Below are 57,123 nucleotides of genomic sequence, written 5' to 3'. Positions count from 1 at the left end.
CATCGTGCTGCCGTTCGGCATCCTGCTGGCGACGTCGTTCCGCGAGGCCCTGGGCCGGCCGTTCGGGGCGGACAACTTCACGCTGACCGGCAACTACGAGCAGGTCTTCAGCCAGCCGCTGATCACGGCCGCCATGGGCAACAGCTTTTTCCTCGCCGTGGCTGCGACGGTGCTGGCGCTCGCGCTGGCGCTGCTGGCGTCGTGGCTGGTGCACCGGACCAAGGCCCGCAGCAACGCGGTGATCGCACCGGCCATGGCGGCTCCGCTGGCCTTCCCGGGAGCCGTCCTCGGCATCGGGCTGATCATCGCCTACGCCGCGCCGCCGTTCGGCCTGGGTGGCTCGCTCACCATCCTCCTCATCGCCTACGTGGGCAGCGCGCTACCGCTCACCTTCGCCTACGTGCACGCCGGCATGGGGCAGATCGGCGCGGAGGTGGAGGAGGCGTCACGGAGCCTGGGCGCATCCTGGGCCCGCACCTGGCGGCGCATCACCGTCCCCCTGCTGCGGCCGTCGCTGCTCGCCGCGGGGCTGCTCAACTTCGTCCTGCTCTTCCGGGAGCTGGAGATGTCGGTGTTCCTCTACACCGGCGCCAACCCGACCATCGCCACCGTTCTCTACAACCTCTCGAACGAGTCGCTCTACCAGCGGGTGGGCGCCCTCTCGGTGGTCATCCTGCTGATCAACATCGTCGTGGCGGTCGTGGCCATGCGACTGCTCGACCACCGGCCCGGCGAGTCCCGCCATCGCCGGACAACGCCCGGCACAGACCCCTACGCATCCTCGGAGGAAGCAGCATGACCGTGACCACGACCGACGTCGGCCCCGGGGTCCACCTGCGCTACGAGACTCCGCACATCGCCGTCCTCACCCTGGACAGCCCGCCGTCGAACACGTTCAGCTGGGAGAGCCGGCGTGCGTTCATGAAGGCGCTCGACATCCTGGACGCCGACGAGCAGGTGCGTTGCCTGGTCATCACCGGAGAAGGGCGCGCCTTCACCGCGGGCGCGCACCTGGGCGAGGACCAGTCCATGAGCGACGAGCAGCTCGAGAACTACCTGGCCGAGTTCGGCCGGGTGCTGAACGGGGTGCAGAACTTCCGCGCACCGGTGATCGCCGCGATCAACGGCGCGACCATCGGTGGTGGACTGGAGTTCGCGCTCTGCTGCGACATCCGGATCGCCTCCACCGAAGCCTTCTTCGTGGCTGCCGGGGTCAACGTAGGGCTCATCGTGAGCTTCTGGCGTCTCCCGCGTGTCATCGGCCTGGGCCCGGCCAAGGAGATCCTGCTGACGGGGGCTCGCTACACCGCGCAGCAGGCGCTCAACTGGGGGCTGGTCACGGAGGTCCACGAGCCGGCTGACCTGATGACGGCTGCACTTGCGAAGGCGCAGCGGATCGCCACCCGTGCTCCTCTGTCCGTCGAGGCGACGAAGGAGGCGGTCACGGGGGCCTTCGAGATGGACTTCGCGCAGGGGCAGGCTCTGCAGACGAAGCGCTTCCTCGAGATGTTCCGTACCGACGACCACCAGGAAGCGCTGCAGGCGTTCTTCGAGAAGCGGGACGGCGACTACCAGCGGCGCTGATCGCCGGCGCCCGTGGGCGCAGGTGGCCGGCCGGTACGAGGCCCGGCCGCCCACCTGCGCCATGGCGTCAGACCCGACGTAGGACCGAGACGACCCGGCCGAGGATCGTCGCCTCGTCGCCCGGGATGGGCTCGTACGCCGGGTTGTGCGGCAGCAGCCAGACGTGACCGTCCCGCCGCTTGTAGGTCTTGACGGTCGCCTCGCCGTCGATCATCGCGGCGACGATCTCGCCGTTCTCGGCGGTGGGCTGCTGGCGGACGACGACCCAGTCGCCGTCGCAGATCGCGGCCTCGACCATCGAGTCACCGGCCACCTTCAGCATGAAGACCGTCCCCTCCCCGACGAGCTCTCGGGGCAGCGGGAAGACGTCCTCCACCGCCTGCTCGGCCAGGACCGGACCACCGGCGGCGATCCGTCCGACGAGCGGCACGTACGTGGGGGCGGAAGCCTGCTCACCCTCGGCCACCACCGGCGGCTCGGCCTGCGCCGCTGCGCCCCGGCCCGCATCCCCGGGGAGCCGGACGTCGAGCGCGCGGGGGCGGTTGGGATCGCGCCGCAGCCAGCCCTTCTTCTGCAGGACCGAGAGCTGGTGCGCGACCGAGGACGCCGACGACAGCCCGACCGCCTCGCCGATCTCCCGGACGGAAGGCGGGTAGCCCCGGCGGTCGATCGAGTCGCGGATCACCTCGAGCACCCTCCGCTGCCGCTGCGTGAGGCCGTCGCCGTCCGCCGTGCGGTCGGGGAAGGCGCGCACCGACGCGGTGCCGCTCGCCTCCGGGGCCGTCTCGCGCGTGCTGCGCCCGCCGCCGGAGGTCCCGCTCGAGTCCGCCACGTCTCCTCCTCGCCGGCTGCCGGTGCAGCGCTCGACCGTCTCGTCCAGGTGAACGGTAGCGCCGATCGCGGTCGAGTTCAAACACACGTTCGAAAGTTCTCCGTGTCGCATCGCTTCTGTCGGCGCTGTCCGATAGACATCGGACAGGCGTTCGAATCGAACAGGTGTTCGGGCCGGTGGGGGTGCCGGCCAGGAAGGTGGAGGACATGGACAGCGGTGCTGCGCTGCAGGTCCGGACGGGGTCGTCGGGCGCGGCGGAGGTGGGTGTGCGGGCGCCCGCCCGCCACCTCAGGGTGCTGCCTCCGCCCCGCGCGTACGCGGGGGCCGTCGCGCCGCGGGTCCACGCCGGAGGGTCGGATCGGGATGGTGGTACCCGACCGGCCGGTCGCGCGGCGCCGGCACCGCTCCCACCGCTCCGCCTGACGGCGCGGGGGCGCCGCGTGGTCGTGGTGGCGGTGCTGCTCCTCGGGCTGGGCGCGGCGGCCCTGGGTGGGGCGCTCCTCGGCGAGGACGAACCGGGGCTCGCGTTGATGGGGACGACGAAGGTCATCGTCGAGCCCGGTGACACGCTCTGGTCGATCGCCGGCGCGGCAGCCGGCGGTCGAGACGTGCGCGACGTCATCGTCGACATCCGCCGGCTCAACGGGCTCGAGAGTGCGGCGATCGACCCCGGTCAGGTGCTGATGCTGCCCTGACCACGGTCGCTCCGGTGTGCCCGGGGCATCGTGGCGAGAGGTTCACAACGCCGCTCGCCGACTTCGTCAACCCTCTGTGCGGGCGCGTTCACGGAGTGTGCTCGTCGGCCGCCTACGGTCGTCCCGTGTCCAGCGTCATGGAGAACCGCGCCGCGGTGTTCACCAGCCAGCCCCAGGTCGTCGAGGTGCAGCACGCGGGGATCTGGTGCGCGGGTGAGCTGCTGGGCTGGCGGCACGACGATGCGGGCTCCTGCGAGATGTGGGTCCGCGTCGTCGTCGACGGCACCGAGCGGACGATCTGGACCGATCTGGCGGCGGTGCGGCTGCCCGAGCCGTCGCCCGCACCCGTCCAGCCGCCGACGCAGGCGATGCCGGCGCAGGCGCCGTCCTCGTCCGGGGAGTCCGGGGCGGCTGTCCACGAGGCGACCGCCGGTCTGCCGCTCGTGCGGGACGCGGGCGTCGTCCGTGCGGCCATCGCTCGTCCGGGTGGTCGCCGACGGGCCCCCGAGGTCGACGAGGGTCCGGCCGCCCCGGCCCCGGCGACGGCGGCCGGTCGTCACCGCGCCCCGGTGACCGCACCGACCCCGGCCGTCGGGCGTCACCGGGCCGCCGACACCGGTCACCTCGCGCCCGTCGTGACGGGCGGGTCGCCGCCGGCCCGCAGCAGCCGGTCCGGCGGCTGGGCGGTGCCCGCGGCGCGCGCCGCGCACCCGGTCGAGCGGCGCCCGCTCGGGCACGGCTGGACCCCTCCGGCGGACCTCGAGCCGGACCTGCTCACCCGGCCGATGCGCCTGAGCGACCAGGTTCCGCACGCCCGGCGGCCCCGGCTGGACGGCGCCGTCAGCGCCTGACCGACGCGGCGCACGTCGCGCCCGCGATGAGGGGGCGGAGACCGGGTGGCCCACCGGCGCCTGTGCCGCGCGGACCACGTCGGACGGCGGGCGTCGGACGGGTGGCTGGCCCACCAGTGGTGCAGCGCCTGCCGCGCGCTCGAACGGACCGGCAGTGGCGTGCCACCACCGGTCCGCGTGCCGGGCCGCGCGGGGCCGCCGCCCGGCGTGTCGCGGCGGCACCGCTGTGACGGCTGGTGGCCGCTGTTCCGCCTGCGACCGCCGTGCCGGGGTGGAACACGCCGGGCAAACGATCACTTGCACATCTTGTGGGCGTCGTCCTAGGGTTCCCCTACATCTAGTAGTTACACAGCTGTAAGCCCGTCCACAGGCCCATCCTCAGGTTCTCCCCGCGGCGTCCACCGGATGTCCCCAGGGAGCTCCACAGGCAGCCGGTGGCGGGGCCACCGGCGGAGGAGGTGAACCACCGTGCGTTGCCCGTTCTGCCACAACGCCGACAGCCGCGTCATCGACTCGCGGGAGGCCGACGAGGGCGCCACGACTCGTCGTCGGCGGTCCTGCCCGGCGTGCGGTCGGCGGTTCACCACCGTCGAGGAGGCGGTGCTCGCCGTCGTCAAGCGCAACGGCGTCAGCGAGCCGTTCAACCGCAGCAAGGTGGTCGCCGGCGTCCGCCGGGCCTGCCAGGGCCGGCCGGTCGACGAGGACCAGCTGAAGCTCCTCGCCCAGCAGGTGGAGGACGCCATCCGCGCCAGCGGCGCTGCGGAGGTGCCCAGCCACGAGGTCGGCCTGGCCATCCTCGGCCCGTTGCGCGAGCTCGACGAGGTCGCCTACCTGCGGTTCGCCAGCGTCTACCGCTCCTTCACCTCGGTGGCCGACTTCGAGCGGGAGATCGCCGAGCTCAGGGCCCGGCAGTCCGGTGGTTCGCCGCCGGGGGAGAAGGGCCCGCCCGCGCCCCGGCGGCCGGTTCCGTCCGGCAGCTCCACCGGCACCTGAGAACTGTCGGTGCCACCCGATAGACAGCAGTTCGAGCAGTTACCGATCGCGGCTCTTCCCCAGCCCCCGATCCGCCACCGCGCAGCACCACCGCGCAGCCCCGCGAAGCACGACGCGACACACGACCAGGGAGAGCTCCACACCATGACCGACACCGACGACCGCGTGGCCGGCGCCCGCACCCGCCGCAGCACCAAGGCGCCCACCCGGGCCAAGGGCCTCAAGATCAAGCGCGTCTTCACGACCGCTGGTGTGCACCCGTACGACGAGGTGACCTGGGAGCGTCGTGACGTCGTCATGACCAACTGGCGGGACGGCTCGATCAACTTCGAGCAGCGCGGTGTCGAGTTCCCGGCCGAGTGGAGCATCAACGCCACCAACATCGTCACCACGAAGTACTTCCGCGGGGCCGTCGGCACGCCGCAGCGCGAGACCAGCCTGCGCCAGCTCATCGACCGCGTGGTGCTCACCTACACCGAGGCCGGCCGCGAGCACGGTTACTTCGCCACCGAGGGCGACGCCGAGGTCTTCGAGCACGAGCTGACCTGGATGCTGCTGCACCAGTACTTCAGTTTCAACTCGCCCGTCTGGTTCAACGTGGGCACCAGTGCGCCGCAGCAGGTGAGCGCCTGCTTCATCCTCGCGGTCGACGACGAGATGGACTCGATCCTGAACTGGTACCGCGAGGAGGGCCTGATCTTCAAGGGCGGCTCCGGCGCCGGCCTGAACCTCTCCCGCATCCGCTCCTCCAAGGAGCTGCTCTCCTCCGGCGGCACCGCTTCCGGCCCGGTCTCCTTCATGCGCGGCGCCGACGCCTCCGCCGGCACCATCAAGTCCGGTGGCGCCACCCGCCGCGCCGCGAAGATGGTCGTCCTCGACATCGACCACCCCGACATCGAGGAGTTCATCGAGACCAAGGCGCGCGAGGAGGACAAGATCCGCGCGCTGCGCGACGCCGGGTACGACATGGACCTCGGCGGCAAGGACATCACCAGCGTCCAGTACCAGAACGCCAACAACTCCGTGCGCGTCTCCGACGAGTTCATGCGCGCGGTCGAGGAGGGCGACGAGTTCGGCCTCCGGGCCCGCCTCGACGGCTCGGTCATCGAGACCGTCGACGCCAAGTCGCTGTTCCGCAAGGTCACCCAGGCCGCGTGGGAGTGCGCCGACCCCGGCATCCAGTACGACGACACGATCAACGACTGGCACACCAACCCCGAGACCGGCCGCATCAACGCGTCCAACCCGTGCTCGGAGTACATGAGCCTGGACAACAGCTCGTGCAACCTGGCGTCGCTGAACCTCATGAAGTTCCTCAAGGACGACGGCACGTTCGACGCCAAGAACTTCGTGAAGGCCGTCGAGCTGGTCATCACCGCGATGGACATCTCGATCTGCTTCGCCGACTTCCCGACCGACCCGATCGGTGAGACCACCCGCGCCTACCGCCAGCTGGGCATCGGCTACGCCAACCTGGGCGCCCTGCTCATGGCCACCGGCCACGCCTACGACTCGCGCGGTGGCCAGACGCTGGCCGCGGCGATCACCTCGCTGATGACCGGCACCGCCTACCGGCGCTCGGCCGAGCTCGCCGGCATCGTCGGCCCGTACGAGGGCTTCGCCCGCAACGCCGACGCGCACGCCCGGGTCATGCGCAAGCACGCCGCCGCCAACGACGCGATCCGCCCCGTCGGCGCCGATGACGCCGACGTGCTCAAGGTCGCCACGCAGCAGTGGCAGGAGTGCCTGGAGATCGGCGCCGACAACGGCTGGCGCAACGCGCAGGCCTCGGTGCTCGCCCCCACCGGCACGATCGGCTTCATGATGGACTGCGACACGACCGGCATCGAGCCGGACTTCTCGCTGGTCAAGTTCAAGAAGCTGGTCGGCGGCGGCTCCATGCAGATCGTCAACCAGACGGTGCCGCGGGCGCTGCGCAGCCTGGGCTACCAGGAGGAGCAGATCGAGGCGATCGTGGAGTACATCGCCGAGCACGGGCACGTCGTCGACGCGCCGAGCCTGCGTCCCGAGCACTACGAGGTGTTCGACTGCGCGATGGGCGAGCGGGCCATCTCCCCGATGGGCCACGTCCGGATGATGGCCGCGGTGCAGCCCTTCATCTCCGGCGCCATCTCCAAGACGGTCAACATGCCTGAGACGGCGACCGTCGAGGACGTCGAGAACATCTACTTCCAGGGCTGGAAGATGGGCCTCAAGGCCCTCGCGATCTACCGCGACAACTGCAAGGTCGGCCAGCCGCTGTCCGACGCCAAGGCCAAGAAGGCGGAGAAGGCCGTCGAGGCCGAGGTCGCCCCGAGCCCGGTCTCGCACCCGGTCCGCAAGCGGCTGCCGAAGAAGCGCACGAGCGTCACCACCTCGTTCAGCGTGGCCGGGGCCGAGGGCTACATGACCGCCGGCATGTACGAGGACGGCAGCCTCGGTGAGGTTTTCCTGAAGCTCGGCAAGCAGGGGTCGACCCTGGCCGGTGTGATGGACGCCTTCTCCATCTCGCTGTCCATCGCGCTGCAGCACGGTGTGCCGCTGGAGACCTACATCCAGAAGTTCACCAACATGCGGTTCGAGCCGGCCGGCATGACCGACGACCCGGACATCCGGATCGCCCAGTCGGTGATGGACTACATCTTCCGCCGCCTGGCGCTGGACCACCTGCCGGTCGAGAAGCGGGCCACCCTCGGCATCTTCACCGCCGAGGAGCGGGCCGCCCAGGTGGCCGGCTACGGCACCTCCGCGTCGACCGCCACGGTCGTCGAGGAGGACGAGGTCGACCTGGAGCAGCTGCGCGGCTCCGCGCCGATCGAGACCGCCCCGACCCAGGAGAAGGTCACGCCGGAGGGCCCGAAGTCGGTCAAGGAGGCCCACTCCTCGGCCGAGCTGCTCGAGCTGGTCACCGGTACCGCCACCGACGCGCCGCTGTGCATGACCTGCGGCACGAAGATGCGGCCGGCCGGCAGCTGCTACGTCTGCGAGGGGTGCGGCTCCACCAGCGGCTGCAGCTGATGTAGTCGGCCAGGAAATGTCCGCGTTGGCCCGGACAGCAATGTCCTGAGTTCGGACAGCAATGTGCCGAACTTGGCCAGCCGGACATTTCCGGTGGTGCCGTGGCTGGGGCGTCATGCGCCTCGCATGACGCCCCAGCCCCGGCTCACCGTGGACTCTGCGGCCGTGGACGTACTCCAGACCACGGTCCGTGTGTCTTGATCCAATCCGGACGCGCTTCTCCCCTGAGTGCGTCTTAGGCCCCGACTTGCTGGCCAGTACTGCTCCATCTCCAACCTCTTCGATGCTCCGGGAGACCGTTCTTGACGACACCGCATCTGTCCGCTCTCCAGGCGCTGGAACAGGACTGGAACACGCAGCGGCACGGTGGTAAGGGATGGCCCCGGTTCCTGAGTTCGGTCAAGATCTCCGGACTGCGAGGGTGGGAGGGTGAACTCGTCGAGTTCCGGTTTCCCGTGGTTGCGATCGCAGGGGAGAACGGGTCGGGCAAGAGCACGATCTTGAAGGCCGGGGCTGCTGCCTACAAGAACACCGGGACGGGTGACCGGGACATCACCTTCAACCCGGACGACTTCTTCCCTTCGACCGCGTGGGAGGACGTCGGCGGTGTCGCGCTGTCCTATTCGGTTCGACAGGGCGACTCCCTGCGCGAGTACAGCTTGCGGAAGGCGACCCGCCGTTGGCGCGGCATGCCCGGCCGAGCCGAGAGGCGGCTGTTCTTCCTGGACATCAGTCGGACGCAGCCCATCGACACCCTCATCGGATACGGGAAGATCGCGAAGGATGCAGCCTTCGAGGGGGACGAGTCGGAACTGACCGACGAGAACCGCCTTCGACTCTCCCGGATCATGCGGCGCACCTACACAGGCAGTCGCATGATCGTGCAGAAGAAGAAGTCAGTCGGTGTCCTCAGCACAGGCGACCGCGTCTACTCCAACTTCCACCAGGGTGCCGGGGAGGACACGATGGCCGACCTGGTAGCGCTGCTACAGGATGCGCCTGAGCACTCTCTCGTGATCATCGACGAGGTGGAAGCATCTCTCCACCCTCGGGCCCAGCGGCGGTTGCTGCACGAGCTCATCGACCTGGCTCGCCGGAAGCGGATGCAGTTCATCCTCTCGACGCACTCCCCCTTCGTGCTGGAGCAGCTTCCAGCGGAGGCACGCATCTACATCCAGAACACCGATGCGGGAAAGGAGGTCATCTACGGCGCCTCCGCGGCGTACGCGCTCACGCTGATGGACGAGATCAGACACCCCGACCTCACGGTGTACTGCGAGGACGAAGCTGACGCAGTTGCCACCGAGCGGATCCTGGGCGAGGTCGCGGCCTCGATCGTCCCTCGCGTGCACATCGTTGCCGCAGGACCGGCCAATGTGGTGCAGAGTCTCGGGGAGCTGGCGATGAAGGGAGTGCTGCCCGGTCGCGGCGTCGGGGTTCTCGATGGGGACCAGGAGGCCGCGCCTGGTTGTGTGGTCCTGCCTGGTGGCGCTGCTCCTGAGCGGGTCATCTTCGAGGGCCAGACGACGGAGTCGATCGATGATGCTGCTGCTCGTCTCGGAGTTCGCGCCGGTGATCTGGCGGAGGCGCTCGATGACGCCCGACGTCTGCCGCAACACCACACGTGGCCGCGCCGTACAGCGGCAGCGTTGGGGCCACGGCATCGAGCGGACCGGGTCTGGGATGCGCTAGTGGCAGCCTGGGTGGGCACCGTCGCCAGCTCGGAGGAGCTGACCGGGTTCGCAGACGGCATCAACGCCGCCCTGAACGGGGAGTAGCCGGGGCCCTCGAGCTCAGCTCGAGTCAGGTGCGGAGTCGGCCCCCGGGGCTTTCCGTGGACTTGTGACACGCGCCCTCCGTCGGGTGTGTCCTCGTGCTTGCACGGGTCACGTGCCCAGTGCGAGGGACGCGGCGGTGGTCGCCGTGACTTGCGGCCCGCCGCCGTGGTCAACGACGAGACCGCGGCGCAGCAGCGCGGGAAGGATGAACTCGCGGTCGGGCTTGGAGAGCTTCCGGCGGACGTCCTCGCCACGGTGGATACGGCGCAGCAGGCGGGCCTCCGCCAGGGTGAGGGGCCGGGCCGCGGCCACGGCGTCGGGCGTGGGCACATGCGGGACGAGCCAGACCTCGTCGTGGTGCCGGGCGACGGCCATGCCGGCCGCCGACAGGCGCGACTCCAGCGCGGTGATCGCGGCCGAGACCTCGTCCACCGTCGCGTTCAGCGCGGCCGCGAGGGTGGTGATGGTCGTCCGGCCGTGGCCGAGCAGCGCGGCGCCGACCGCGGCCGTGAGGTCCACGCTGTCGTCGGTGACCTCGTCCTGACGGAGCAGCTGACCCCCCGGCGCGCCCAGGACGTGGCTGAGGCGTTCAAGGACGCGCAGGGGCAGGTCGCCGGCGTCGGCGCCGTCCTCGAGCCGCTTCACGGTGAGCGGGTCGACGCCGATCGCGGTGGCCAGGCGGCGCTGGGAGAGGCCGCGGTCGGTGCGCAGGCGGCGCAGCCCGTCCGGGTCGATCACGGGAGGGCCTCCACGGTGACGCCGAGCGCGCGCAGGGCACCCTCGGTGTGGTCGCGGGTTCGCTCCGCGCGGCGGCCGAAGACGTGGATGCCGAGGTCGGATGCCGCCTCGGTGAGGGCCTTCGCCAGCGCCTTCGGCGTGTGCGGCAGCAGCAGCTCGTCGGTGCCGGCGCCCTGGGCCAGGCGCAGGTGCCGCTGCGCGCGGACCGCCCGCGCCGTGTGCGGGCCGACCCGCACGGCGCCGTCGACGATGGTGAGCGTGCCCCCGTCGGGGCTGGCGTCGCCGATGCGGACGGCCCCGACATCCTCCAGGCCGTGCCCGTCGCGGGTGAGGGCGACGGTGATGGCACGGTGCGGCTGGCGGTAGGCCACCAGCGCGGCGTCGGCGTCGGCGGCTGGGATGCGAGGGCGCTCCTCGCTGTGCAGCAGTCGGGCCATGTCGACCTTGACGTAGAGGTCGTAGTGCCACGCCGCGGCCTGCAGCGCGCGGACCTCGACGGTCAGCTGCGCGTCGCCGGGGGCGGTGTTGAGGATCCGGTGGAGCAGGTCGGCGACGGTGTGCCGGGAGGCGCCGTGGTCGCCCAGCGCGCCGTCGCAGCGGCGCGCCGTGTCGAGGAAGTGGACGTCGGCGCGGGCGGCGTCGCCGGCCGGCAGCGTCCTGGCGCAGGCGGCGCGGAAGGTCAGGAACTCGTCGGCGGGGACGGCCGGGAGATCGGCTGCGGGCACCGGGTCCAGGACGGGGACGGCGACGGGGTGTGGGACCTCGGTGAGCTCGGCGGTGGTCGCGCCGCGGCGGCTCAGTGCCCGCACGAACGCGTCGGAGCGCGGCGGCCGGTGCAGCAGCCACAGCCGGGCGCCGATCTCGGCGGCGAGCCGCATGAGGCCGGTGAGGATGATCGGGTGCAGCCGCTGGGCCTCGGTGACGACGAGGTGCTCGACGTCGTGGGCGGTGACCCAGGCGATGGCGTGCCGGACGTCGTCCTGCTGGTTGCGGCCCTTCCCGGCGATGTCCCGGCGCTTGCCGAGCGCGCCGAGCAGGTCGCCGGCGAGGACGTGCAGGCGGTCCAGGTCGGGCCGGGCCTCCACCCACAGAGCGCCGGAGACCAGTGGTGGATGTGCCGGGATGGTCACCGGGTCGCCGGTGACGTCGACGGCGACGAGCGCCGAGGACCCGGTCACTTCTTCCTCTTCAGCGCGGTGGCGGGCATGGACTGCAGGACCGCCTTCGCGAAGGTGCGGTCGAGTACCGGGCGGTCGAGTCCCTGGGCTGCCAGGCGGTCGCGCAGGTGGATCGCGTGCTGCAGGAAGCGGGACCAGTAGCCGAGGATGCCGTGGCAGACGCGGGCGTCGATCTCGGCGAGCAGGTCGGCGCCGGCGCCGAGGAACAGCTCGTGCATGGACTGCAGCGCGCGGAGCAGGTCGCCGTCCTTGAGCGGGGTGACCTCCACGGTGGAGCAGATCGCGTCCCACAGCAGCGGGTCCTTGCCGATCGCCTTCGCCGCCTGCGGACCGCCGACCAGGAACCACGCGGCCTGCTGGCCGTCACGCCCGTGCAGCCACTCCAGCTGCCCGGCGGCCTCCGCCGTCAGCCGCTCGGTGTGCTCGACGACGACGATCCGCGGCCGGGCGGACAGCGCCTCCACGAGGTCGTCTTGCAGATCGCGCTCGGGCAGGTCGCTGTCGGGGGAGATGACCTGGTCGTGCAACAGCTGCAGCAGCTTGCGGCCGCTCTCCGTGCCGGCCAGCCGCAGCCGGGCCACCGGCAGCGGCTGGCCGGCGAGGTAGGCGCGCAGGGCGGTGCGCTTGCCGGTGGAGTGCGGGCCGTGGATGACGGCGATCTCGTGCCGGGGCACCACCAGGGCGGCGGCGTCCTCGATCTGCTGGAAGGCCGGGGTGCGCACCACCCGGGCCTCGTCCAGGCCGGTGAGCGCCATCAGAACAGCCGTCCCTGCTCGCCGCCCTCGGCGGTGGGCTTGGCGAACAGCTCCTCGAGGGCCTGCACGCCGCCGCTGAGCAGGTCGTCTTCGGAGGTGACGACGACGCGCTTGCCGTCCTTGTCCTTCGCCAGCTTGTGCACGGTGTCGTGGCCTCTGCGGCGGATCCGGTTCACGGCGGTGAAGCGCTGCTGGGCCTTCGCCCGGGCCGCCTGGCGGCGCTCGATGGCCTCCTGCTTGGTCTCGTCGGTGGCCGTCTGCACCGGCACGGCGGTGCACAGGTGCGCACCGTCGAGGAAGACCTCGATGAAGGAGCGGTCGTGCGGCAGGTGGCGGATCTCGACGTGCCGGCCGATGTTGTCGACCAGCTCGGGGGCGAACCAGTCGATGGTGTCCCAGCGGATGCCGGTCCGGTTGACCTTGCACCGGTCCTTCGACACGAGGAAGTCGTGCCAGAGCTGCTCGGGGGCGATCTCCTCGAGCGGGGTGCCGTCGGCGCGCCAGGCCTGCAGCGGGGTCATGCCAGTGGTCCTGATGACGTGGTTGACGACGTAGTCGTCCATCCAGTCGGCCAGCAGGACGAGGAACTCGTCCTCGCCGAGCGCGGCGTCGGCGATGGCGCTGTTGCCGCGCAGGTCCTGCGGCCCCTCGCTGTAGCCGGGCAGGGGAGGGAGCAGGCTGGTCTTCAACGTGCGCCAGAACCGCTCCAGCCGGCCCTTCAGGTGCGGGCTGTAGGCCGGCAGCGCGATCGGCATGACGTTCAGGCGCAGGCACGACTCGGTGATCAGGGTGGCGAGGAACTCCAGCCCCCGGTCCCACACCGCCTTCAGCGGCCGGCCGCCGACGACCGTGTCGCCGTCGGGCGCCGGGCGCAGGGTCATCGCCTGCACCAGGGCCGCCCGCACCTCCTCAGCCGTGGGCCGGCCGAAGGTCACCACCCAGGAGAGGACGTAGCGGGTGGAGCCGTCCATGACCGCGGTGATCCACGGCTTGACGGCGTGCTTGAACCCGCGGGGCACGACGAAGATCGGCAGCTCGGTGTGGTCCAGCAACAAGCTGTGCATCCGGTGCGGGTAGTCGTTGCGCAGGTACAGCTGGTGCTCCCGGTAGCCGGCCGACCCGCCGCGCGCGTACTCGATCTGGTTGCCCATCTCCGCGCGCACCCGGCGCCGGAAGGTGCGCTCGCTGGGCAGCGGCATCGTCTTGGCCAGCAGCTGATACGCCTGCGCCAGCACGCCACAGCAGAGGAAGACGGCGGTGATGACCGCGTCGGTGACGGTGAACGCGGCGGCGTCGTCCGGGCCCGGGTCGGCCTTGACCTTGTCGAGAGTGCGGCGGATGTGCTTGGGGCTGTAGCCGCTGATCTTGGCCTGCTCGCGCAGGTCCGCCGGCGTCAGCGGCCGGGTCTTCTCGAGTTCGAGCAGCTGGTCGACTGCGCGCTGGAGCGCGCTGCGCATGTACTTGGGCTTGTTCGGCATCGGGGTCACTTCTTCGTGCTGAGGTAGGGGGACCGGTGCAGGGGCACCCGGCTGCCGTCCGGCCGGACCAGCACCGATCGGTGCGGCTCGGCCAGGCTCAGCAGCCGGACGCCGATGAACCGGTCCGGCCACAGCTGCGTTGCGCAGTCGAGGTAGCGGCGGACCTGCGCGGCGGTGCGGGCCAGGCCGAGCTCGCGGGGGCTGCCGGTCTTGATCTCGTCGATCAGCACCCGGTCGCCGCTGTCGCGCCAGACGAGGTCGACCCGGCCGACGCCGACGTCGAGCTCTGTGCCGGCGAAGATCCAGGTCGCCGGAGGCAGCAGGTGCCAGAAGTAGCTGCCGGACAGCGAGGCGACGTTCTGCCGGTGCGCGCGTGCCTCGATGGGTGCAAAGGAGCCGAGGGCGCGGTCGGCTGCCCCACGCAGGTCCGTCGGGGAAGGACACCGGGTGCGGGCGGCCAGGGCGCCGATCGTGGCGTGCACGAGCACGCCGACCTGTCCGGAGCGGGCGAGCTCTTCGTCGTCGTGGAACACGTGCGGGCACCGTCCGGTGCCCGCCGTGGTCGGCAGTCGGCAGTGGAGCGGGTGCAGCCAGCGGCCCACGAGGCCGCGGTGCCGTGGATCAGCCCGTGTGCTCGCCGCGGCCGGCCGCGGCCGGATCACGGTGCCTGGCGGGCGCTGCCCTGGGGCGTGACGTCGGCCGCACGTGGGCCGTGCAGCGGGCACCCCGGATGCACCGGGAGCAGGCGTGCCCGCCATCGGGGATGGCGCGGTCCACCGCGCCCGTGCAGGGAAAGCACCTGCAGGTCCCCGAACGGTGCCCGGCCGGTCGCGCGTCGCGGTGCCGGGTCGGCGGACAGCAGGGCGAGCGCGGTGCGGGCCGCCTGCAGGGCAACGTGGCCCAGGTCGGGGTAGGAACCGATGTAGGTCGGGTGCGAGCAGCCCACCGGGGTGATGTCGCCGTCCGGCCGGGCCGGTGGCCACGGCACCGCGCGGTCGGCGCGGTGCAGCTGCAGGCACTCCCAACAGCCGCCGCCGGCGGCCGGGAGGGTCACCACCGTGCCGCCCCAGCCGCCGGGGGTGGCGGAGGCGATCAGCAGCGGTGTGCCGGCCGGCCGCAGGTGCGCGGCGAGGAAGCGGGTCACCGTCGGGCTCGCGGTGGCGTCGACGACGAGCGTGCTGCCGAGCAGCCGGAGGAGCTCGCGGCCGTCATCGGCTCCGAGGTCGCGGACTCCGCAGGTGAGCCGGACGTGCGGATTGGCCTCGAGGAGCCGGGTCGCGACGGCGAGGGCCTTGAACTCTCCGGCGTCGCGGATACCGGGGAGCTGCCGGGCGTTGGCGGCCGGGTCGTGGGTGTCTCCGTCGACCAGGCGGAGCGCTCCGACGCCGGCGCGGGCCAGTTCCAGGGCGATCGGGCCGCCCAGCGCCCCGACGCCGATCACGGTCACCGTCGCGTCGGCCATCGGCCTGGTGACCTCGTCGGGCAGTCGGGCGGTGAGGTCGCCGGGACCGATCGCGTAGCCGCGACGCGCCGTCACCCATACGTCCTCGCGGGCCCCTGCCGGGGCCGAGCCGGCCGGAGGAGCCGGCCACAGGGCGCTGAGGTCGAACAGTGAGAGCTGGTTGTCGGCGATGGCCCCCTCGGCGCGGCCCTCGTGCCGGTGCTCCGGTGCCTCCCGGTCGAGGAGGAGGAAGTCTTCGTGCGGACGTCGTCGTTCGCGCTCCGAGGGCACCAGGAGCACCAGCGTCTCCCGGCGATCGTCGGGCGTGGCCGCGGGCACGGTCGCGCCCAGCTGTGCCCATCCCCGGTGCCACAGCTCCGAGGGGTGGAGCGGTCCCGGAGGGAGGGCGGGGAGACGGACCCACGGGACCCGGGCGGCCACCCGCAGTGGGAAGGTGCCAGCGGCCCACAGCACGTGCTGGTCGCCGTCCAGGAGGGTGACCAGCGCGTGCACCGGGTTGTCGGCGTGGCCGACGGACACCAGGTCGGCCAGGCCCCCCGGGGACCTCGGCGGGCGGCGTGCAGGCGGAGTCGACCAGCAGCGCGCCCCGGACCAGGCACAGCCGGGTCCAGGTCGGCTCGGCTCCGGCCTCCAGGCCCAGCGTCGCGGGGTCGGTGCCCGGGTCACGGCCGGCTGCGAGCAACCGCGGGAGCTGGACGGACAGCAGCTCAGCGACCGTGGTTCCCGGCTGCCAGTCGTCGTCCCCGGCGAGCAGGCACAGGGCGCCGTGGTTGGTCGCGTTGCGGTGGCGCACCAGCCCCGGCAGCGGCTCGGGCAGGTACACCCGAGGCGGGAACCACGGGTAGTTCGTCGGGTAGCGGACCAGCAGCTCGAGCCGGTCCGGGTCGCCCGGCTGCGGCGCCGGGTGTGGCCAGCTGATCCACAGTGCCAGTCGAGGTCCGAGGTCCGCGGCCAGCGTGAGCTGCTCGGTCTGGCTGCTGGTGGAGCGCCGGGACCAGGTGGCGCCGACGGCGGCCAGCGCAGCGGCCTCGGCCTCCCAGACGTCCGGGTAGACCAGCCACCAGGGCGGAGGTCCACCGGCCGCCGTCGGCGCGCCCATCAGCCCACCGGCCGCGGGTGCTCGCCCGCAGGAGCAGCCCACACCGGCGGCGCCAGGGCGATGTCCTCGACGACCGTCTCGTCGGTCGTCGTCCGGCTCTCGCTCTGCATCGTCGTCGTGGTGGTGTGCCGGGTGAGCCGCCGCTGGCCAGCACTGCGCGGGAGCGTCGGGGACTCCGGTGGCGCGGGCGGCGTGGGCGGCAGCGGCGAGGGCGGCTCGGTGCCCGGGGTAGCGGGCGGCGCCTCCGGCTCGGCGGTGTTCTCACCGGTCCCGCCACCGAGCTGGGCGTCTGGGCTCGCCGTGGCCTCCTCCGCGTCTGGGAGCGGGGCGTCCGCTCCCGTGGGCTCGTTGATGTCGTCCGGCATGGGACGTCCTCTCGGTCCGGCCGCTGGGGATCAACGGCAGCGGCCGAATCGCAGCCGGAAACGCCGAGGGATGCCACACACGTCATGGATCCTTCCGAGCACTGGCTCGGAGGGGATGGCGGATCCGCCACCCGACCGGGTGACGGCGATGAATGCGGGAGGTTGACCGCGCCGGCACCTGCAGTGCCGTGATCCGTCCGGGCGCCAACCACATCGACCGCCGTCGGCGTCTCCGGCCGCGCGACTACCTGAGCGATCCCCACGCGTTTGGCCGGCAGGCCGAGGTCATCTTCCGCGTGCCGCCCGGCGGGGACGAAGTCTCCGCAGCCGTGGCGCGGGTCCAGCACCAGCTGGTGCTCGACTGGCGCGCCGCCCGACCGCGCCGCATGGGGAGCCGGGACGCCCGGGTCTTCCAGATCTCATCGTCGACGTGGAGCTCGAGCGTGCTCGGGGAACGGTGGATGGGGGAGACGGTCATGGCTGCGGTCCTCCACGCCCTCAGCCACCGGTGAACGCATCGGGGCGGGTTCGACGCGAAGTCGCAGGCGGTGATCTGCACGTCGCCGTCGGCGGTGAGCGGCACCTCGACGGCTCCAGCGTGACTACGCTCGGCGAACAACCCCAGGGTGAGCGCTCCGAGACGAATGGGCGCCGGTACGGGCTCAGCTCCCCTGAGAGGGTGACCGGTTGGGCATTCCGGTCCTCCCGGAGGGCGCCGCTGGTCACGATGGACAGCATGTCCAGCAGCTACGAGGCGTCGACCACGCTGCCCTATCCGCAGCTGGAGCGGGCTGCTGATCGACCTGCAGGCAGCAGCCCCGGCCCTGAGCAAGGGGCCGATGTGGGCGCCCCGTAGGCGGGCCGCGAGAAGACGCACGGCTGCGCCATTGACCAGCGAACTCACCGTCGGACCGGTTGCCAGGAATCGTCAGTGGCCGACGACACACTACGCAGACGCACCAGTGCGCGGGCCCGAGCCCGCCGACAGAAACGGACGAGCGATGAGGGCCCTGCAGCAGCACGACGAACTCGCTGCACAGCGGCACGGTCACCCGGCCTGGCGGCTGCTCGTCGCCGACAACGCGCCCCTCGTGCTGGGTTTCCTGGACCGCGTGTTCCTGACCCCCAACGTCCGCCTGATGCCAGGCCCGGAGCTGATCGAGGCGCTCGAGGATCAGCTGTTCGCAGTCCGCCGCGGCAACCCGGACGCCTACCCAAAGACGCCAGAGGCCTACCTGGCCGACTGGTCGGACCCGAAGAACGGCTGGCTGCGCAAGTCGTACCCCGGCAGCTCCGACGTCCCGCACTACGCGCCCACCTCGGCGGTGGAGACCGCGGCCGCGTTCGTCCGGTCCCTGGGCCGGCGGGAGTTCCTCGGCACCGCGAGCCGGCTGCTCACCGTCCGGAACCTGCTCCGTGAGATCACCGCCGGCGCCGCCACCGACCCCGAAGTGCGGCTGGCCGCACTACAGCGCCAGCGGGAGGAGATCGACGCCCAGATTGACGCCATCCGCTCCGGGGCCGACCGCGGTCTCGACGACACCGCGATCCGCGAGCGCTACACCCAGGCCGTCACCACGGCCCGCGAGCTGCTCGGCGACCTGCGCGAGGTGGAGGAGAACTTCCGGGCGCTCGACCGCGAAGTCCGCCTGCGAGCGACGACCTGGTCCGGGCCCCGCGGGGAGTTCCTGAAGACGGTCTTCGGCAGCACCGCGGAGATCGGCGCCTCCGACCAGGGCCGCTCTTGGCGGGCCTTCTGGGAGCACATGCTCTCGGCCCGCCAGCAGGAGGAGCTCGAGGAGCTGCTGTCCGCGATCGAAGACGTGCCCGCCCTGGCGGGCACCGGCGACCAGTTCGACCAGCTGCTGCGCGAGGAGCTGTTCGCAGCGGCCGAGGACACCCAGCGGATAGTGGCCTCCCTGTCGGCCCAGCTGCGCCGCTTCCTCGACGAGCGGACCTGGACCGAGGGCCGGCGCATCCACGAGGTCATCCGCACGACGCTGGCCGCCGCGCTCGAGGTCCGCGACCGGGACGTCCGCGAGCTGGGCAGCCGGCTGCCGAGCATGCGCGCGGACATCGCGCTGCCGCTGGAACGGCCGCTACACACACCCCGGACCAAGCACCGGCTCAACTCCACCGTCACCACGGAGGACGACGACGTCCTCGGCGCCGACGGGCTGACCGACCTCTTCGACATCAGTCACATCGACCTTGCCGCGCTGCGGGCCGCGGTCGCCGACACGGTGACGGCCAACGGCGGCCACGCCACCCTGGCCCAGGTCATCGCTGCGCACCCGCTCACCGAGGGCCTCGCCGAGCTCGTCGGCTACCTGCAGGTCTCCGATGACGGGGCCACCCTGCACACCGACCGCCGCGAGAACGTCGAGTGGGTCGACGACAGCGGACGGCGGCGGCGGGCCGCCGTACCGCTGATCCTCTTCGGCGAGGACCCGGCGCCACCAACGATCACCCGGCCGGTCGCGCCGTCACCGGACCTCACCACCGTCGAGCAGGGGAGCCGCTGACATGGCGACACCGGAGCTGTCGGTCGCGCTGGCCACCTTGCTGCGCGGCCCCGTGCACGCGGAGGACTCCGCACCCGTCTGGCGGTCGGTCACCACCCTGGGCCCGCAGCTGCACGAGCACCTCGAGGTGCTCGGCCTTCGGCTAGTGGTCGACGAAGTGGAGCGCTACGCCTACCTGCGCGTCAAGGACGAACTGCCCGAGGGCATGCCCCGCCTGTTCCGGCGACACGCACTGACCTACGGCTCCACGGTGCTGCTCATCCTGCTCCGGCAGCGCCTGACCACCGCCGAATCCGACGGGGAGACTCCCCGGCTGATCGTCACCACCACCGAGATGACCGAGTGGATGCGGCTGTACCGCCGGGACGCGACCAGCGAAGAACGCATCGCCGGCGACATCGCCACCCTGGTCAAGCTCGGCTACCTGCGGAAGCTGCGCGACTCCGAGGACACCTTCGAGGTCCGCCGGATCATCAAGGCCCTGGTCACCGCCGACTGGATGGCCGAGTGGCAGGACAAGCTGGTCAGGGCCACACGCCGCCCGGACCCGGGCACCGACGGCGAGGCAGGCCTCGAGCTGGAGGATGACGTCCCGGTCGATCCCCGCGCCGACGAGGACGACGACGAGGACGTGCCGGCATGACGACCGCTCCGCCCCGGCCGCCGGTGGACCTGGCCCCCGACGCCGCCCCGCTCCCGTTGGACTTCGCCGGGACGACCGGTGTCCGGCTGGCGGAGTTCCAGCTGTTCAACTGGGGCACCTTCGACGGGCCGGTGCAGAAGCTCACCCTCGAGGGGGCCAACGCGCTGCTCACCGGCCAGGTCGGCGCAGGGAAGTCGACGATCGTCGACGGCCTGACCACACTGTTCGCCGCCCCGAGCAAGGTCGTGTTCAACCGCGCCGCCGGCGCCGACCGCAGCGAGCGCACGGTGAACACCTACGTGCTCGGCCACTACCGGAACGTCTTCGACGAGGCCACCGGCAGCAGCCGACCGGAGGCACTCCGCAAGCAGAAGGACGCCTACAGCGTGCTGCTGGCTCGCTTCACCGGGCTGCCGTCCGGCGGCGGTGTGCTCAGCGCCGGCGTCGCCTTCTGGTTCGAGGCCACCGGCACGGTGCACCGCATGTACTTCACCGCCCCGCTGGCCCTGGACATCGCCGAGCACCTCGCCGAGCACGCCGACGGCAAGGCGGTGCGGGCGGCGCTGCGCGGGCTCGGCGCGGACGTCTTCGACGACAACTTCAAGAACTACCGCCGCTCCCTGTGCCGGCAGCTGGGCGTCGGCCCGGGGGCGCTGGACCTGCTGGTGCAGACGGTCTCGATGAAGTCGGTCGGTGACCTGACCGCGTTCGTGCGGGCGCACATGCTCGATCCGGTCGACGCCCGGTCGAAGATCGCGGCGATCCTCGAGCACTGGGGCGACCTGACCCGCGCCTACGAGCTGGTCGTCACCGCCCGCCAGCAGCTGGAGAAGCTCGAACCGGTCGCCGAGCACGCCGCCGCCTACGACCGAGCCGACGCCCGGATCGCCGCCACCCGGGAGGCCCAGGCGGCGGTCGCCGCACTCGTCGAGCGTCACCGGGTCGACCTGCTCGCCGCGGCGATCGCCGACCTCGACAGCCGGCTGCCGGAGCTGTCCGCCCGGGTGACGGCCGTCAAGGCCAAGCACGAGGCGGCGTCGGAGGCCGTCACCCAGCTGGCGATCGCCGTGCAGCAGTCCGGCGGCGCGGAGCTCCTCCGCGCCGAGCACCAGGTGCAGCTGGCCGAGGCCGCGCTCGCCGGAGCCCGCACCGCGGCCGCCGAGCTGCGCGAGCTTGCCGCCGCTGCCGGCGTCGCCGCGCCGGAGGGCACGGCGGACTGGGCCAGGTTCAGCACCGCGGTCACCGCCGCCCGCCGGGAACAGAAGGACGCGGCGAAGGCCGCCGGAGACCAGGAGTACCAGGCGCTGCGCGCCCTCGAGGACGCCCGCGCCGAGCTGAAGCAGATGAACGCCGAGCTCGAGGAGGCCGGCCGCCGGGAGTCCAACGTCCCCCTGGACGACGCGCAGCTGCGCGGCCGGATCGCCGCCGACCTCGGGCTGGCGCCGACCGCCCTGCCGTTCGCCGCGGAGCTGATCGCCGTCGACCCCGACGCCGCCGAGTGGGAGGCCGCCGCCGAGCGGCTGGTCCGACCGCTGGCGCTGTCGCTGCTCGTCGTCGAGGAGCACTACCCCCGCGTCGCCGCATGGGTCGACGAGCACCACCTGGGCCGGCGGCTCGTGTACTACCGCGTGGGTGACGTCGCCGCCGCCGGGAATCCGCCACGACCAGGCACGATGGCCGCGAACCTGCTCATCCGCCCGGGCACGCCGTTCACGCCGTGGCTGCGCGCCGAGATCGCCCGGCGCTACGACCACGCCTGCGTCGCGGGCCCGGCCGAGCTGGGCCGGCACACCCGCGCCGTCACCCGCGCCGGGCAGATCAAGGACAACGCCAAGCACGAGAAGGACGACCGCCGGCACGCCGGCGACCGCCGGTTCTACGTCCTCGGTTGGGACACCGCTGCCCGCCGGGCCGCGCTGGCCGCCGCGCTGCCGGGGCAGCGGAACCGGGTCGCCGAGCTGGAGCAGGCCGCCGACAAGGCCACCGCCGTCCGCAGCGGGGAGAACCAGCGCGGATACGCCCTCGAGCAGATCGAGAAGCGGTTCCCCGACCCGGCGGCGGTCGACGTCGCCGGCAAGCACGACGGCGTCCAGGCCGCCCGCGAGCTGCACGACACGATCGCCAGGAACCCGAAGCTCACCGAGCTGCTGGAGAAGAAGAAGCAGGCCGAGGGGCAGGCGAAGGCGCTGCTCGACGAGATCGGCAAGGCCGAGCAGGCCGTCGGTGACGCCCGCGGCCGGCGGAACCGGTGGGCCGCCCAGCACGCCACGGCCAGCACCAGGCTGCAGGAACTGGGGGCTCCCCAGATCACCCCCGACGCATCCGATGCGCTCACCGCGGCGGTGCGGGCTGCCGGCCCCGAGCCGACCGACATCGAGGAGTGCGACGCCTGGGGACGACGGGTGACCGAAGCGCTCACCGCCGAGCAGGGGCGGGCGTCGAGCACCCGGGAGCGCAGCGGGCGCTCGCTGGTGGCCGCCATGAAGGATTTCGCCGCGCTTTGGCCGCAGGTCGTCGACGAGATCGGCACCGACGCCGACGCCCGCGGCGACTACATCACGCTGCAGGAGCGGCTACGGACCGACGACCTGCCCAGCTACGAGGCCGACTTCCGCGAGCAGCTGCAGACCAACGCCATCCACGAACTGGTCACCTTCAGCCACTTCCTCGACACCGAGTCCCGCAAGATCAGCGGGCGAATCGCGACGATCAACACCGCGCTGGTCGACATCGACTACCGGCAGGGCACCTACATCCGGCTGGAGAACGAGCCGACGGTGGAGGAGGACATCCGCCGGTTCCGCGCGGATCTGCGCGAGGTCACGGCGAACACCCTGCTGGCCGACGACGAGGCCTACGCCGAGGAGCGGTTCCTCAAGGTCAAGGAACTGCTGGACCGGTTCAAGGGCCGCGAGGGATCGGCCAACGCGGACAAGACATGGACCGACAAGGTCACCGACGTCCGCAACTGGCACACCTTCGCCGCCTCCGAGCGCACCCGGGAGGAAGACGCCCCGGTCGAGCACTACACCGACTCCGGCGGGAAGTCCGGCGGTCAGAAGGAGAAGCTGGCCTACACGATCCTGGCCGCCTCGCTGTCCTACCAGTACGGCCTGGCGGGCGGGCACACGAACGCCTTCCGGTTCGTGATGATCGACGAGGCGTTCGGACGTGGCTCCGACGAATCGACCCGGTTCGGCTTGGAGCTCTTCCAGCGGCTGGATCTGCAGCTGCTGGTCGTGACGCCGCTGCAGAAGATCGGCACGATCGAGCCGTTCGTGCAGGCGGTCGGCTACGTCCGCAGCGAGGATCCCCGCAGCCGGCTGTTCACCATGCCGATCGCCGAGTACCAGGCGACCCGGACGCAGTGGGTTCAGGGACGGCGCGCCGCGCGCACCGCGACCACGGTCACCGACCCGGCCGACGAAGCGCCCGACCCCGGCTCGGTCCTCGACGGCGTCGAGCACGGTGAAGCTGCGCCGGCCGAGCCGGACGTCGAGGACATCGAGGCTTTCGACGTCCCCGGCGGGACGTCGTGAGCGCCGCGCGGACAGGCTGGACGACCGCGGCGGCCGTCAAGGCTGCCGTGACGACCAGGTGGGAGCGTGGCGCGCTGCTACGCGATCTGCACGCCGACCCCGAGGCCTGGACGGCGTTTCCCCTGCGGGTCCGCCTGCCCGGCCCCAGCCGCGACGAGCTGGCCACGCGGTTCGCCGACGCGTCCGCGTGGGCCCGGGACCTGGCCGCGGCCGCCGATCGCGAGGGCTGGCAGCTGCAAACCCGACCGATGCGCGTCGGCGGGGTCGGCACCCAGCAGCTGCCGGTGGCGGCGATCGTGCCGACGCCGCAGGACGCCTTACGGCTACTGGGCCGCACGCACGCTGCCGACGCGGCCCGGTTTGCCGACGCGCTCCAGCGCGCCGAGAAGCTCGACCCGGCCGCCGCCCGGGTTGCCCTGCAGCGGCCCCACGACGTGCTCGCCGCCACCGACGACTGGCCGCTGCTGCTGGAGCTGGCCGGATGGATTCGCGAGCATCCCCGCCCTGGGATCTTCCCGCGGCAGATCCCGCTCGCCGGCGTGCACACGAAGGTCCTCGAACGCAACACCGGCCTCCTCGGCCGGCTGCTGGAGGCGCTGCTGCCGGCCGAGGCGATCGAGCCGACCGGCCGGTCGTTCGCTGCCCGGTTCGGTTTCGCCGAGGACGGTCGCCGCATCAGGATCCGCGGCGACGCCGCCGCCCTCGGCGTGCCCGGAGAAGGGGACGCCGACGTCGAGTGGGATGTCTCGACGCTGGCCGCCTTCGACCCGGTGGGGCGCACCATCACGGAGCTGCTGGTGCTGGAGAACAAGACGTCGTTCCGCACGGCCCCAGCCGCACCGGGCCGGCTCGTGCTGTGGGGCGCCGGCTACGGCGTCGACGAGCTGCTGGCCACGCTGCCGTGGCGCGACAAGGTCGCCGTCCGCTACTGGGGCGACATCGACACCCACGGCTTCGCCATGCTCGCCGCGGTCCGGCGGATCGCCCCGCACACCACCAGCGTGCTGATGGACACCGAGACGCTGCTGGCGCACCGCCCGTTCTGGAGCACCGAGCGAACACCGCGCACAGATGTGCTGGTGCATCTCACCGAGGCCGAGCAGGCCCTGTACACGGCGCTGCGCACCGACGCGTACGGGCCGGCGGTGCGCCTGGAGCAGGAGTTCGTCCGCTTCGACCTGGTCGAGGACGCGCTCTCGACCGTGGCCTCGGCGAGCTGACCGCCTTCCGGGGGCCCGTGACCTATCCCGGCCAGCAGCCCGCACACGGCCGTGCGTCGTTCCGGCGGCGTGACCTCGCCACCACGGGCGAGCGCCGTCGCGGGCTACGGTGCGGGGCCGTGGACGACCTTCCCCCGGTGTGCGCGGCCTGCATGGGCCTGCTCGACGTGTGGGTGGTCTACGACGGCGGCCTGCTGGTCCACGACGACCCGGAGTGCCGCCGGTACGCCGACAACAAGCCCAACCTCGACGGCAGCCGCCGCCAGCCGCTGTGGCGGGGCGTGAGCCCGCTGCCGGAGCCGATCGTCAACGACGGCACGTGCCACCACTGCGGCCAGCCGGCCTGGTCCAGCCCGTGGATGGTGGTCTACGAGAAGCGCGACTTCTGCCACCCGCAGTGCGTCGAGGCGTGGGCCGAACAGCGCCGCCTGGACCGGCTCGACGCCGAACGGCGGGGCGAGAACGAGCAGCGGATGCGGGTCATCCTCCACGACTGGCATCTGGCGCCCGAGCCGTCGCCCCCGCCGGTCGGACCGGACGGGACGCTGCCGGCGCCGCGGCGGCGGGAGACCGAGCCGGAAGGGAGACAGCCCGTGTGCGACGGCTGCGGCCAGCCGCGGCGGGCGGCCAGGCACTGCTTCCCGGGCCGGCGGAGCCGGGACGGGCGGGAGCGGATCTACTGCAGCCTGACGTGCCTGCAGAAGGCAGAGCCGCCGCTGATCACCGCGGCGTCGATCGCCGACGACGTGCATCTGCCCAGCCCCGCCGAGATCGAGAACGCCCGGTCGACCGGCGGCGGCTGGTCGCAGGCCACGCTGGCGGCGTGGGGTGTGCCGTGGCCGCCGCCGGAGGGCTGGAGGGCCGATCTGGAGCAGCGCTGGCGGGAGTCCGGGAGCGCCATCGCGTAGGACGTCGTCCCGCCCGACGCGAGCAGCCGGTGCGTTATCGGCACATCGACCAGGTGAGGCGTGTAGGCGATCGCCCGCGAACTGGGGGGCCACCGGACGGTGAGCCGCCTCTTCGACGACGTCGGCCTGCCGCGTCGTCGACCCGGCTGTCCGCATCCGTAAGCACGGCAGGGGAGGCCGCCGGTCCGACCGAACCGGAGTTCCCCGCGGAAACCAACGTCGCCGGCGGCCGCCACGAGTGTCGTTCGCTGGACGACCAGTGTCGCTCGTCGGAATCGACCCGCGCAGGTGTCGCTCGTCGGACGGGCCGACGGTCCTGCCGGAACCCGCGGCGAGATGCGTGACGCCCCGGTAGCGCCACGGACCGTGGCGAGCATGAGCAGGTCGAAGGTCGCCGGGCAACTCTCGCTCTTCAACGTCGACGAGGTCGAGCAGACGGTGACAGCCCCAGCGGAGAACCGGGACAGTCGCCGACGGACCCTGTGGGAGACGACTGCGCACCCCGGGAGCAATTGGACGGTCCGGGTCACGGCAGGCAAGGAGCCCGCCCCCGATCCGTCCCAGGAGGATTCCCGTGCGCACCACCACCCGTCCCGTCCACTGCTCGTTCTGCGGCCGCGCGTCGGCCACGGCGCCGACCGCGCTCTGTGCCGACTGCCTGTCCACGGCGACCGAGCTGGTCCGCGGCGTGCTGGTCGAAGACGGCCTGTCGATCGACGTCGCGCGGCTGATGGACGCCGGCCAGCCGGGCAGCGAGGAGACGTCCTCCCGGGTCCAGCTGCTGGGATCGCTGGCTGCCCGCCTCGCAGCCGCGGAACAGCAGATCGACGCGGCCACCGACGTGTTGATGGACCACGGGTACATGGACGGGGACCAGGACCTGCGCGAGGCAGTGCAGGCCGCGGTCTCGGACGCCGCCGAGAGCGAGGCCGTCACCGACGTGCTGCTCACGGCCGAGCTCCTGTCCGGGGCCCAGAGCCTGTGCGAGGCGGTGCACCAGGCGGTGGCGATGGCGGCCAAAGCCGATTCGGCGATCGAGATGTTGGCTGGGGCCGGGTTCATGCCGGGAGCGCAGGACCTGAGCGAGGCGGTCTCCGATGCGATCGCGAACGCCACCGAGGCCGAGGCCGCGCGCGACGTCCTCCTCCGCCACGGGTACATGGACGGGGGCCAGGACCTGCGCGAGGCGGTGGAGGCTGCGGTAGCGGCGGCAGCCGAGGCCGGCGGTGCCAGGGAGGTGCTCACCGACGTCGGGTACATGTCGGGCGGGATGAGTCTCGTCGGGGCCGTGTGCGACGTCATCACCGAGAGCGTCGACCGTGGCCAGCGGTACTTCCGGGAGCGGCAGTACCGCGTGAACGTCGCCGCCGTCGCCTCCCGGGTTCTCCTGCGCACGCACTCGGAGTCGCACGCCGGGTCGGTGGCGACCTGCGCGACGTGCGCCGCCGACTGGGCGGTGGTCGAGGAAGCCTCTGGCGTCACGGCCCCCGGGAACTGACCGAAGCGCCGACCACGGCGCACGATGGCGGCCGAGCAGCAGGCCCGCACCGTTCCGGTGCGGGCCTGCTGTCGTTGGCGAACGGGGCCACCACGCCGCGCCCACCGGACATTTCGTGGCCGTTGAACTGGACATTGAATGGCCATCGACAGCTGACGGCGCTGCTCGTCGGGCCGGCGGCGCCCTCGGGGTTCCACCGCATGACGCGGCGGATCTGCACCGGACGGGCGCCGCTGACCCGCACGAGCAGGCGTCACGCACCTCGCCCCGCATAGGTACGACAGCCCGCAGGTGGCCACGGCCGCCGCCACGGAATCTCTGTGGCGGCGGCCGTGGCGTTCGTGCCCGGCCACCGTACGGTCGCGCCGACCTGCCTGGCCCCGAGGGCCGGCGGCACCGCGTCGGCGGTCGGCCGACGGACGCTGCGGCGGTAGGCGCCCCGTGACCTCCGTCCCGGCTACCTCGGGGAACCCTGCTCGACGCCCCGTTCGAGGGCCTCGGTCAGCGTCTGGGCATCGTGCGGTCCGACGTGCCGCCGACCGTTGACGAAGAAGGTCGGCGTCCCCCGCGCGCCGCTGGCCTCGGCGCTGGCGACGTCGGCGCGGATCCTGGCCGCCGTCGCCTCGTCGTCGAGGTCCCGCAGGAACCTCTCCACGTCCAGATCGAGGTCCGCGGCGTACCCCGCCAGGTCCTCGAAATCCAGCTGGTCCTGATGGAGGAACAGCTGGTCGTGCATCTCCCAGAAGCGGCCCTGCGCGGCAGCGGCGACGGCCGCCCGCGCGGCGAGTTCGGCGTTGGGGTGCACGTCGGTCAGCGGGAGGTGCCGGAAGACGTACCGCAGCCGCGGTCCGAACCGGTCCCTCAACTCACGGGTCACCCCCGTGGTCCGGGCGCAGAACGGGCACTCGAAGTCGCCGTACTCCACCAGGGTCAGCGGGGCGTCGGCCGGCCCGGCGACGTGGTCGATCCCCGGGTCGACGTCCCGGTCGAGGAACCGCGGCAGGTCGGCGTCCGTCTGACCGCGTCGCGCGGTCGCCCGGAAGATCGACCACCCGAGGGTGGTGGCGAGCAGGGCGGCGAGGAAGACGCCGACCGTGGCCTGGTCCTGCAACGCCGGGTCGTCGAAGGCGAGCCCGGCGATGAGCAGCGAGACGGTGAACCCGATCCCGCACAGGGCGCCGCCGCCCATCACGTGCCCGGGGGCCACCCCCTGCGGCAGGCGGCCGAGGCCCAGGCGCACCGCGGCCAGGGCGGTCAGGCCGATCCCCACGACCTTGCCGATCACCAGCGCGGAGGCGACACCCCAGGTGACCGCCGAGGACAGCGCCTCGGACAGCACCCCACCGCGCAGGTCGACCCCGGCGTTCGCGAAGGCGAACAGCGGGACGATCACGTACCCGGTCCACGGGTGCAGCACCGCCTGGAGCCGCTCGTTGACCGAGATGGCCTGCTGGAGCCCCCGCCGGGCCGACCGGCCGACGTCGACCATGGGGGACTGCCGGAAGGCGCGGAAGCGGTGCGCTGCCCCCTCCACGGCCTCGCGGGCCGGCGAGCGCGCGGCGACGAGAAGGCCGCCGAGCATGCCGGCGACGGAGGCGTGCAGCCCCGCCTCCAGTGTGGCCAGCCACAGGAGGAGGGCGATCATCACGAACGGCCAGGCCCGCCAGACGGCCAGGCGGCTCAACAGGGCCAGCAGGGCGCCCAGCGCAACCATGAGCAGCAACGGCAGGACGTCGAGAGCACCGGAGTAGAAGAGACCGATGACGCTCACGGCCACGATGTCGTCGATGACGGTGAGGGTGAGGAGGAAGACCCGCAGCTGGGTGGCGAAGGTGGGCCCGACCACGGCGAGCGCGCCGAGCATGAAGGCCGTGTCGGTGCCGATGACGACACCCCACCCTCGTGCCGCCTCGCCCTCGGGGACCATCAGCAGGTACAGCACGGCGGGGACGGTCAGGCCACCGATCGCGGCCAGGGCGGGGATCGTGGCCCGGCGCCGGTTGGTGAGCTCTCCGATGGAGAACTCACGGCGGACCTCCAGACCGATGACGAAGAAGAACAACGCGATCAGGCCGTCGTTGACCCAGTGCTCCAGATCCATCGACAGCGCCCAGCCGCCGACCGACAGCGAGGCCTCCGCGTGCCACAGCGCCTCGTAGGAGGCCGACCAGGGTGAGTTGGCCCAGGCGAGCGCGGAGAGGGTGGCCGCCAGGAGGAGGCTCGCGCTGCCCGCCTCGGTGGCCAGGTACCGCCGGAGCGGCCCGGACAGCTGCCCGCGCAGCGATCGCCGCTGAGCGCGGGTCTGGGAGTTCCGGTCGCCGTGCGCCAACCTGATCACGCCGGGTGCCCGGTCCGGCTCGTCCGCAGCCCGGTCGGTCGCGCGCGGACCGGGTGCCGGCTGGTGGTGGGCGTGCCGGCGGAGGCGCTCCCCGCGGGACGTCCGAGCGGCGCCGAGGTGGTCGCCTGACCGGCCACGTCGCCGGGGGCCTCGGGACACCGATCGTCGGTGGGTAGTTGGTCGTGATCGGCCGTGGTGCGCACGTGGGCTCCTGAGGGTGGGTGGCGTCGCGTCAACCGTCGGTGCGGCGGAAGCCTTCCCCCGCGTCGGGAGGCAGCGATCACCTGGGGCGGCCAGGGACGTCGGTCAGGGTCACGACGTCGTCGACCGCCAGCAGTCCGTGCCGCGGACCCCTGCCCGGCACGGGAGACGACGACGCGACGGGTCCGGGCTAGGTGCTCATGTCGGGTCTTCCGGTCGGGGGGCGGGATGAGGATCGGGCGCGGCGCGGCCGACCGCAACCGCCCGCCCCGCCGGTCCGGCGTCCTGGGAGCACCCGGTTGCCTGCCGCAGGTCCGCGGGATGCGTCGCCCGTGACCGGAGGTCCAGCGGGCCCCGGTGACCAGGGGAGGTGCCGGTGGCCGGCCGGGAGTACGTCCGGCGTGGTCACGGCCGCGATCCCGCGCGGCGGGCCGGTGGTCCGGGCGCAGCCCGTGCCGCCGCTGTTACCGTCCGCCGCATGCCGGAGCTGACGCGCACCGCCCGCCTGGACGTCCTGGTCGAGGGCTACGTGCGCATGCCGCACGTAGCGGGCACGGTGAGCCTAATCCGGGACGCCGGCCGGGTGGTCGTCGTCGACCCCGGGATGGTCTCCGACCGGGACCGGATCCTGGCCCCGATGCGCGAGCTCGGCGTGCGTCCCGAGGACGTCACCGACGTCGTCGTCAGCCACCACCACCTGGACCACACCGTGAACGTGGCCCTCTTCCCGGTGGTCCCCGTGCACGACTTCCAGTCCGTCATCGAGGGCGACACCTTCACCCGCCGGGCCGCCGAGGGCACGCAGCTCACCCCGAGCATCCGGCTGCTGGCCACGCCCGGGCACACCCCGCAGGACATCACCACGCTCGTCGGCACGCCCGACGACGTCGTCGCCCTCACCCACCTCTGGTGGACCGAGGAGGGGCCGGCCGACGACCCGTACAGCCACGACCGCGACGAGCTGCGCCGGCAGCGCGAGCGCGTGCTCGACCTCGCCACCCTGGTGGTCTGCGCCCACGGCGCGCCGTTCCGCCCCGGCCCGGCCACGGTGCGCTGACCGCTCGGGGCCCGGGGCCCGGCGGACACGCGCGGGGGCGCGGACACCCACCTGGGCGTCGGTGCGACCTAGCCTCTCCCCGGTGAGGCAGCTGCTGCGGTTCGCCTGGATCGAGGCGCAGTGCTGCCTCTTCGCCGTCCTGTTCTTCCTCGGACTCGCCCTCGTCCGCGTCGTCCCGCTGCCGGTCGCCGCCGCCGACGCCCTGCTGCTGTGGTCCCTCGGCGTGACGCTGGTGCTGTGGCTGGTCCGCTGGGAGACCGGCCGCGAGGTCGCCGTCATCTTCGGCTTCCACCTCGTCGGCCTGGTGCTCGAGCTGTTCAAGGTGGCGCAGGGCTCGTGGTCCTACCCGGACACCGGCCTGGCCACGATCGGTGGCGTGCCGCTGTGCAGCGGCTTCATGTACGCGGCGGTCGGCAGCTACGTCTGCCAGGCCTGGCGCCGCTTCGACCTGCGGATCACGACCTACCGCGCGCGCAGCACCGCCGTCGTCGCCGCGTTGATCTACCTCAACTTCTTCACCCACCACGTCACCTGGGACGTCCGGCTGCCCCTGACCCTGCTGCTGCTCGCCGTCACCTGGCGGACCGGGGTGCACTTCACGGTCGGCCGGCGGCGCTACGTGATGCCGCTCGCGCTCTCGTTCGTCCTCATCGGCTTCTTCCTCTGGGTCGCCGAGAACGCCGCCACCCTGCTGCGGGCCTGGCAGTACCCCTCGCAGGAGTCGGTGTGGACGCTCGTCCACGCGGCCAAGCTGGGCTCGTGGTCGCTGCTGGTGGTGGTCAGCATCGTCCTGGTCGCGGCGGTGAAGGCGCGGGAGGGGCAGCTGTACGGCCGGCCCGGTGACCGGACGGTGTTCCGGGCCTACGAGGCCTCCGAGGCGGCCCTGCTCCCCGGGCCGGCGGCCGACCGCGTGCCGGCCGCGGGTGCCGGCTGATCCCAGAGGCCCGACGACGCCGGACGGTCCGGTGCCGACGAGCCACCCCGGTCGGGGTCCTCGAGGGCCCGGTAGCTCACGCCGCCCAGCCGCAGCGACACGACCCGCCCGGCGGCGTCCCGCTCGACCGGCACCGGCTCGCCGGCCGGCCCGAACCCCGGCTGCGCGACGACCCGCAACGTGCGGCCGTCGATGACTTGCAGCTCCTCGATCCCGGGCAGGGGGTCGGGCCAGGTCGGCCGCACGAGCACCAGCCGCCCGGCGAGCTCGGCGACGTCGACCACGCCCCAGAGCCCGGCGAAGCGACCGGCGAACGACGACGGCGGCGGGCCGTCCGGTGGCGTGGCGGGCACCCCGGTGCGCGGCTGCAGCGCGACGTCGACCAGCTTCACCAGCCCGGTCGCCAGCTCCTCGGCAGGGCCGTCGATCGCGTTGGTGAGCACGCTGACGACCAGCCCGTCGACCGGGTCCACGAACGTGACGGTGATCTGCCCCGGCCACCCGCCGCTGTGCCCCACCAGGTGCCGCTCGCCCACGGTGGTCAGCGCCAGGCCCAGCCCGTACCGGCCGACCTCGGTGCCGTACGCGGTGACCACCGACTCCAGGCGCTGCAGCAGCCGCTTCGCGTCGTCGCCGAGCAGCCGGTCGTCCCCGAGCACGTGGGCCGAGCCGAGGACGGCGAGCTCCTCGGCGGTCGAGTAGAAGCCGGTCGCCGCGGCGAACGCCCCCGTGCCCACCGAGCCGAGGGGGTGCCGGGTGCTCTCGCCCAGCACCAGGGCGGTGTGCCCGCTGACGTGCTCCCCGGCCCGCGCGGGGTCGTGGTCGGCCCCGGTGCGGGTGAGCCCCAGCGGCTCGAGGATGCCGGTGCGCACCGCCGCGGCGTAGGAGGTCCCGGTGACCGCCTCGATCGCCAGGCCGAGGAGCGCGTAGCCGACGTTGGAGTACTTGAAGTGCTCGTTGCGCCGCAGCACCGGCCCCGCCCGCAGCGCCGCCGAGACCACCTGTGGCCGGTCCGGGAACGGCTGCTCGAGCTGCCAGAAGTCGGCCTCGGCGCCGTCCCGGGTGATGCCGGCCTGGTGCCCGAGCAGCTCCCGGACGGTCACGCGGGCCACCGGTGAGCCGGCCGCCGCCAGCTCCGGCACGTGCGCGCCGATCGGGTCGTCCAGCCGCAGCCGCCCGGCCTCGACCAGCTGGAGGACGAGGGTCGCGGTGAACGTCTTGGAGTGCGAGGCGACGCGGAACAGGTGCTCGGGGGTGAGCGGCGCCCCGGTCGCGACGTCGGCGACGCCGACCGCGGTGGAGAGCACCAGCTCACCGCCGTGGCGGACGGCCACCTGCGCCCCCGGCACCCGGCGGTGCCGCACCTGCGCGTCCAGCCAGGACCGCAGGTAGCCGCCGGCGGCGCGGATCGTCTCGGTGCGGGTCGTCACGGCCGTCCAGCGTAGGAGCCTGCGGCGGACGTCACAGAGGGAAACAGGGTGATCACGTTCCGATCACGGATGCATAACGCCGATGACGTCCCCGGTCACCGCCGGCCCCTGCCGCTCATCGGCGAGCGTCCCGCAGCTCGTGCCCGGTGCCCGCTCCTCGCACCGACTCCGAACGGATCCCCGCTCCACCATGTCCGCCGTTCTCGGCATCCTCGCGGCCACCCTCAGCATCGCCGTCGTCTGGCCCCAGGTCTGGCGTTCCTGCCGGCACCGCCGCACCCTCGGTCTCTCGCCCACCAGCGCCTGGCTCGCCGTCGCGCTCAACCTCTCCTGGCTCGCCTTCGGCCTGCTCTCCGGCGATCCGGTGCAGATCGTCACCAACGCCGTCGTCGGCACGGGCAACGCCGCCGTCCTCGTGGCGCTGCTGCTCACCCAGCCCCGCTTGCGCGCGCCGCGCGTGCTGCTGCGCACCGCGCCGAGCGCCGCCGTCCTCGCCGCGCTGGCCGGGGGCGTGCTCGCCGGCGCCGCGCTGCTCGGCACCGATCCGGCGGCGGCAGCGGCGCTGCTCGGCGGGGTGGCCTCCGTGGTGGGCGCGGCGGCCGCGCTGCCGCAGCCGGTCAGCCTGCTGCGCGACCGCACGCAGGACCTCTCCGGGCTCTCGCCGGCGCGGTGGTGGCTCGGCTCGGGCTCCTGCGCCGCGTGGACCGGTTACGGCTGGTGCCTCGACCAGGCCGCGGTGTGGCTCTCGGCCGGTGTCGGGCTGTGCTGCTCGCTGGTCGTCTGCGGGATGCTGCGCGCCCGGCGGGCGCTGCTGCCGGCGGCCGGGTCAGCCGCCGCAGCGGGGGACGTCGCCGGCATCCAGTGCCCACTCCGGCAGGTCGGCGCGGAAGGCGTCGCGCACGGGTGCGGAGCCGGTCGCCCGCCAGTCCACGCGGCCGCCGACCTCCGGCTCGTCCTTGGCCCACTCGAACCAGTTGACCATCGCCAGGCGGGGCAGCCGCTGCGCCAGCCCCGGTTCGAACAGCTGCCGCCACCAGGCCTGCTTGACGGCCAGCTCGTCGGCGCCACCACCGCCGGGGGCGAAGAACGCCGCGGTCTCCGGGACGGCGACCGGCTTGCCGTACCGCTCGCCGTACTCGGCGTGGAAGTCCGGTAAGCCCCGGTCGTCCCCGCCCCGCCCGGCGTAGCTGCCGGTCAGCTGGGCGACGAACTTGCCGGCCTCGGGTACCTCGTTCTCGCCCCACGGGTGGCTGTCGCCCCAGTGGTACAGCGACATCCCGACCCAGTCGACGGCGTCCTCGCCCGGCCAGTAGGGGGCGTAGGGGTCGTCGGCGGCCGACACGGTCCCGTCGCCGTCGGTGTCGAGCGCGGCCACGTCGCCGGGGGCGGCCGCCGCGTGCGCGCCGCCGGTGAACGGGTAGCCGCCGCCGTAGTTCGGTGCCCACATGACCGCCGAGCCCGGTGCTCCCGCGTGGACGGCGGCGGCGACCCGCCGGAACGCCTCGACGTAGGCGCTCGGCTGCTGGCCCCACGGGTACCAGGAGCCGTTCATCTCGTGGGCGAAGCGCACCACCACCGGCACCCCCCGCTCGTTGTAGCGGGCCAGCCGCCCGGCCAGGGCCTCGGACACCTCCTCGGTGACGGCGGCCAGCCCGCCGTGCGGCTCCAGGGTGAGCAGCAGCAGGCCGCCCTCGCCCCGGACCTGCTCGACGGCGGCGTCGAGGTTGCGCTCGTCGGCGGGGGAGAAGGGGAAGCCGGAGAAGGAGACGGCGGCGGCGGGGCGGGAGCCCAGCGCGGCGGAGTGCTCGGCGAGCGTGCGGTCGCCCCAGTCGAGGTTCACCCCGAGGTAGACGCCGTCGCCCGCGCCCGGCCGCGCCAGCTCCGCCGCCGAGCAGACCGGCCCGGCGTCGGCGGCGCCGTCGTCCGCCGTCCCGCACCCGGAGAGGAGGGCCGTGGTGGTCAGGGCGGAGAGGGTGAGGGCCGGCAGTCGTCGCACACCGTCCCATCGGACGCCGGGCACCGCGGCTGAAGCGATCGACGACGGTGGGATCCTGGGCCGGTGGAGGTGGTCATCCTCCCCGGGCCCGACGAGGTCGCCCGGGTCGCGGCGCGGCGGATCGCCGAGGCGGTCCGCCGGCGCCCGGACGCCGTGGTCGGTCTCGCGACCGGCTCCTCGCCGCTGGGGCTCTACGCCGAGCTCGCCCGGCAGGTCGCCGCCGGGGAGCTGGACGTCTCCGGCATCCGCGGCTTCGGGCTCGACGAGTACGTCGGGCTCCCGCCGGGTCACCCGCAGAGCTACGCCTCGGTCCTGCGGCGCACCGTCGTCCAGCCTCTGCGGCTCGACCCCGCCCGGGTGCACGTCCCCGACGGCGGCGCGGCCGAGCTGGTCGCGGCGGCGGCCGGCTTCGAGCGGAGGATCGAGGCGGCCGGTGGCATCGACGTGCAGATCCTCGGTATCGGCGCCAACGGGCACATCGGCTTCAACGAGCCGACGTCGTCCCTGTCCTCGCGCACCCGCGTCAAGACCCTCGCCCCCCGGACGCGGGCGGACAACGCGCGCTTCTTCGCCTCCCCGGAGGAGGTGCCGGTGCACTGCCTCACCCAAGGGCTGGGCACGATCCTGGAGGCGCGGGAGCTGGTGCTCGTCGCGCTGGGGAGGGCCAAGGCCGATGCCGTTGCGGCCGCGGTGGAAGGCCCACTCAGCAGCATGTGCCCCGCCTCCGTGCTGCAGCTGCACCCGCGGGCCGGGGCCTACCTGGACGAGGCGGCGGCCGCACGGCTGCGGCTGGCCGACTACTACCGCCACACCTGGGCCCACCGGCCGGGCGGCTCCTGACGCCGGGCGCGCGGCCGTCCGGCGGCCGGTCTCGACGAACGGTCCCCTCGGCGGGAAGGTCGTGCCATGACCGGCAACCGCTACGCCATCGACCTGGACGCCCTCGAGTCCGGGGTGCGCGTCGAGCCCGCGGACCAGGTGGCGGAGCGGTACGCGCCCGGCGCGCCGCCCGCCGTCCCGGTGGGCGAGCCGCACCCCCTCGCCGGTGGAGCGGGGGGCGACGCCGACGGGGACTGATCCCCGCCGCGGGGATCAGACGCGGTGGTCGCGCTTGCGCCGGCCGTAGGCGGCGGTGCCGAGGAAGAGCAGCACGCCGACGGCCAGCAGCCAGAACAGACCCTCGACCACCGCGAGCACCGCGCCGACCAGCGAGAGCACGAGCCACGCGACCAGTAGGAATCCGAGCACGCGCAGCAGCACGGTGACCTCCGGAGCAGGGCGGACGTGCCCACCCTAGTGCGGTAGCCCTTCCGGGGCGGTGCGGCGCGTGCGGCGGCGGTGCCGCAGGATCGGCGCATGGCCTACTCCGCAGCCGACGACCGCTACGACTCCATGACCTACCGCCGCACCGGGCGGAGCGGGCTGGACCTCCCCGCGCTCAGCCTGGGCCTGTGGCACAACTTCGGCGACGACGTCCCCTTCGACCGCCAGCGGGGCATCCTGCGGCGGGCCTTCGACCTGGGCGTCACCCACTTCGACCTCGCCAACAACTACGGCCCGCCCTACGGCAGCGCGGAGACCAACTTCGGCCGCCACCTGGCCGACGACTTCCGGCCCTACCGCGACGAGCTGGTCATCTCCACCAAGGCCGGCTACGACATGTGGCCCGGGCCGTACGGGCAGGGCGGGGGCTCGCGGAAGTACGTGCTGAGCAGCCTGGACCAGTCGCTGCGCCGGATGGGGCTGGAGTACGTCGACATCTTCTACAGCCACCGGCCCGACCCCACGACGCCGCTCGAGGAGACGATGGGCGCGCTGGACACCGCCGTCCGCTCCGGGAAAGCGCTCTACGCCGGCATCTCGTCGTACTCGCCGGAGCAGACCCGCCGGGCGGCGGAGATCCTCGCCGACCTCGGCACGCCGCTGCTGATCCACCAGCCCTCGTACTCGATGCTCAACCGCTGGATCGAGCGCGAGGACCTGCTGGGCGCGCTCGACGACGTCGGGGCCGGCTGTATCGCCTTCTCGCCGCTGGCCCAAGGCATGCTCACCGACAAGTACCTCGGCGGGGTGCCGGAGGGGTCGCGGGCCAGCCAGGGCAAGTCGCTCTCGCCCGACCTGCTCACCGAGCAGGCGCTCGCCCACGTCCGCGCCCTCGACGGCCTGGCCCGCGAGCGCGGGCAGTCGCTGGCCCAGATGGCGTTGGCCTGGGCGCTGCGCGACCCGCGGATGACCACCGTGCTCATCGGGGCCAGCAGCGTGACCCAGCTGGAGCAGAACGTCGGTGCGCTGGGCAACCTGGAGTTCACCGACGACGAGCTCGCGGCGATCGACCGGCACGCCGTCGACGCCGGCATCGACCTGTGGGAGGGCCCGCGCACCGCCTGAGCCGCCTGTGGACAACCGCTCCGGCGCGGGGCGGTTCCTGCCTAGGGTCCGCGGTGTGGGTGACGGCCTGGAGGTGGAGACGGCGGTCCTGCGCGACGCGGGGCGGGCGCTGCTGGTCGTGCACGGTGCGTTCGACGGCGCGCGGGACGCCGCCGACGTCGGCCGTGACGTCATCGCGCACGACCGGCTGCGGGAGCGGCTGCGCGAGTTCGGCAGCGGCTGGGACCGCCGGCGCACCGAGATGGCCGGTCTCATCACGGGGCTGGGCCAGGCCGCGCAGGACGCCGCGGAGCTCTACGAGCGGATCGAGACCGAGCTGGTCGCCGCCCTGGCCGGTGAGCGGTGAGCCGCCCGCGGGACTGGTCTCCGCTGCGCCCGTCGGACCCGGTCGGCGGGAACGCCGGGGAGATCGCCCGGCTCGCGCGGCGGTACGCCGGCACGGCCGAGGCCATCACCACGGCGGCGACGGCGCTCCGCGAGATCCACGGCAGCACGACCGCGTGGGGTTCCGACGCCGGCCGGGCGTTCCGGGAGCGCACGGCCGAGGTGGCCGGCACGATCGAGCAGGCGCTCGCCCGGTACGAGGGGACGGCGGCGGCCCTGGACGGCTACGCGCGCCGGCTCGAGGACGTGCAGGCCCGCGCCGACGTCGTCCTGGCCCGCGCCAAGGAGGCCGCGGAGGCCCGGGACGCCGCCTGGCGGGCCCGCGAACGGGCCGCCGCGCAGCCGGAGCCCGACCCGGTCGCCGAGCGCCGGGCGAACGACGACTCCGCGGCGGCCACCGGGGTCATCCGGGCGGCCGAGGAGGACCTGGCACCACTGGAGGCCGAGTGGCGGGCGGCGGGGGAGACCGCCGCCGACGCCATCGATGACGTCCTCGGTGCCGACGACCTCGCGGACGGCTTCTGGGACGACGTCCTGGACGTGGTCGCCGTCGTCACCCGGTGCGCGGGGCTCGTGTCGGGGGCCCTCGGGCTGGTGGCCTTCTTCCTCGGCGCGATCCCGGGCCTGCAGCCGTTCGCCGCGCCGTTCGCCGCGCTGGCCGTGCTCGCGGGCGCCGTGTCGCTGATGGGCAACACGGTGCTGCTGGTGAGCGGCCGGGCGGGGCTGGACGCCGTGCTCTGGGACCTGGCCGGTGTGCTGACCTTCGGGGCCGGTCGCGCCTTCGCGCTGGCCGGCCGGGCGGTGGCCACGGGCACCCGCGGGCTGGCCCGCCCGTCGCTCATCACGCACCTGCGTGGTTCGGGGATGACCCGGCTGGAGGCGACGAGGGCCTCCCGCGTCGCCGCGTCCCCCGGACGGGCCGCCGCCCTCACCTCCCGGGCCCGCGACCCGCGCGGCTGGCTGCCCACCCGCGGGGAGTGGGCCGAGGCGTACCGCCGGTCGGGGCTGTGGCGCGATCCCGTCGCCGGCCCGCCGCCCGTCCTCCCCCCGGCCGCGACGGCCGCACCGCAGGTGCAGGCCGGCCTCTCCCGCGCCGCCCGCGCCGAGGGCGCGTCCCTGTTCGCCAACGCCGCGGGCACCGTCCCCGCCGCCAACGCCTTCGCCGGCCCCGGTCCGGCCCCGGTCCGGGTGGGCCGGTGACCGCCGTGCTGCGGGAGGACGTGGGGGTCCGGCCGCGCGACTTCACGTTCGCGGTGCCCGGCGACTGGGCGCGGATCCGGGTCCTGGACGACGCGGAGCGGGACGCCGACGTCCGCCGCATCGCCCGTGCCGTCACCCGGGGCCGCCCGGACCGCGACCGGCTGATGCCCCAGGTCGCCCGCGTGCTGCTCGACGCCGTCGCCGCGCGGGTGGAGAGCCACACGGTCGAGGTGCACCTGCCGGTGCTCGAGGAGGGCGCCGCGCCCCTGGCCTGCGCCCTGGCGGTGGGGGTGGTCCCGCCGGTCGCCGACCGGGCCGGCGCGGAGGAGGCCGCGTTCCTCGCCGCGGCGAACCCGGGGGAGCAGGCCGACGTGGTGGAGCTGGCCTGCGGCCCGGTGGCCCGCCGGCGCCGCCGGGTGCCCGTGCCGGCCCCGGACGGCCGCCGGGTCGAGACGGCGGTCGCCCAGTACCACCACCCGGTGCCCGGGGGCGGCTTCGTGCTGCTGAGCTTCTCGACGCCGCTGCTGGTGCTGCTCGACCCGCTCACCGCGCTCTTCGACGCGGTCGCGGGCTCCTTCCGGTGGCTCCCGTGACGGGCTGGGGCTACTCCGTCGAGCCGTCCGACGGGGGGTGGGTGTGGCTGCCCCGGTCCGGCTCCGTCGCCGGGTGGGCCCGGGAGGTCTGCGCCGACCTGGGTGCCCGCGGGCGGGACGCGGCCCGGCTGCGTGCGCAGCTGCGGTTGCTGGGGGCCGCGCTCCGCGAGGGCCCGCCGGACCTGGCCGCGCTCTGGGTGCCCGACCCGGCCCACGGCGTCCTGGCGACCCTCCGCGCGGACCGGTACCGGCTGACCACCGGGCTGCCGGGGCTCGCCGACGAGGAGCGGGCCACTGCCGGGCGCGGCCTCGCTCCTCCTGCCGTGGACCTGGTCCCGCTCCCGGCCGGCCCGGCGTTGCGCGTCCGGCGGGTGGCGCGGCAGGCGGCGGGTCCGGGCCGGGGCCTCCTGGTCGAGAGCGTCAGCCACCTGGTGGCACCGCCGGGCGCGGTCGAGGCCGACGGCGTGCCGGGCGGCGTCGAGCTGGTCATGGCCTGGACGCTGCTGCACGAGGGCGACCAGTTGGCGGACATGGCCGACCGGACGGCCGCGGGGCTCCGTCTCAGCGGCTGACCGCGCGGGCCCGGGCCTCACCCCTCGGGGGGATGTGCCCGGCCGGTCCGCGTGTCGATGCCTTCCGCGTGAGCACGGACCGGGCGGCGCTGGGCCGCCCCAGCAGGACCCGGGACGCCGTCCCGGCGCCGGAGAGCGCCGCGCGGCTGCTCGTGGTGCGCGCGGTGGCCGTCGCCGCCGTCGTGGCCACCGCCGGCTACCTGACCTGGCGGCTGCTGGCGACCCTGCCCGAGGGCCCGGCGCTGTGGCTCGGCGTGCCGTTCCTGGGGCTGGAGCTCTACGGCGGCATCGCCCTCGTGCTGTTCGTGATGACCACCTGGGACGTCCGCCCGGCCGCCGTGCCACCGGCCCGTCCCGGGCCGCCGCCGTCGGTCACCGTGCTGATCGCCACCTACGACGAGCACCTGGACGTGCTGCTGCCCACCGTCGCCGCCTGCCTGGCGATGGAGGGGGAGCACGAGACCTGGGTGCTGGACGACGGCGACCGGCTCGAGGTCGAGGAGATGGTGACCGCGCTGGGCGCCCGCTACGTCAGCCGCCCCGAGCACGACCACGCCAAGGCGGGCAACCTCAACCACGCGCTGGCGCTAGTGCGCACCGACCTGGTCGCGGTGTTCGACGCCGACCACGTGCCCGACCCGGAGTTCCTCACCCGGACGCTGCCCTACTTCGCCGACGACCGGCTGGCGCTGGTGCAGACGCCGCAGCACTTCTACAACACGAGCTCCTTCGAGCACCTGCGCCCGGGTGTCGACCTGCACGAGGAGTCGCTGTTCTACCGGGTGATCCAGGCCGGCAAGCACCACGCGGGTGCGGCGTTCTGGTGCGGGACCAACGCGGTCCTGCGCGCCCGGGCGCTGCGCGAGATCGGGGGCGTGGCCACCGAGTCGCTCACCGAGGATTTCCACACGACCATGAAGCTGCACCGCGCCGGCTGGCGGAGCGCGTACCACAACGAGGTGCTCGCCCGGGGCCTGGCGGCGGGCAGCCCGGCTGCCTTCTACGCCCAGCGCCGGCGCTGGGGCCGCGGCGCGATGCAGGTGCTGCGGCACGACAACCCGCTGACCGCGCCCGGGCTGACGCCCCGGCAGCGGCTGGGTTACCTCTACTCGCTGTCGGCGTGGTTCGACTCGTGGCGGACGCTGGGGCTGGCGCTCGTGCCGGTGGCCGTGCTGGTCACCGGGGTGTTCCCCGTGGACGCGCCGCCGGCGCTGTTCGCGGTGATGGCCGGCGTCCCGTTCCTGCTGCAGCAGGTCGCGCTGGCCCTGCTGTCCCGCGGGTTCGCCCCGGCGCGGTTCTCGCTGCTGTTCGAGGTGGTCCGGCTGCCCTCCAACCTGGCCGCCACGCTCTCGCTGGTGCTGCGCGGCACCGGCCGCTTCACGGTCACCGCGAAGGGCCGCACGGGGGCGGAGCGGACCCGCGCCCGGGTGCCGGCCGTGCTGCTCGTGCTCGCCGCCGTCCTCGCCGGGAGCCTGCTCTTCACGGCCGCGAGCCTGGCCGGCTGGACGCCGGTCGCGCACGGCCCGGGCGCCACCACGCTGGTGCCGGTGTTCTGGGTGGCGACCACGCTGGGCTTCGTCGTCGCCGGCATCCGCCGCATCCGCGATCCGCGGTTCTCCGCCGAGCGGCGCGACGGGCACCGGTTCCCGGCCGCGCTGCCGGCCGTCGTGGACGGCGTCCCGGCCCGGTTGGTCGACGTCTCGCTCGGGGGCGCGCAGGTGCGCGTCCGCGGGGTCGCCGCCGCCGTCGGGGCCGAGGTGGAGCTCGGCATCCGCGTGCCCGACCGCGCCGCGCACGTCGTCTTCCGCGCGGTGGTCCGGTCCCGTGCCGACGACGTGCACCGCCTGCAGTTCACCGGCCGGCAGTGGCGGGAGCTGGCCGCGCTGTCCGCGACGGCGTTCGGCGCCGGGGCGGCCCGCTGGGCCGCCACCGAGGTCACCCCGCTCGCGGTGGAGGCGCCGGCCCTCGTCGCAACCCGTGTACCGGCCGCCTCGGTCAACCCGGACGCGGTGGCCGCTGCGGTGCGCAGCCCGTTCGTCTCGCCGGTCCCGCGCCCGCCGCTCGACGACGACACCCGGCCCATCCCGCTGCTGACCCCGGAGCTGGAGCGCCGCCTGGCCAGCGCCGGCGGTGGGAACGCCGGCCGGTGAGACCGCGCCGCGCGCAGCCCGGGCCGTCCGGCTCGACGCCACCGGGCGGGCGCGGCAGGCTGGCGGGCGACCGACCGGGCGAGAGGACGGAGGACCCATGGCAGCCGCGCGCTACGAGTACAAGGTCGAGGAGATCCGCGAGGGGCTGATCGGCGGCAAGATGTCCGGCGGCAAGCTGGAGAAGGTGCTGAACGACCACGCCCGCAAGGGCTGGCAGCTCAAGGCGATCACCTCGGTGGAGGTCAAGGGCCGGATCGGTCCCGGCGGCGTCGACGGCGTGCTGGTCACCTTCGAGCGCCCGGTGGCATGACGCAGGAGTTCCTGGGCGCCGACCAGTGGCTCGCGCGGGCGTCCCGGGGCATCCCGCGGGACGAGGCGCTCGCGATGTTCGACGTCGCCCGGCCGGTGGCGGTCGAGGAGATGACCGGCCGGTGGCGGGGGAGCGGGCTGCCCACCGGGTCGCCGCTGGACGGCCTGCTCGAGGCCTACGGCTGGTGGGGCAAGGAGTTCCTCGACGCCGAGACCACGCACCCGCTGCTGTTCGCCACGCGCTCCGGGCCGCGACCGGTGCGGCCGGCGCCGGTCCCGGTGGGCGTGCTGCGCAGGTGGCCCGCAGCGGCGCACAGCACGCCCGCCCGTCTCGCGTTCACCGCCGTCCGGCCGCTGCTGACCACGCGGCGCCCGGAGGCCCGGCTGCGCGCGGTGGAGCACCGCGGCGTCGTCACCGCGGCGATGCTCTACGACCGGTTGCCGATCGTCGACGTCTTCAAGCGGGTGGGCAGTGACACCCTGCTCGGCCTGATGGACCTGCGCGGCCTGCCCGACCCCTTCTTCTTCCTGCTCAGGCGCGAGGGCTGACCGCGAGCTCGGCGAGCAGCCCGCGGACCAGCTGCTCGATCTCGTCGCGGATCGGCCGCACCGCGTCGACGCCCTGGCCGGCCGGGTCGTCGAGCGGCCAGTCCAGGTAGCGCTTGCCGGGGAAGACCGGGCAGGCGTCGCCGCAGCCCATGGTGATCACCACGTCGGAGGCCTCGACGGCGTCGGTGGTGAGCACCTTGGGCCGCTGGTCGGAGATGTCGATGCCGACCTCGGTCATGGCCTGGACGGCGGCCGGGTTGACCTGGTCGCCGGGCAGCGAGCCGGCCGAACGGACCTCGACGGCGTCCCCGCCGAGGTGGCGCAGCCAGCCGGCGGCCATCTGCGAGCGGCCGGCGTTGTGCACGCAGACGAACAGGACGCTGGCGGTCATCGGGTGCTCCTGGTGGTGGCGGGGACGGTCGGGTCGCCGGGGAACCAGCGGCGGGCGGCCCAGAGCGAGACGTAGACGAGCGCGACCAGGACCGGCACCTCGATGAGCGGGCCGACGACACCGGCGAGCGCCTGCCCGCTCGTGACGCCGAAGGTGCCGATGGCGACGGCGATGGCGAGCTCGAAGTTGTTGCCGGCCGCGGTGAAGGCGAGCGTCGCCGTCTTCGCGTAGCCGAGGCGCAGCCGCATGCCCAGCAGGAACGACCCGCCGAACATGAGGACGAAGTAGGCGAGCAGCGGCAGGGCGATGCGGGCGACGTCCCAGGGCCGGGAGGTGATCGCGTCCCCCTGCAGCGCGAACAGCATCACGATCGTGAAGAGCAGGCCGTAGAGGGCGACCGGGCCGATGCGCGGCAGGAACGTGCCCTCGTACCAGGCGCGGCCCCGGCGGCGCTCGCCGACCGTGCGGGTGAGGAAGCCGGCCAGCAGCGGGATGCCGAGGAACACCAGCACCGAGAGCACGATCGCCCAGAAGCTGAACTCTGCGGAGGTGGTGGCCAGCCCCAGCCAGCCGGGCAGCACCTGCAAGTAGAACCAGCCCAGGAGGGCGAAGGCGAGGATCTGGAACACCGAGTTGATCGCCACCAGGACGGCGCCGGCCTCGCGGTCACCGCAGGACAGGTCGTTCCAGATCAGCACCATCGCGATGCAGCGGGCCAGCCCCACGATCACCAGCCCGGTCCGGTACTCGGGCAGGTCCGGGAGCAGTAGCCACGCCAGGGCGAACATCAGCGCCGGGCCGAGCAGCCAGTTGAGCACCAGCGAGGCGCCGAGCAGCTTCCGGTCTCCGGTGACCCGGTCCAGCTCGGAGTACCGGACCTTCGCCAGCACCGGGTACATCATCAGCAGCAGGCCGATCGCGATCGGCAGGCTGACGTCGCCCACCTCGACCGCGCTCAGCGCGTCGTCCAGGCCGGGCACCCAGCGGCCCAGCGCCAGCCCGAGCGCCATCGCGGCGATGATCCAGACCGGCAGGAACCGGTCGAGGGTGGAGAGCTTCTGCAGGACGGGCGCATCGGCCGGGGCATCGGGGCGGGCGGTCTCCCGGACGGCGTCACTCACGCGGGCACCGCCGTCTCGAAGAGGCCGGCGACGGCGCGCAGCGCGGCGGGCCGGACGGCGTAGTAGACCCACACCCCGCGCTTCTCCCGGTCCAGCAGCCCGGCGGAGTGCAGCACCTTCAGGTGGTGGCTGATCGTGGCCTGGGTGAGGTCGAAGGCGTCGTTCAGGTCGCAGACGCAGGCCTCGCCGCTCGCGCTGGAGGCGATGAGGCTCATCAGTCGCAGGCGGACCGGGTCGGCCAGCGCCTTGAGGAGGGGCGCGACCTGCTCGGCCTGCTCGGCGGACATCGCGGTGCCGGACAACGGGGTGCAGCAGGCCAGGGCCGGGTCGCTCATCGGTGCTCCTCTGTGGGATGTCGACCGCCATCGTAACGATGGGCATCGTATTGACAAGCATCGATGAACGGTGTCCACCTTGTGTTCAGACATCGACGCCTGTCTATGTCATCCGTCCCAGGAGGTCCCCGTGTCCCGTGTCCAGCTCGCCCTCCGCGTCGCCGACCTCGACGCCGCCGTCGACTTCTACTCGCGGCTGTTCGGCACCGTCCCCGCCAAGCGGCGGCCGGGCTACGCCAACTTCGCCGTCTCCGAGCCGCCGCTGAAGCTGGTGCTGCTCGAGGGCGAGGCGGGGGAGCCCACCCGCATGGACCACCTCGGCGTCGAGGTCTCCTCCACCGAGGAGGTCGGCGCCGCGACCGGCCGGCTGGCCGACGCCGGGCTGGCGACGCGGGTCGAGGACGCCACCACCTGCTGCTACGCCGTCCAGGACAAGGTGTGGGTGACCGGCCCGGGCGGTGAGCCGTGGGAGGTCTACACCGTCACGGCCGACGCGCGCCCCGACCTGGAGGGCCACACCGAGCCCGAGCTCACGGAGGTCGCCGGCGACGGCAGCTGCTGCCGGGCGGACGCCCAGCCGGCCGCCGCCTGCTGCTGACGCGGACCGGGCGGCGCGCCGTTCCTGGCTCACCCCACCGGGTCCTGGCTCAGCACCGATCCTGAGCCAGGACCCGTGTCGATCAGGTGACCTGATCGACACGGGCGGGCAGGATGCCGGCCGTGGATTTCGACGAGGTGGCCGACGAGCTGTACGCCGTCCCGCCCGAGGAGTTCGTCGCCCTGCGCACGCAGCGCCAGGACGAGGCGAAGGCGGCGGGTGACAAGGCGCTGGCCAAGGAGATCGGTGCGCTGCCCAAGGCCTCGGCCGCCGCCTGGGCCTGCAACCTGCTCGTCCGCGGGCAGCGCGCCGAGATCGAGGGCCTCGTCGAGCTCGGCGACCTGCTCCGGGAGGCGCAGGAGGGCCTGGCGGGCGACCAGCTCCGGGCCCTCGACGTGCAGCGGCGCCAGCTGCTGACGGCACTGACCCGGCAGGCGCGGGCGCTGGCGCACGCCGCCGGCCACCCGGTCAGCACGTCGGTGGCGACGCAGGTCGAGGAGACGCTGCGCGCGGCGATGTCGGACCCGGACGCCGGCCGGGCGCTGCTCACCGGCCGGCTCACCTCGCCGATGTCCTACAGCGGCCTGGGGACGACGGTCGCCCGGCCCGACCTGCGGCTGGTGCACCCGCCCCGCCCGCAGCGGACCGAGCGCCCCGCCGCCCGCCCGGCGAAGACCGCCGCGCCGCGGAAGCCGGCGGGGGAGTCGGCGGCCGACCGGCGGGCCCGCGAGCAGGAGGAGCGCCGCCGGGCCGCCGAGGAGAAGCGGCAGCGGGAACTGGCCGCCGCGCAGGAGGCGGCCGACCGGGCGGAGGCGGCCGCCCGGGACGCCGACGAGGTGCTCGCGGAGCACCGCCGCGCCACCGATGAGCTCGCCGCACAGGAGCAGGAGCTGCGCGCCCGCGTCGAGGAGCTGGCCGACGAGCTGGCCGAGGCGGAGCGGCAGGCGGGGGACGCCGCGGCGGCGCTCCGGCGCGAGGAGCGCCGCCGCGCCGCCGCCGAGCGGGACGCCGGCGAGGCGGCCGAGGCCCGCGACCGCGCCCTGGCCCGCTTCCGGGAGCTCGAGGGGGGCTGACCGACCCGTCCGGCGCTCAGCCCATGGTCCGCTGCCCGTCGAGGGACTCCCGCAGGATGTCGGCGTGCCCCGCGTGCTGGGCGGTCTCGGCGACGATGTGCAGGAACACGCGCCGCGCCGAGCGGGTGGCGCCCGGCTCGAACCACGGCGCCTCCGGCAGCGGGTGTGCGACATCCAGGTCGGGCAGGGTGCGCACGAGGTCGTCGGTGCGCCGCGCGACCTCGGCGTAGTCGGCAAGCACGCCGGCGAGCGTCTCGCCGGGGAGCAACCGAAAGCCGTCGGTCCACGCGTCCGCGCCGGCGGCATCACCCGGCGGCGCCATCGCCGCGGTGCCCTCCACGACGAAGCGGGCCCAGCGCGCCTCGGTGGCGGCCACGTGCTTGACCAGCCCGCCGAGGCTCAGCGCGCTCGCGGTGGTCCGCTGCCGGGCCTGCTCGTCGGTGAGGCCCCGCACCGTGTAGCGCAGGAACCCCCGGTGCGCGGCGAGCGTCTCGAGCAGATCGGCGCGCTCGCGATCCGGGGTACCGCTGGAGACGGGGGTGTCGGTGGTCATGGCTGCCGCCTTCCGCCGGGCCGGGTGTCACCCGGGACGCTAGGCGCGGGGTACGACGGTTCCCGCGGTCCCGGTCGCCCGGCGCCGGGCGTGCACCCGGCGGGCCACCACGCGGTAGCCGGCGATCAGCGCGGCGTTCCCCAGCAGCAGCCACAGGCCCAGCAGCACCGCCGTCGCCAGCGCCGTCGTCCCGTAGCGGGCGGTGAAGTCGGCGTGCTCGAGGTAGACGAGGTACCCGCCGGTGGTGACGGCCACCAGCCCGGTGGCGGTCGCGGCCCCGACGACGACGTCGCCGACCCGGGTCTCCCACAGGCGGAACAGCGTGTAGACGAGCCCGATGCCCAGGCCGAGCAGGAGCAGCGCGCCCAGCCCCATGGCCAGCCGCAGCGCGGCCCCCGACCCGAGCAGCCGCGGCACGAGGTAGAGCGCCGCGAGTCCCGAGAAGACCGCCAGGGGCAGGACGGCGATGATCGCCAGCGCGAGCACCCGCCCCTTCCAGCCGCGGATCCGCCGCTCGGTCTCCGGCGCCACGGCGCTGAACGCCCGGGCCAGGGCCGCGCCGTAGGTGGTCGCCGGCCAGATCGCCGCGACCGCCGCGACCGGCCCCGTCTGCCCGGCCACGTCGATCAGCGCGCGCAGCACGTCGGCGACGGGGAGCTGGTCCGGCGCCTGGTCGTTCACCTGCGTGCCGAGGTCCTGCAGCGCTGAGTCGTCGACCACCAGGCCGGCGACCCAGAAGCCGAGCAGCACCATGGGCGGCAGGGAGACCATCGCGTAGAACGCGAGGCTCGCACTCGTGGTCAGGAACTCGGGGCTGCGCAGCCAGGACACGAACCGCCGGACGGGCTCGGGCACCCGCCGGTAGCCCTCGCCCAGCCGGCGCCGGAGCTGCCGGACGCGCTCCCCGGCCTCAACCACAGGCGGGCCCGTCCTCCTCCGGCCGGGCGATCGGCTCCTGCGGCGGCGTCTCCTGGCTGACCTGCGGGAGGTCGGCGCCCGCGGTGCGACCGAACTGCTGGGTCGCCCACACCGAGCCGTCCGGGGCGCAGTGGAAACCGACGCCGATGCGGTTCCAGCCCGGGTTGAGCACGTTGACCCGGTGGTCGTCCGAGCGCATCCACCCGGCGTGCGCCGCCCCGGCCGGCACCGACCCGGACGCGGTGAAGATGTTCTCCCCGATCCCGGCGAAGCCGCTCAGCTCCTCCCGGTCGAGGAGCGCGCGGACGTCCTGGTGCCGCAGCTGGTCGTCGGCGGCCATCTGCTCGCTCCAGTCGCGGGCCACGCCCGCCAGCGACTCGTCCCACTCCAGCGGGGCCAGGTCGCGCGCCTCCCGCTCGTCGTTCACCCGATCGAAGACGGCGCGGGCCATCCGCTCGGCGGCGTCGCCCTCCTCGGCCGACGGCGGCTCGTCGGGCGCGGGCGTGGTGCCCGACCCGGTGCCCGTTCCGGGGGAGGAGGTGTCGACGACGACGCACCCGGTGGTGGGCAGCACGAGGACGGTGGACGCGAGCAGGAGCCGGGCGAGCAGCGGCCGGGTGGCGGTCATGCCCCTCCTCTACCCGGCGACGCCGGGGGAGCCGTCGCGGTGCGCGGCTGTCACGGGATCGTTAGCGTCGCCGCCATGGCGGGGAACAGCGGGCGGGTCGCCCTGGTCACGGGGTCGGAGTCGGGCATCGGGCGGGCGGTCGCGCTGGCCCTGGCCGAGCAGGGCTGCGACGTCGGCACCACCTGGTACCGCGACCGCGACGCCGGCGAGGCGACCGCCGAGCAGGTGCGGGCGCTGGGCCGGCGGGCGGAGGTCCGCCACCTCGACCTGACCCGGCTGCCCGCCGCGGCCGACGTCGTCGACGAGCTGGCCGACGCCCTCGGCGGCGTCGACGTCCTGGTGAACGACGCGGGCACCGGCCACTCCACGCCGCTGCTGGAGCTGGACCTCGCCACCTGGCGGGAGGTGCTTGCCACCGACCTCGACGGCGCCTTCCTGTGCCTGCAGCGGGCCGCGCGGCGGATGGTCGCCGCCGGCAACGGGGGGCGGATCGTGAACATCACCAGCGTGCACGAGCACGCGCCGCGCGTCGGCGCGGCCGCCTACTGCGCCGCCAAGGGCGGGTTGGGCCTGCTCACCAAGGTGGCCGCGCTGGAGCTGGCCGAGCACGGGATCACCGTGAACTCCGTCGCGCCCGGCGAGATCGCCACCCCGATGACCGGCCAGGAGGACGAGGACCCGACCGCGCCCGGCCACGAGCGCCCCGGCGTCCCGCTGCGCCGGCCCGGCGACGCCCGCGAGGTCGCCGCCGTCGTCGCCTTCCTCGCCTCGCCGGGTGCCGGGTACGTCACCGGTGCCTCCTGGGCGGTGGACGGCGGGATGCTGCAGATGGGCCCGATGGCCGGCTCCCACCTGGCCGCGGACGACTGGCGCCGCGGCTGAGCCGGGTGGCGGCTCAGCCCAGCCGGTTGCGCTTGCGCCGGTAGAGCTGCGCGTCGGCGCGGGCCAGCACGGTGGCGAGCTCGTCCCCGCGTGCCGCCGCGGCGACCCCGGCGGTCCAGGTGAAGGGGTGGACCTCCTCCAGCGCCGCCACGAGCTGCCACGCGGCGTGCTCGTCGGTCGCCGGCAGGCAGAGCACGAACTCGTCGCCGCCGTACCGGCCCAGCACGTCGGCCCGCCGCAGCCGGCGCCGCCAGCTGGCGGTCAGCTCGCGGAGGAGGTCGTCGCCCGCGCGGTGCCCCTCCCGGTCGTTGACCTCCTTGAAGTCGTCCAGGTCCAGGATCGCGAAGGTCACCGGTTCGCCGGTGCGCGCCGCGCGGGAGAGGTGCCCGGCGGCCTGCTCCTCCCAGGCGCGGCGGTTGGCCACGCCGGTGAGCGGATCGGTCGCCGCTGCCTTCCGCAGCTGCCGGGCCAGCCGCCCCTGCACCTCGGTCAGCACGAGCACCGACACGGCGAGGGCGACCCACGCGGAGAGGAAGCCCGTCGGCTCGGCGGCCCACGCGCCGACGCTGCCGGAGACCACGGCGAGGGCACCGTGCGCCCGGGCGGCCGGGAGCCCGAAAAAGTGCGCGGCGTACAGGCTCACCGCGATCAGCGCGGGCCCCAGGCCGACCACGCCCACGGGGGTCGCGGAGCGCCAGGCGACCACGCCGATCAGCACGGAGAGCTGGGCGACGGCGGTGTGCAGCAGCCATGGCGGCACCAGGCCGGCGGCCGATCGCAGCGCCGCACCGATCGCCAGGCCGATCCCCCCGAGCGCCCACAGCAGCCCGACGGGTGTCGCGTCGTCCATGGGGGCCGCCGCGCCGAGCCAGCAGAGGAGACCGCTGATGCCGTAGACCACCGCCAGCAGGGTCGCGGCCGTCCGTGGTCCGTTGTGCACCCAGTTCCTCCTCGTCCTCCCCCCGAGGTCGATGCCCTCCATCCTGCGGGTCGTGGGTGACAACGCGCCGCTCAGGGAGGGGAGACGACCCGTCCGGGTGGTCCGCGCAGCGCCGCCCGGCGGGGTGCGGCCCCGCCGCCGGGCCCGTACCGTGCGCGCAGGGAGCTGCCCGGGACAGGAGGGCGCGTGCAGTCCACCGCCGGTCGTCCGGGTGCCGCGGGCGCCACCGTCGGGGTGGAGGAGGAGTTCCACCTCGTCGACCCCGGGACATTCGCGCTCGCCCCCCGCCCGGACCTGGTCGCCGCCGCGGCGCGGCACGAGCTCGGCGAGCGGTTGCACGCCGAGATCACCACCACGCAGCTGGAGACGGCCACCGGCGTCTGCCGGTCACTCGGCGAGGTGCGGGCGGCGCTCGCGGGCACCCGGGCGGAGGCGCGGGCCGCGGCGGAGAGCGCGGGGGCGGCGCTGCTGATGGCCTCGACCCACCCGTCGGCCGGGTGGCGCGATCAGGTGATCACCCCCGAGCCGCGGTACGAGGCCATGGTGCGGCGGTGGGCGGGCCTGGCCCGGCGGCAGGACATCTGCGGCTGCCACGTGCACGTCGGCGTGCCGGACCTGGACACGGCGGTCGCGGTGATCGACCGGGCCCGCGCCCACCTGCCGGTGCTGCTCGCGCTGACCGGCAGCTCGCCGTTCCACGACGGCGCGGACACCGGCTACGAGAGCTACCGGACGCTGTGGTGGGGGCGGTGGCCGCACACCGGCATCCCCGAGCCGCTCGGCTCCGCGGACCGGTACCGCGCGGTCGTGGACGGCCTGGTCGCCGCCGGCGTCGTCGAGGACGCCTCCCACCTGTACTGGGACCTGCGGCCCTCCTCGCACCTGCCGACCGTGGAGTTCCGGCTGGCCGACGTGTGCACCGACCTCGACGACACCGTGCTGCACGCCGCGCTGGCGGCGTCCCTGGTCCGCGTCCTCGCCGCACGGGCGGAGCGCGACGAGCCCTTCGAGCAGCCGCGCACGGAGCTGCTGCGGGCGGCGCGCTGGCGGGCGGCCCGCGACGGGGTCTCCGGGTCGCTGTTCGACCCGGTCGCCGGGGTGCTCGTCGACGCCCGGACGGCGGTGGAGGCGCTGCTGGCCGAGCTCGCCGACGACCTCGCCGACCGCGGGGAGCTCGACGAGGTGCGCGACCTGGTGCAGCGGCTCCTCGCCCGGGGTACCTCCGCGGTGCGCCAGCGGGCGGTGTGGCGGCGCACTGGCGACCTGCGCGAGGTCGCCGCCTCGGTCGTGGAGGAGGGACGTGGACGTGGCTGATCCGGCGCTCGGGCAGATCCGGGAGATGGCCCGGCCGCTGCGCACCCCCGCGGACCTGGACCCCCTGCTGGAGCGCATCGGTGACGCCCGGGTCGTGGCCGTCGGCGAGGCCAGCCACGGGACGCACGAGTACTACGCCTGGCGGGCGGCGCTGACCCGGCGGTTGGTCGAGGAGCTCGGCTTCGACCTGGTGGCCGTCGAGGGGGACTGGCCCGACTGCTACCGGGTGGACCGCAGCGTGCGGCTGCGGCCGGGTGCCGACGAGGATCCCCGCGACGCGCTCGACGCCTTCGCCCGCTGGCCGACGTGGATGTGGGCCAACGACGACGTCGTCGACTTCTGCCGCTGGCTGCGCGACCGCAACGCGGGGCTGCCCGAGGAGGACCGCGTCGGCTTCTACGGCATCGACGTCTACAGCCTCTGGGACTCGATGCACGAGCTGGTCGGCTGGCTGGCCGAGCACGAGCCCGGCCACGTCGGGCAGGCCAGACAGGCGCTCGCCTGCTTCGAGCCGTTCGGCGAGGACGGTGCCGAGTACGCCTTCGCCAGCCGGTTCGCGCCCATCTCCTGCGAGCAGGAGGCGGTCGACCTGCTGCGCTCGCTGTGCGAGCGGCGCGGGGAGGCCGAGGCCGCCACGGGGGCCGACGCCCGGTTCGCCGCCGAGCAGAACGCGGCGGTGGTGGTGGGTGCGGAGCGGTACTACCGGGCCATGGTGCGCGGGTCGGCGGAGTCGTGGAACGTCCGCGACGTGCACATGGCCGACACCCTGGACCGGCTGCTGGACCATGCCGGGCCGAAGGCGGTCGTCTGGGAGCACAACACGCACGTCGGTGACGCCCGGGCCACCGACATGGCCGGCGCCGGGATGACCAACGTCGGGCAGCTGCTGCGCGAGCGGCACGGCGCCGACGACGTCGTCCTCGTCGGCTTCGGCGGCCACCGCGGCGGCGTGGTCGCCGGGCGGGAGTGGGGGGCCCAGATGGAGCGGATGGCCGTGCCTCCCGCCCGGGCGGGCAGCCTGGAGGCGCTGCTGCACGACGCGGTGGGTGCGGACGCGCTCTTCGTCCACCCGCGCGGCGAGCGGCCCGGCTGGCTGCACCGACAACTGGACCACCGCGCCATCGGGGTGGTCTACCGGCCCGAGCGGGAGCGGTGGGGCAACTACGTGCCCACCGTGCTGGGCGAGCGCTACGACGCCTTCCTCTACCTGGAGGAGACGACGCCGCTGCAGCCGCTGCACCTGGAGCGGGCCGACGAGCACGTGCCCGTCGCCGCCTTCGACGAGTGACCGGGCACGCCGACCAGGCGCCGGGGAAGGCGTTCCCCGCGGGGGCGCACCCGCTCGAGGGCTGGGCCGGGGCTCACATGGAGCGGGTCTCCCCGGCCCGGTCGGCGTAGGCGTCGACGAGCCTGCCCTCGAGCGCCGCGGTGACCTGGTCGCGGTGCCGGCGGACGTTGCCGGCGTCCGTCGCGCTCCAGTCCGGGGAGAGCTCCCCGGCGACCAGGTCGGCGGCCCGGGCGACCTCGGCCCGCTGCTCGTCGTCCCGGCAGGCGGTCGCCACGTCCCGGAGCATCCGCAGCAGCGCGGTGACCAGCGTGGGTTCGCTCCCGCCGAAGCGGGTCACCTGGCCGCAGGCCAGGTCGAGGTAGTACCTCATGTCCCGGTCGGGGACGATCGCCCGGCCGGTGCCCTCGTCGTCGGCGTGCAGCGTGGGGCCGAGGTGCCGGCCGGTCAGCCAGACCAGCAGGTCGCCCATGTGGCCGATGGCCGTCGCGGCCGTCACCGGGTCGTTGATGCTGGGGGACATCGCCTTCACCGCGATGTCCTCCAGCTGGCGGAAGCCGAAGGCGGCGTCCTGGTCGATGGTGCGCTCGTTGTTGAGGACGACCGCCGCCTGCACGGCGTCGTCGAGGTCCTCGCTCCCGCCCCACGTCGTGGCGATCGGGCTGCCCATGGTGATCATGTCGCCGGGGCGGACCTCGATGCGGACGACGGCGTCCCGGCGGCGGGCCGCCTCCACGAGGGTGTCCGTGTCGACCACCTCGACGAACCCGCTGCGGGGGGCGTGCACCGGCCGCCCTTCGCGCGACTCCAGGCGCAGCTCGTCGGGGGAGCGCTGCCCGTGGCCGGTGTAGGGGCCGTAGAACGTCTCGATCGCGCGCCGGGTGTCGTCGTGGACCCGCGTCATCATCGTGTCGACGCGCAGCATCCGCACCATGTGGCTGATGAACGCCAGCAGCGCGGCGACGCAGGCTGCGCCCAGGAGGGCCGCGACCAGCAGCACCAGGGTGGGCACGGGCTGGGCGGAGTTGACGCCGCGCAGGCCGGTGACCGCGAACAGGAAGGCCGCCGTCAGGACCGACAGCACCCGCTTGGTGACCCCGTCGCGGACGAAGTCGCGCAGCAGGCGGGGGGAGAACTGCTGGGAGGCCAGCTGGAGCGCCACGATCGTGATGCTGAAGGTCAGCGTGGCGATGGTGACCGCGGTGGTGGCGACGAGCTGGAGCAGCGTGCCGGCGGCGCTGGTGTCGGCCGGCCAGAGCCCGGCGAGGAACCCGCTCCGCGGCTCCACCTGGCCGAGTGCCCAGGACACCGCCACCGCGACGAGCCCGCTCGCGGCGGGCCAGACCCAGAGGGGACCGCGGGAACGGGCGGCGCTGCGCTGCCCTCGTCGTCCTGGCACGCCCGACCCGCTACCCGGTGGGGGCCGGACGATGCCCGGCCGGAGGGCGTTCCCCCGGCCGGGTGGTGGCTCAGGCGGAGTCGCGCTGCGTGACGTCCTCGTCGGCGGGGTCGATGTCCTTCGGCCCGCCGGTCTTGGAGACCTCCCACCGGGGGCCGAGCTGCTCGAGCGCGAGCCGGCCGTAGACCTGCTGCTGGGTGGCCACCCGTTGCGACCGGCCGCGGCCGAGGAAGCTGACCAGCCAGTGCAGCACGGTGGTGACCCGGCTCTTGAAGCCCACGATGTACATCAGGTGCACGACCAGCCACAGCACCCAGGCGATGAACCCGCTGAACTGGAACTTGCCGATGTCGGCGACCGCGGAGAAGCGGGAGATGGTCGCCATCGAGCCCTTGTCGAAGTACTCGAACGGCTCCTGCGGCTTCTTGCCGACGACCCGCCGCTCGATCGCCTCGGCGGCGTAGCGACCGCCCTGGATGGCGACCTGGGCGACGCCGGGCAGCTTGCCCAGCGCCATCATGTCGCCGACGACGTGGATCTCCGGGTGCCCGGGCAGCGTGAGGTCGGGCTGGACCGAGATGCGGCCGGCCCGGTCGACCTCGGCGCCGGTCTGCTCGCCGAGGATGCGACCGAGCCCGCTGGCCTGCACGCCCGCGGCCCAGATCTTGGTCGCGGCCTGGATGCGGCGGACCGTTCCGTCGGAGTCCTTGACCTCCAGCCCGTCGGCGTCGACGCCGGTGACCATCGCGCCGAGCTGCACCTCGACGCCGATGTCGTTGAGCTGCCGCCGGGCGCGGTCACCCAGCTTCTCGCCGAAGGAGGGCAGCACCGCCGGGGCGGCGTCGAGCAGGATGACCCGCGCGCCGGTGGGGTTGATGTTCCGGAAGTCCCGGCGGAGGGTGCGGCGCGCCAGTTCGGCGATCTGGCCGGCCATCTCCACCCCGGTGGGGCCGGCGCCGACGACGACGAAGGTGAGCAGCCGGTCGATCTCGGCCGGGTCCTTGGCGATCTCGGCGAGCTCGAACGCGCCGAAGATGCGGCCGCGCAGCTCCAGGGCGTCGTCGATGCTCTTCATGCCGGGGGCGAACTCGGCGAACTGGTCGTTGCCGAAGTAGGACTGCCCGGCGCCGGCCGCGACGATCAGCTCGTCGTAGGGGTGCACGGTCTGCCGGCCGAGGATCTCCGAGGTCACCGTGCGGGCGTCGACGTCGATGTCGGTGACCTCGCCGAGGACGACGCGCGCGTTCTTCTGCCGGCGCAGGATCTCGCGGGTCGCCGGCGCGATCTCGCCCTCGGACAGGATGCCGGTGGCCACCTGGTAGAGGAGCGGCTGGAACAGGTGCTGGGCGGTCTTGCCGATCAGCGTGACGTCGACCGGGGCCTTCTTCAGCGCCTGCGCGGCGAAGAGGCCGCCGAACCCGGAGCCGACGATGACGACGCGCGGCCGGCCGCCGGGTGTGTCGCTGGGGGCGGACGCCTGCGCTGGTGATGTCGTCATGATGTTTCATCCTTCCACTCGGCCCCGTGCCGGTCGGGAGCACCCCGGGAGATGCACGTCACAGCGCGTCGACCCCGGTCGGTTCGCGGTCCGGCGGCGGGGCCGGTAGACCCTCCGGGGTGCCGCGATCGGTGTCCGTCGTTCTCGTTCCCGGTCTCGGGCTGGATGAACGTTCCGCGCGCAGGTTGCGCCGAGAAGTTGCCGTCGACGTCGTCGTCCTGCCCGGGATGGGACGGCGGTCCCGGGTGCCCGCGGTCGACGAGCTGGCGCGGCGGCTGGTCGACGCGCTGCCGCCGGGGCCGGTGCTGCTGGTCGGGCACTCGCAGAGCTGCCAGGTGGTGGCCGCGGCCGCCGTCGACCCCCGGGTGGTGGGGGTCGTGCTGTGCGGGCCGACCACCGATCCGCGGATGCGCCGGCTGCGGGTGCTCGCCGTGCGGTGGGTGCGCACGGCGCTCGCCGAGCCCTGGTGGCAGGTGCCGCTGGTCGTGGGGCAGTGGCTGCGCACCGGGCCGCGGGCGATGCGCGCGCTGTGGCGGGCCGCCTCGCCCGACGCCATCGAGGAGCGGCTGGCCGCCGTCACCGCGCCGGTCGTCGTGGTGCGCGGGGAACGCGACGCGCTGTGCCCGGCCGACTGGGCGGCGCGGGTGGCCGGGGCGGCGCCGGAGGGCCGGCTGGTCGAGCTGCCGGGCGCGGCGCACATGGTCGTGCAGACCCACCCGGCGCAGCTCGCGGCGGTCATCCGCGCCCTCTGACACCTCGACCCCGCCGCGCACGCCCCACCCCGCCGCACACCGCGAGGTCCACCACCACACCACGCGGTCCGCCCCCGGCGAGGTGACGTGCTGGAACGGCCACGCTTCAGGGGCCCGCGCCGAGCGAGGTGACGTGCTGGAACGGCCACGCTTCAGGGGCCCGCGCCGAGCGAGGT

At 74.0% G+C, this 57,123-nt stretch carries 53 protein-coding genes and 1 pseudogene (1 of these 54 running past the window's edge); 33 read left to right on the top strand and 21 right to left on the bottom strand.

What is annotated here, in order from left to right:
• A protein-coding gene (locus E9529_RS05540; protein WP_236830123.1) for an iron ABC transporter permease crosses the window boundary here: on the top strand, positions 1 to 799 show its 3' end. Its footprint begins 1,031 nt before the window's first position; 799 of the gene's 1,830 nt are visible here — the last part of the coding sequence; its start codon lies beyond the left edge, outside the window; the stop codon is at positions 797 to 799.
• Positions 796 to 1,584 (top strand): enoyl-CoA hydratase/isomerase family protein, encoded by a 789-nt coding sequence (locus E9529_RS05535; protein ID WP_236830122.1) that lies wholly within the window; start codon positions 796 to 798, stop codon positions 1,582 to 1,584. Before E9529_RS05540 ends, E9529_RS05535 begins: the two co-directional genes overlap by 4 nt.
• A gap of 67 nt (positions 1,585 to 1,651) precedes the next feature.
• On the opposite strand, the gene lexA is transcribed toward E9529_RS05535, so the two are convergent.
• Positions 1,652 to 2,416, bottom strand: coding sequence for a transcriptional repressor LexA (gene lexA, locus E9529_RS05530; protein WP_236830121.1), 765 nt, complete (start codon positions 2,414 to 2,416; stop codon positions 1,652 to 1,654).
• Positions 2,417 to 2,856: 440 nt separating this feature from the next.
• Here lexA and E9529_RS22585 point away from each other — a divergent pair, with 440 nt between their 5' ends.
• The 5 genes from E9529_RS22585 (at position 2,857) to E9529_RS05505 (ending at position 9,751) form a co-directional block, all read left to right on the top strand.
• Positions 2,857 to 3,111, top strand: a complete 255-nt coding sequence (locus tag E9529_RS22585; RefSeq protein WP_236830120.1) for a LysM peptidoglycan-binding domain-containing protein — start codon at positions 2,857 to 2,859, stop codon at positions 3,109 to 3,111.
• A gap of 125 nt (positions 3,112 to 3,236) precedes the next feature.
• The gene (locus tag E9529_RS05520; protein WP_236830119.1) at positions 3,237 to 3,962 is read left to right on the top strand and encodes a hypothetical protein; all 726 of its coding nucleotides are present in this window, start codon (positions 3,237 to 3,239) and stop codon (positions 3,960 to 3,962) included.
• 468 nt (positions 3,963 to 4,430) lie between these two features.
• On the top strand, positions 4,431 to 4,955 hold the full coding sequence (nrdR, locus tag E9529_RS05515; protein ID WP_236830118.1) for a transcriptional regulator NrdR: 525 nt from the start codon (positions 4,431 to 4,433) through the stop codon (positions 4,953 to 4,955).
• Between the two features lie 144 nt (positions 4,956 to 5,099).
• Positions 5,100 to 7,973 (top strand): vitamin B12-dependent ribonucleotide reductase, encoded by a 2,874-nt coding sequence (locus E9529_RS05510; protein WP_236830117.1) that lies wholly within the window; start codon positions 5,100 to 5,102, stop codon positions 7,971 to 7,973.
• A gap of 302 nt (positions 7,974 to 8,275) precedes the next feature.
• Entirely contained in the window at positions 8,276 to 9,751 is a 1,476-nt protein-coding gene (locus E9529_RS05505) for an AAA family ATPase (RefSeq protein WP_236830116.1), read from the top strand.
• A 108-nt stretch (positions 9,752 to 9,859) separates the two neighbouring features.
• On the opposite strand, the gene E9529_RS05500 is transcribed toward E9529_RS05505, so the two are convergent.
• The 7 genes from E9529_RS05500 to E9529_RS05470 all read right to left on the bottom strand — a co-directional run bounded on the left by E9529_RS05500 (position 9,860) and on the right by E9529_RS05470 (position 16,826).
• Entirely contained in the window at positions 9,860 to 10,489 is a 630-nt protein-coding gene (locus tag E9529_RS05500; protein ID WP_236830115.1) for a helix-turn-helix domain-containing protein, read from the bottom strand.
• A complete protein-coding gene (locus E9529_RS05495) occupies positions 10,486 to 11,667 on the bottom strand; it encodes a hypothetical protein (RefSeq protein ID WP_236830114.1) in 1,182 nt (393 codons plus the stop codon). Before E9529_RS05495 ends, E9529_RS05500 begins: the two co-directional genes overlap by 4 nt.
• Positions 11,664 to 12,422, bottom strand: coding sequence for an AAA family ATPase (locus E9529_RS05490; protein ID WP_236830113.1), 759 nt, complete (start codon positions 12,420 to 12,422; stop codon positions 11,664 to 11,666). Before E9529_RS05490 ends, E9529_RS05495 begins: the two co-directional genes overlap by 4 nt.
• Positions 12,422 to 13,900 carry a Mu transposase C-terminal domain-containing protein gene (locus E9529_RS05485; protein WP_236830112.1) on the bottom strand — a complete coding sequence of 493 codons (1,479 nt, stop codon included), beginning with the start codon at positions 13,898 to 13,900 and terminating at the stop codon, positions 12,422 to 12,424. The genes E9529_RS05490 and E9529_RS05485 overlap by 1 nt, the downstream gene beginning before the upstream one ends.
• 5 nt (positions 13,901 to 13,905) lie before the next feature.
• Positions 13,906 to 14,433: a PD-(D/E)XK nuclease family protein gene (locus tag E9529_RS05480; RefSeq protein WP_236830111.1), complete on the bottom strand. Its 528-nt coding sequence runs from the start codon at positions 14,431 to 14,433 to the stop codon at positions 13,906 to 13,908.
• 125 nt (positions 14,434 to 14,558) lie between these two features.
• Positions 14,559 to 15,881 (bottom strand): ThiF family adenylyltransferase, encoded by a 1,323-nt coding sequence (locus tag E9529_RS22580; protein ID WP_236830109.1) that lies wholly within the window; start codon positions 15,879 to 15,881, stop codon positions 14,559 to 14,561.
• A 579-nt stretch (positions 15,882 to 16,460) separates the two neighbouring features.
• Positions 16,461 to 16,826, bottom strand: a complete 366-nt coding sequence (locus tag E9529_RS05470; RefSeq protein WP_236830108.1) for a hypothetical protein — start codon at positions 16,824 to 16,826, stop codon at positions 16,461 to 16,463.
• Positions 16,827 to 17,014: 188 nt separating this feature from the next.
• On the opposite strand from E9529_RS05470, the gene E9529_RS05465 reads away from it, so the two are divergent.
• From E9529_RS05465 to E9529_RS05435, 7 genes are all read left to right on the top strand, one after another.
• A complete protein-coding gene (locus E9529_RS05465) occupies positions 17,015 to 17,338 on the top strand; it encodes a hypothetical protein (RefSeq protein WP_236830107.1) in 324 nt (107 codons plus the stop codon).
• A gap of 489 nt (positions 17,339 to 17,827) precedes the next feature.
• Positions 17,828 to 19,351: a DUF3375 domain-containing protein gene (locus tag E9529_RS05460; protein ID WP_236830106.1), complete on the top strand. Its 1,524-nt coding sequence runs from the start codon at positions 17,828 to 17,830 to the stop codon at positions 19,349 to 19,351.
• A 1-nt stretch (position 19,352) separates the two neighbouring features.
• Complete coding sequence (locus tag E9529_RS05455; RefSeq protein ID WP_236830105.1) at positions 19,353 to 19,994, top strand: DUF4194 domain-containing protein; 642 nt, start codon at positions 19,353 to 19,355, stop codon at positions 19,992 to 19,994.
• Positions 19,991 to 23,533, top strand: coding sequence for an ATP-binding protein (locus E9529_RS05450; RefSeq protein ID WP_236830104.1), 3,543 nt, complete (start codon positions 19,991 to 19,993; stop codon positions 23,531 to 23,533). Before E9529_RS05455 ends, E9529_RS05450 begins: the two co-directional genes overlap by 4 nt.
• Positions 23,530 to 24,753 (top strand): Wadjet anti-phage system protein JetD domain-containing protein, encoded by a 1,224-nt coding sequence (locus tag E9529_RS22575; RefSeq protein ID WP_308195255.1) that lies wholly within the window; start codon positions 23,530 to 23,532, stop codon positions 24,751 to 24,753. The genes E9529_RS05450 and E9529_RS22575 overlap by 4 nt, the downstream gene beginning before the upstream one ends.
• 119 nt (positions 24,754 to 24,872) lie before the next feature.
• On the top strand, positions 24,873 to 25,661 hold the full coding sequence (locus tag E9529_RS05440) for a hypothetical protein (RefSeq protein ID WP_236830102.1): 789 nt from the start codon (positions 24,873 to 24,875) through the stop codon (positions 25,659 to 25,661).
• A gap of 574 nt (positions 25,662 to 26,235) precedes the next feature.
• The gene (locus tag E9529_RS05435; RefSeq protein ID WP_236830101.1) at positions 26,236 to 27,159 is read left to right on the top strand and encodes a hypothetical protein; all 924 of its coding nucleotides are present in this window, start codon (positions 26,236 to 26,238) and stop codon (positions 27,157 to 27,159) included.
• A gap of 457 nt (positions 27,160 to 27,616) precedes the next feature.
• Here the strand turns inward: E9529_RS05435 and nhaA are convergent, their stop codons facing one another.
• Complete coding sequence (gene nhaA / locus E9529_RS05430) at positions 27,617 to 29,497, bottom strand: Na+/H+ antiporter NhaA (protein ID WP_236830100.1); 1,881 nt, start codon at positions 29,495 to 29,497, stop codon at positions 27,617 to 27,619.
• Positions 29,498 to 30,176: 679 nt separating this feature from the next.
• Here nhaA and E9529_RS05425 point away from each other — a divergent pair.
• Both E9529_RS05425 and E9529_RS05420 read left to right on the top strand, forming a co-directional pair.
• Positions 30,177 to 30,755 carry an MBL fold metallo-hydrolase gene (locus E9529_RS05425; protein WP_236830099.1) on the top strand — a complete coding sequence of 193 codons (579 nt, stop codon included), beginning with the start codon at positions 30,177 to 30,179 and terminating at the stop codon, positions 30,753 to 30,755.
• Between the two features lie 82 nt (positions 30,756 to 30,837).
• Complete coding sequence (locus E9529_RS05420) at positions 30,838 to 31,689, top strand: DUF817 domain-containing protein (RefSeq protein ID WP_236830098.1); 852 nt, start codon at positions 30,838 to 30,840, stop codon at positions 31,687 to 31,689.
• On the opposite strand, the gene E9529_RS05415 is transcribed toward E9529_RS05420, so the two are convergent.
• A complete protein-coding gene (locus E9529_RS05415) occupies positions 31,617 to 33,119 on the bottom strand; it encodes a serine hydrolase (RefSeq protein WP_236830097.1) in 1,503 nt (500 codons plus the stop codon). The two genes, E9529_RS05420 and E9529_RS05415, sit on opposite strands and share 73 nt — an antisense overlap.
• An 82-nt stretch (positions 33,120 to 33,201) precedes the next feature.
• Between E9529_RS05415 and E9529_RS22945 the strand changes: the two are divergent.
• Positions 33,202 to 33,852 (top strand): annotated as a pseudogene (locus E9529_RS22945) (SemiSWEET transporter); the annotation flags it as partial.
• A gap of 93 nt (positions 33,853 to 33,945) precedes the next feature.
• Here the strand turns inward: E9529_RS22945 and E9529_RS05405 are convergent.
• Positions 33,946 to 35,115 (bottom strand): glycosyl hydrolase, encoded by a 1,170-nt coding sequence (locus tag E9529_RS05405; protein ID WP_236830095.1) that lies wholly within the window; start codon positions 35,113 to 35,115, stop codon positions 33,946 to 33,948.
• A gap of 63 nt (positions 35,116 to 35,178) precedes the next feature.
• Here E9529_RS05405 and nagB point away from each other — a divergent pair, with 63 nt between their 5' ends.
• Together nagB and E9529_RS05395 are read left to right on the top strand one after the other, a co-directional pair.
• Positions 35,179 to 35,955, top strand: coding sequence for a glucosamine-6-phosphate deaminase (gene nagB / locus E9529_RS05400; protein WP_236830094.1), 777 nt, complete (start codon positions 35,179 to 35,181; stop codon positions 35,953 to 35,955).
• A gap of 66 nt (positions 35,956 to 36,021) precedes the next feature.
• Complete coding sequence (locus tag E9529_RS05395; protein ID WP_236830093.1) at positions 36,022 to 36,192, top strand: hypothetical protein; 171 nt, start codon at positions 36,022 to 36,024, stop codon at positions 36,190 to 36,192.
• A gap of 15 nt (positions 36,193 to 36,207) precedes the next feature.
• On the opposite strand, the gene E9529_RS05390 is transcribed toward E9529_RS05395, so the two are convergent.
• Entirely contained in the window at positions 36,208 to 36,375 is a 168-nt protein-coding gene (locus E9529_RS05390) for a hypothetical protein (protein WP_236830092.1), read from the bottom strand.
• 96 nt (positions 36,376 to 36,471) lie between these two features.
• Here E9529_RS05390 and mgrA point away from each other — a divergent pair, with 96 nt between their 5' ends.
• The 8 genes from mgrA to E9529_RS05350 all read left to right on the top strand — a co-directional run bounded on the left by mgrA (position 36,472) and on the right by E9529_RS05350 (position 43,260).
• Complete coding sequence (mgrA, locus tag E9529_RS05385) at positions 36,472 to 37,503, top strand: L-glyceraldehyde 3-phosphate reductase (RefSeq protein WP_236830091.1); 1,032 nt, start codon at positions 36,472 to 36,474, stop codon at positions 37,501 to 37,503.
• A gap of 55 nt (positions 37,504 to 37,558) precedes the next feature.
• Complete coding sequence (locus E9529_RS05380; RefSeq protein WP_236830090.1) at positions 37,559 to 37,849, top strand: hypothetical protein; 291 nt, start codon at positions 37,559 to 37,561, stop codon at positions 37,847 to 37,849.
• Entirely contained in the window at positions 37,846 to 39,087 is a 1,242-nt protein-coding gene (locus E9529_RS05375; protein ID WP_236830089.1) for a hypothetical protein, read from the top strand. The genes E9529_RS05380 and E9529_RS05375 overlap by 4 nt, the downstream gene beginning before the upstream one ends.
• Entirely contained in the window at positions 39,084 to 39,680 is a 597-nt protein-coding gene (locus E9529_RS05370; RefSeq protein ID WP_236830088.1) for a hypothetical protein, read from the top strand. The genes E9529_RS05375 and E9529_RS05370 overlap by 4 nt, the downstream gene beginning before the upstream one ends.
• Entirely contained in the window at positions 39,668 to 40,252 is a 585-nt protein-coding gene (locus E9529_RS05365) for a hypothetical protein (RefSeq protein ID WP_236830087.1), read from the top strand. The genes E9529_RS05370 and E9529_RS05365 overlap by 13 nt, the downstream gene beginning before the upstream one ends.
• A gap of 68 nt (positions 40,253 to 40,320) precedes the next feature.
• A complete protein-coding gene (locus E9529_RS05360; protein WP_236830086.1) occupies positions 40,321 to 42,402 on the top strand; it encodes a glycosyltransferase in 2,082 nt (693 codons plus the stop codon).
• Between the two features lie 97 nt (positions 42,403 to 42,499).
• On the top strand, positions 42,500 to 42,712 hold the full coding sequence (locus tag E9529_RS05355; RefSeq protein ID WP_166534856.1) for a DUF4177 domain-containing protein: 213 nt from the start codon (positions 42,500 to 42,502) through the stop codon (positions 42,710 to 42,712).
• The gene (locus E9529_RS05350) at positions 42,709 to 43,260 is read left to right on the top strand and encodes a DUF4334 domain-containing protein (protein ID WP_236830085.1); all 552 of its coding nucleotides are present in this window, start codon (positions 42,709 to 42,711) and stop codon (positions 43,258 to 43,260) included. The genes E9529_RS05355 and E9529_RS05350 overlap by 4 nt, the downstream gene beginning before the upstream one ends.
• Here the strand turns inward: E9529_RS05350 and E9529_RS05345 are convergent.
• Genes E9529_RS05345 through E9529_RS05335 form a run of 3 tightly spaced genes read right to left on the bottom strand, consistent with a single transcriptional unit; the run spans position 43,244 to position 45,107 of the window.
• Complete coding sequence (locus E9529_RS05345; RefSeq protein WP_236830084.1) at positions 43,244 to 43,651, bottom strand: arsenate reductase ArsC; 408 nt, start codon at positions 43,649 to 43,651, stop codon at positions 43,244 to 43,246. The two genes, E9529_RS05350 and E9529_RS05345, sit on opposite strands and share 17 nt — an antisense overlap.
• On the bottom strand, positions 43,648 to 44,772 hold the full coding sequence (gene arsB / locus E9529_RS05340; RefSeq protein WP_308195254.1) for an ACR3 family arsenite efflux transporter: 1,125 nt from the start codon (positions 44,770 to 44,772) through the stop codon (positions 43,648 to 43,650). Before arsB ends, E9529_RS05345 begins: the two co-directional genes overlap by 4 nt.
• A complete protein-coding gene (locus E9529_RS05335) occupies positions 44,769 to 45,107 on the bottom strand; it encodes a metalloregulator ArsR/SmtB family transcription factor (protein ID WP_236830083.1) in 339 nt (112 codons plus the stop codon). Before E9529_RS05335 ends, arsB begins: the two co-directional genes overlap by 4 nt.
• Positions 45,108 to 45,237: 130 nt before the next feature.
• Here E9529_RS05335 and E9529_RS05330 point away from each other — a divergent pair, with 130 nt between their 5' ends.
• Positions 45,238 to 45,705, top strand: coding sequence for an ArsI/CadI family heavy metal resistance metalloenzyme (locus tag E9529_RS05330; RefSeq protein ID WP_236830082.1), 468 nt, complete (start codon positions 45,238 to 45,240; stop codon positions 45,703 to 45,705).
• 122 nt (positions 45,706 to 45,827) lie between these two features.
• Positions 45,828 to 46,778 (top strand): hypothetical protein, encoded by a 951-nt coding sequence (locus E9529_RS05325; protein ID WP_236830081.1) that lies wholly within the window; start codon positions 45,828 to 45,830, stop codon positions 46,776 to 46,778.
• Positions 46,779 to 46,794: 16 nt separating this feature from the next.
• On the opposite strand, the gene E9529_RS05320 is transcribed toward E9529_RS05325, so the two are convergent.
• Genes E9529_RS05320 through E9529_RS05310 form a run of 3 tightly spaced genes read right to left on the bottom strand, consistent with a single transcriptional unit; the run spans position 46,795 to position 48,877 of the window.
• Positions 46,795 to 47,331, bottom strand: a complete 537-nt coding sequence (locus E9529_RS05320) for a DinB family protein (protein WP_236830080.1) — start codon at positions 47,329 to 47,331, stop codon at positions 46,795 to 46,797.
• 39 nt (positions 47,332 to 47,370) lie between these two features.
• On the bottom strand, positions 47,371 to 48,249 hold the full coding sequence (locus E9529_RS05315) for a YhjD/YihY/BrkB family envelope integrity protein (RefSeq protein WP_236830079.1): 879 nt from the start codon (positions 48,247 to 48,249) through the stop codon (positions 47,371 to 47,373).
• Positions 48,242 to 48,877: a CAP domain-containing protein gene (locus E9529_RS05310; RefSeq protein ID WP_236830078.1), complete on the bottom strand. Its 636-nt coding sequence runs from the start codon at positions 48,875 to 48,877 to the stop codon at positions 48,242 to 48,244. Before E9529_RS05310 ends, E9529_RS05315 begins: the two co-directional genes overlap by 8 nt.
• A gap of 75 nt (positions 48,878 to 48,952) precedes the next feature.
• Between E9529_RS05310 and E9529_RS05305 the strand changes: the two genes are divergently transcribed.
• Entirely contained in the window at positions 48,953 to 49,759 is an 807-nt protein-coding gene (locus E9529_RS05305; protein WP_236830077.1) for an SDR family oxidoreductase, read from the top strand.
• Positions 49,760 to 49,772: 13 nt separating this feature from the next.
• Here the strand turns inward: E9529_RS05305 and E9529_RS05300 are convergent, their stop codons facing one another.
• Positions 49,773 to 50,699 carry a GGDEF domain-containing protein gene (locus E9529_RS05300; RefSeq protein ID WP_236830076.1) on the bottom strand — a complete coding sequence of 309 codons (927 nt, stop codon included), beginning with the start codon at positions 50,697 to 50,699 and terminating at the stop codon, positions 49,773 to 49,775.
• Positions 50,700 to 50,885: 186 nt separating this feature from the next.
• Here E9529_RS05300 and E9529_RS05295 point away from each other — a divergent pair, with 186 nt between their 5' ends.
• Both E9529_RS05295 and E9529_RS05290 read left to right on the top strand, forming a co-directional pair.
• On the top strand, positions 50,886 to 52,013 hold the full coding sequence (locus E9529_RS05295) for a glutamate--cysteine ligase (protein ID WP_236830075.1): 1,128 nt from the start codon (positions 50,886 to 50,888) through the stop codon (positions 52,011 to 52,013).
• Positions 52,006 to 53,301 (top strand): erythromycin esterase family protein, encoded by a 1,296-nt coding sequence (locus tag E9529_RS05290; protein WP_236830074.1) that lies wholly within the window; start codon positions 52,006 to 52,008, stop codon positions 53,299 to 53,301. The genes E9529_RS05295 and E9529_RS05290 overlap by 8 nt, the downstream gene beginning before the upstream one ends.
• A 73-nt stretch (positions 53,302 to 53,374) precedes the next feature.
• Here E9529_RS05290 and E9529_RS05285 read toward each other — a convergent pair whose 3' ends face one another.
• Together E9529_RS05285 and E9529_RS05280 are read right to left on the bottom strand one after the other, a co-directional pair.
• Complete coding sequence (locus E9529_RS05285) at positions 53,375 to 54,697, bottom strand: DUF2254 domain-containing protein (protein WP_236830073.1); 1,323 nt, start codon at positions 54,695 to 54,697, stop codon at positions 53,375 to 53,377.
• 70 nt (positions 54,698 to 54,767) lie between these two features.
• Positions 54,768 to 56,195: an NAD(P)/FAD-dependent oxidoreductase gene (locus tag E9529_RS05280; protein ID WP_236830072.1), complete on the bottom strand. Its 1,428-nt coding sequence runs from the start codon at positions 56,193 to 56,195 to the stop codon at positions 54,768 to 54,770.
• 26 nt (positions 56,196 to 56,221) lie between these two features.
• Here E9529_RS05280 and E9529_RS05275 point away from each other — a divergent pair, with 26 nt between their 5' ends.
• Positions 56,222 to 56,947 carry an alpha/beta hydrolase gene (locus E9529_RS05275; protein ID WP_308195253.1) on the top strand — a complete coding sequence of 242 codons (726 nt, stop codon included), beginning with the start codon at positions 56,222 to 56,224 and terminating at the stop codon, positions 56,945 to 56,947.
• Positions 56,948 to 57,123: the final 176 nt, after the last annotated feature.

Origin of the sequence: Blastococcus sp. KM273128 (assembly GCF_021698975.1) — a bacterium.
GTDB lineage: Bacteria > Actinomycetota > Actinomycetes > Mycobacteriales > Geodermatophilaceae > Blastococcus.
This window is presented reverse-complemented; position numbering and strand designations above follow the sequence as displayed.

Bases quoted from the DNA above. Each gene is read 5' to 3' on its own strand.
- E9529_RS05280 (WP_236830072.1), bottom strand. From the start codon at position 56,195: ATGACGACATCACCAGCGCAGGCGTCCGCCCCCAGCGACACACCCGGC.
- E9529_RS05335 (WP_236830083.1), bottom strand. From the start codon at position 45,107: ATGAGCGACCCGGCCCTGGCCTGCTGCACCCCGTTGTCCGGCACCGCG.
- E9529_RS05460 (WP_236830106.1), top strand. From the start codon at position 17,828: ATGAGGGCCCTGCAGCAGCACGACGAACTCGCTGCACAGCGGCACGGT.
- E9529_RS05345 (WP_236830084.1), bottom strand. From the start codon at position 43,651: ATGACCGCCAGCGTCCTGTTCGTCTGCGTGCACAACGCCGGCCGCTCG.
- E9529_RS05450 (WP_236830104.1), top strand. From the start codon at position 19,991: ATGACGACCGCTCCGCCCCGGCCGCCGGTGGACCTGGCCCCCGACGCC.
- E9529_RS05490 (WP_236830113.1), bottom strand. From the start codon at position 12,422: ATGGCGCTCACCGGCCTGGACGAGGCCCGGGTGGTGCGCACCCCGGCC.
- E9529_RS05305 (WP_236830077.1), top strand. From the start codon at position 48,953: ATGGCGGGGAACAGCGGGCGGGTCGCCCTGGTCACGGGGTCGGAGTCG.
- E9529_RS05320 (WP_236830080.1), bottom strand. From the start codon at position 47,331: ATGACCACCGACACCCCCGTCTCCAGCGGTACCCCGGATCGCGAGCGC.
- E9529_RS05470 (WP_236830108.1), bottom strand. From the start codon at position 16,826: ATGCCGGACGACATCAACGAGCCCACGGGAGCGGACGCCCCGCTCCCA.
- mgrA (WP_236830091.1), top strand. From the start codon at position 36,472: ATGGCCTACTCCGCAGCCGACGACCGCTACGACTCCATGACCTACCGC.
- E9529_RS05535 (WP_236830122.1), top strand. From the start codon at position 796: ATGACCGTGACCACGACCGACGTCGGCCCCGGGGTCCACCTGCGCTAC.
- E9529_RS05310 (WP_236830078.1), bottom strand. From the start codon at position 48,877: ATGACCGCCACCCGGCCGCTGCTCGCCCGGCTCCTGCTCGCGTCCACC.
- E9529_RS05350 (WP_236830085.1), top strand. From the start codon at position 42,709: ATGACGCAGGAGTTCCTGGGCGCCGACCAGTGGCTCGCGCGGGCGTCC.
- E9529_RS05510 (WP_236830117.1), top strand. From the start codon at position 5,100: ATGACCGACACCGACGACCGCGTGGCCGGCGCCCGCACCCGCCGCAGC.
- E9529_RS05455 (WP_236830105.1), top strand. From the start codon at position 19,353: ATGGCGACACCGGAGCTGTCGGTCGCGCTGGCCACCTTGCTGCGCGGC.
- E9529_RS05355 (WP_166534856.1), top strand. From the start codon at position 42,500: ATGGCAGCCGCGCGCTACGAGTACAAGGTCGAGGAGATCCGCGAGGGG.
- E9529_RS05425 (WP_236830099.1), top strand. From the start codon at position 30,177: ATGCCGGAGCTGACGCGCACCGCCCGCCTGGACGTCCTGGTCGAGGGC.
- E9529_RS05485 (WP_236830112.1), bottom strand. From the start codon at position 13,900: ATGCCGAACAAGCCCAAGTACATGCGCAGCGCGCTCCAGCGCGCAGTC.
- E9529_RS05395 (WP_236830093.1), top strand. From the start codon at position 36,022: ATGACCGGCAACCGCTACGCCATCGACCTGGACGCCCTCGAGTCCGGG.